The 45,391-nt window shown below is 64.4% G+C and carries 31 protein-coding genes and 8 pseudogenes (1 of these 39 running past the window's edge); 14 read left to right on the forward strand and 25 right to left on the reverse strand.

From position 1 onward, the window contains the following. The 9 genes and pseudogenes from NI18_RS03825 to NI18_RS03860 all read right to left on the reverse strand — a co-directional run. On the reverse strand, positions 1-1,861 hold the 5' portion of the coding sequence (locus tag NI18_RS03825) for a hypothetical protein (protein WP_037528242.1). The gene continues 266 nt to the left of window position 1, outside the view; the window shows 1,861 of its 2,127 coding nt (coding positions 1-1,861); its start codon is at positions 1,859-1,861; its stop codon lies off the left edge, out of view. Between the two features lie 286 nt (positions 1,862-2,147). Next, entirely contained in the window at positions 2,148-2,930 is a 783-nt protein-coding gene (locus NI18_RS03830) for a gamma-glutamyl-gamma-aminobutyrate hydrolase family protein (RefSeq protein ID WP_306286223.1), read from the reverse strand. Beyond that, positions 2,927-3,881: pseudogene (gene epsC, locus NI18_RS03835) on the reverse strand (serine O-acetyltransferase EpsC). The gene NI18_RS03830 and the pseudogene epsC overlap by 4 nt, the downstream one beginning before the upstream one ends. Then, positions 3,878-4,696: a PhnD/SsuA/transferrin family substrate-binding protein gene (locus NI18_RS03840; protein ID WP_052148969.1), complete on the reverse strand. Its 819-nt coding sequence runs from the start codon at positions 4,694-4,696 to the stop codon at positions 3,878-3,880. The pseudogene epsC and the gene NI18_RS03840 overlap by 4 nt, the downstream one beginning before the upstream one ends. Beyond that, positions 4,693-5,286, reverse strand: coding sequence for a fatty acid desaturase (locus NI18_RS03845; protein ID WP_306286225.1), 594 nt, complete (start codon positions 5,284-5,286; stop codon positions 4,693-4,695). Before NI18_RS03845 ends, NI18_RS03840 begins: the two co-directional genes overlap by 4 nt. Beyond that, a complete protein-coding gene (locus NI18_RS26445) occupies positions 5,283-5,537 on the reverse strand; it encodes a fatty acid desaturase (protein ID WP_306286226.1) in 255 nt (84 codons plus the stop codon). The genes NI18_RS03845 and NI18_RS26445 overlap by 4 nt, the downstream gene beginning before the upstream one ends. Positions 5,538-5,756: 219 nt before the next feature. Beyond that, positions 5,757-6,347, reverse strand: coding sequence for an alpha/beta hydrolase (locus tag NI18_RS22030; protein ID WP_052148970.1), 591 nt, complete (start codon positions 6,345-6,347; stop codon positions 5,757-5,759). 187 nt (positions 6,348-6,534) lie between these two features. Continuing rightward, positions 6,535-7,839, reverse strand: coding sequence for an MFS transporter (locus tag NI18_RS03855; RefSeq protein WP_084215025.1), 1,305 nt, complete (start codon positions 7,837-7,839; stop codon positions 6,535-6,537). A gap of 189 nt (positions 7,840-8,028) precedes the next feature. After that, on the reverse strand, positions 8,029-8,709 hold the full coding sequence (locus NI18_RS03860) for a TauD/TfdA family dioxygenase (RefSeq protein WP_198526935.1): 681 nt from the start codon (positions 8,707-8,709) through the stop codon (positions 8,029-8,031). 264 nt (positions 8,710-8,973) lie between these two features. Here NI18_RS03860 and NI18_RS03865 point away from each other — a divergent pair, with 264 nt between their 5' ends. After that, positions 8,974-9,402 (forward strand): heme-binding protein, encoded by a 429-nt coding sequence (locus NI18_RS03865; protein ID WP_037528244.1) that lies wholly within the window; start codon positions 8,974-8,976, stop codon positions 9,400-9,402. Positions 9,403-9,519: 117 nt separating this feature from the next. Here the strand turns inward: NI18_RS03865 and NI18_RS03870 are convergent, their stop codons facing one another. From NI18_RS03870 to NI18_RS03915, 10 genes and pseudogenes are all read right to left on the reverse strand, one after another. Continuing rightward, complete coding sequence (locus NI18_RS03870; RefSeq protein WP_037528247.1) at positions 9,520-10,176, reverse strand: peroxiredoxin-like family protein; 657 nt, start codon at positions 10,174-10,176, stop codon at positions 9,520-9,522. Positions 10,177-10,187: 11 nt separating this feature from the next. Then, complete coding sequence (locus NI18_RS03875; protein WP_347574798.1) at positions 10,188-11,597, reverse strand: LLM class flavin-dependent oxidoreductase; 1,410 nt, start codon at positions 11,595-11,597, stop codon at positions 10,188-10,190. Further along, complete coding sequence (locus NI18_RS03880) at positions 11,515-14,049, reverse strand: TonB-dependent receptor (RefSeq protein ID WP_037528248.1); 2,535 nt, start codon at positions 14,047-14,049, stop codon at positions 11,515-11,517. The genes NI18_RS03875 and NI18_RS03880 overlap by 83 nt, the downstream gene beginning before the upstream one ends. A gap of 118 nt (positions 14,050-14,167) precedes the next feature. After that, complete coding sequence (locus NI18_RS03885) at positions 14,168-15,187, reverse strand: ABC transporter substrate-binding protein (RefSeq protein WP_084215026.1); 1,020 nt, start codon at positions 15,185-15,187, stop codon at positions 14,168-14,170. Further along, positions 15,187-16,287, reverse strand: a pseudogene (locus tag NI18_RS03890) (LLM class flavin-dependent oxidoreductase). The gene NI18_RS03885 and the pseudogene NI18_RS03890 overlap by 1 nt, the downstream one beginning before the upstream one ends. Before the next feature lie 29 nt (positions 16,288-16,316). Next, a pseudogene (locus NI18_RS03895) lies at positions 16,317-17,539 on the reverse strand (rhodanese-like domain-containing protein). Then, positions 17,536-18,150, reverse strand: a complete 615-nt coding sequence (locus NI18_RS03900) for a cysteine dioxygenase (RefSeq protein ID WP_037528250.1) — start codon at positions 18,148-18,150, stop codon at positions 17,536-17,538. The pseudogene NI18_RS03895 and the gene NI18_RS03900 overlap by 4 nt, the downstream one beginning before the upstream one ends. Next, positions 18,150-18,908: an ABC transporter ATP-binding protein gene (locus tag NI18_RS03905; RefSeq protein WP_037528252.1), complete on the reverse strand. Its 759-nt coding sequence runs from the start codon at positions 18,906-18,908 to the stop codon at positions 18,150-18,152. The genes NI18_RS03900 and NI18_RS03905 overlap by 1 nt, the downstream gene beginning before the upstream one ends. A gap of 1 nt (position 18,909) precedes the next feature. Continuing rightward, positions 18,910-19,710 (reverse strand): ABC transporter permease, encoded by an 801-nt coding sequence (locus tag NI18_RS03910; protein ID WP_052148971.1) that lies wholly within the window; start codon positions 19,708-19,710, stop codon positions 18,910-18,912. A gap of 177 nt (positions 19,711-19,887) precedes the next feature. Further along, positions 19,888-20,733 (reverse strand): LysR substrate-binding domain-containing protein, encoded by an 846-nt coding sequence (locus NI18_RS03915; protein ID WP_037528255.1) that lies wholly within the window; start codon positions 20,731-20,733, stop codon positions 19,888-19,890. 428 nt (positions 20,734-21,161) lie between these two features. Here NI18_RS03915 and NI18_RS03920 point away from each other — a divergent pair. The 5 genes and pseudogenes from NI18_RS03920 to NI18_RS03950 all read left to right on the forward strand — a co-directional run. Continuing rightward, positions 21,162-21,564: pseudogene (locus NI18_RS03920) on the forward strand (transposase); the annotation flags it as partial. Positions 21,565-21,649: 85 nt separating this feature from the next. After that, positions 21,650-22,785 (forward strand): IS3 family transposase gene (locus NI18_RS03930; protein ID WP_306286230.1). Its coding sequence is split into 2 segments (ribosomal slippage): positions 21,650-21,916 and positions 21,919-22,785, totalling 1,134 coding nucleotides; the frame shifts between segments, so codons are not numbered across the junction. A 58-nt stretch (positions 22,786-22,843) separates the two neighbouring features. Then, positions 22,844-23,617: pseudogene (locus NI18_RS03935) on the forward strand (IS3 family transposase); the annotation flags it as partial. Then, the gene (locus tag NI18_RS23005) at positions 23,514-24,089 is read left to right on the forward strand and encodes a methyl-accepting chemotaxis protein (RefSeq protein WP_084215027.1); all 576 of its coding nucleotides are present in this window, start codon (positions 23,514-23,516) and stop codon (positions 24,087-24,089) included. The pseudogene NI18_RS03935 and the gene NI18_RS23005, both read left to right, overlap by 104 nt. Positions 24,090-24,952: 863 nt before the next feature. Then, the gene (locus tag NI18_RS03950) at positions 24,953-27,673 is read left to right on the forward strand and encodes a TonB-dependent receptor (RefSeq protein ID WP_306286227.1); all 2,721 of its coding nucleotides are present in this window, start codon (positions 24,953-24,955) and stop codon (positions 27,671-27,673) included. Between the two features lie 222 nt (positions 27,674-27,895). Here NI18_RS03950 and NI18_RS03955 read toward each other — a convergent pair whose 3' ends face one another. Continuing rightward, positions 27,896-28,273, reverse strand: coding sequence for an antibiotic biosynthesis monooxygenase (locus NI18_RS03955; protein ID WP_037528270.1), 378 nt, complete (start codon positions 28,271-28,273; stop codon positions 27,896-27,898). Between the two features lie 181 nt (positions 28,274-28,454). Here NI18_RS03955 and NI18_RS03960 point away from each other — a divergent pair, with 181 nt between their 5' ends. Further along, positions 28,455-28,751: a helix-turn-helix domain-containing protein gene (locus NI18_RS03960; protein ID WP_306286228.1), complete on the forward strand. Its 297-nt coding sequence runs from the start codon at positions 28,455-28,457 to the stop codon at positions 28,749-28,751. A 260-nt stretch (positions 28,752-29,011) separates the two neighbouring features. Here the strand turns inward: NI18_RS03960 and NI18_RS03965 are convergent, their stop codons facing one another. Next, complete coding sequence (locus tag NI18_RS03965; RefSeq protein ID WP_128082071.1) at positions 29,012-29,359, reverse strand: hypothetical protein; 348 nt, start codon at positions 29,357-29,359, stop codon at positions 29,012-29,014. A 611-nt stretch (positions 29,360-29,970) separates the two neighbouring features. Between NI18_RS03965 and NI18_RS03970 the strand changes: the two genes are divergently transcribed. Then, positions 29,971-30,585, forward strand: a complete 615-nt coding sequence (locus tag NI18_RS03970) for a hypothetical protein (protein WP_037528278.1) — start codon at positions 29,971-29,973, stop codon at positions 30,583-30,585. Positions 30,586-30,717: 132 nt separating this feature from the next. Here the strand turns inward: NI18_RS03970 and NI18_RS03975 are convergent. Further along, positions 30,718-31,487, reverse strand: a pseudogene (locus NI18_RS03975) (SGNH/GDSL hydrolase family protein). Between the two features lie 206 nt (positions 31,488-31,693). On the opposite strand from NI18_RS03975, the gene NI18_RS26450 reads away from it, so the two are divergent. The 5 genes from NI18_RS26450 (at position 31,694) to NI18_RS03995 (ending at position 40,954) form a co-directional block, all read left to right on the forward strand. Continuing rightward, positions 31,694-32,539 (forward strand): hypothetical protein, encoded by an 846-nt coding sequence (locus NI18_RS26450; protein ID WP_306286229.1) that lies wholly within the window; start codon positions 31,694-31,696, stop codon positions 32,537-32,539. Positions 32,540-32,564: 25 nt separating this feature from the next. After that, entirely contained in the window at positions 32,565-33,905 is a 1,341-nt protein-coding gene (locus NI18_RS26455; RefSeq protein WP_052148973.1) for a hypothetical protein, read from the forward strand. Between the two features lie 43 nt (positions 33,906-33,948). Beyond that, positions 33,949-35,538: a DUF5597 domain-containing protein gene (locus tag NI18_RS03985; RefSeq protein WP_037528327.1), complete on the forward strand. Its 1,590-nt coding sequence runs from the start codon at positions 33,949-33,951 to the stop codon at positions 35,536-35,538. A gap of 52 nt (positions 35,539-35,590) precedes the next feature. Beyond that, the gene (locus NI18_RS03990; protein ID WP_037528329.1) at positions 35,591-38,479 is read left to right on the forward strand and encodes a TIM-barrel domain-containing protein; all 2,889 of its coding nucleotides are present in this window, start codon (positions 35,591-35,593) and stop codon (positions 38,477-38,479) included. Between the two features lie 165 nt (positions 38,480-38,644). Further along, entirely contained in the window at positions 38,645-40,954 is a 2,310-nt protein-coding gene (locus tag NI18_RS03995) for a glycoside hydrolase family 3 C-terminal domain-containing protein (protein ID WP_037528331.1), read from the forward strand. On the opposite strand, the pseudogene NI18_RS04000 reads toward NI18_RS03995, so the two are convergent. Further along, positions 40,908-42,115: pseudogene (locus tag NI18_RS04000) on the reverse strand (MFS transporter). The gene NI18_RS03995 and the pseudogene NI18_RS04000 overlap by 47 nt on opposite strands. A gap of 224 nt (positions 42,116-42,339) precedes the next feature. Here NI18_RS04000 and NI18_RS04005 point away from each other — a divergent pair. Further along, complete coding sequence (locus tag NI18_RS04005; RefSeq protein ID WP_128082072.1) at positions 42,340-43,230, forward strand: LysR family transcriptional regulator; 891 nt, start codon at positions 42,340-42,342, stop codon at positions 43,228-43,230. A 26-nt stretch (positions 43,231-43,256) separates the two neighbouring features. Here the strand turns inward: NI18_RS04005 and NI18_RS04010 are convergent. After that, positions 43,257-44,788, reverse strand: a pseudogene (locus NI18_RS04010) (MFS transporter). Then, positions 44,785-45,391, reverse strand: a 607-nt coding sequence (locus NI18_RS04015) for a TolC family protein (protein ID WP_037528282.1), incomplete at its 5' end; no start/stop codon positions are given. The pseudogene NI18_RS04010 and the gene NI18_RS04015, both read right to left, overlap by 4 nt.

Consider the following 45,391-nt stretch of genomic DNA (forward strand, 5'->3'; position numbering starts at 1 on the left):
GCAGATGCGCGTAGCGCGACAGGTCGCCGATGTGCTCATCCAATGGAACGCTCGGCGCCTTGAATTCTATGATGATCGCCGAGCCCTCTTCTCCAAAGATCGCGATGTCGGGTCTCTTGGCGGAATGATCCTTGGTCCGGCGGCGCAGGGTCTCCGCCAGCTCGGCGTCGATGTTAGGATCGAACAGCTTCCCTCCGTCGTCCCATTCGATCTGGGAGAGCGGCTTATCGGACGCGATGTAGTCGTAGTACTGATATTCCTCGCTCAGGAGCCAGATGTCGTGGTCGGCCGTCTCACGGCTGTCCTTCCGCATCGGGAAGAAGATGCTATGGATGATTTGCTCATCCTTGCGACGGTGGCCGTCTTTGGCGGCCTGCACGGCGAGGCCGCGTCCGCAGGCGAGCTTTAGGATCTCAACGATCGCCGCCCGACGGACGACGAGCTGAGAGAGGTTCGCCATGTCGAACGTCTTCAGGGACGAGGTGTACTTCCACGATAGCTCGTTGATCTTGTGGCGGAAGTCGGCGGTGTGCGGTTCAGCCGTCTCGATCTCCGCGCGCAGGTCGAAAATCTCGGCGGTGTCGGCGACGATGCGTTCCTGATACTTCTTCAGCACGCGCTCGGCAACGGACTTGGCGGTGTCGCCGTAGATGACCCGCGTGTCGGTGTCGGTGAGCATCGCCTGGATCACGCCGAACTTGTCGGCCACGTCCTTGATGACGTCATCCTTGCTCCAGCCGGAGGGGGTGACCATCTCCGCGATCATGGGATCGATCTGTTCGTAGATGTCGGCGAATGCGACGGTAGCGTCCGTGAAGAGGTCGTAAACCGGCATCTCGTCGGGGATCTCGTGGAATCCGTCGCGCTGCTCGTTAACGCGCCGGTCGAGGAGGTCGGCCTCGATCAGAACGATGTGGTGAAAGCCTTCGATCGGGCGATTCTGCTCGGCGACCGTCTTCAGGTATCTCCTGGTTATGTCGAGCACCGGCGAGGATCTGGCGCAGAACGAGATCGCGTTGCGCGGAAGGTCGAAGGTCTGGGCGTCCAGTCGGTAGTGGGAGAGCGTGAAGCTCTGGGTGCTCCCTAGCGGGTCACCGGATTGAGGATCGCGTTCGGCGACCTCGGTAGACCTGACCACCGTGACTTCCGGTAGATCCGCTGCTGTCAGGCTGCTCCGCTTTCTGCTACCATCGGAGTGTCGGGTTTCAAACGCGATCACGAATTCGCCCAACTGCGACGTGAGGCTCACAAGGCGCTGCAGGAACGCGATCAGCATGTGGCGGCGCATGTTCGCGGCCGAGAAGACGTCGGCCAAGGCTTCGGTCTTGAAAAGCTTTACCCAGGTCGCGTCTCTGAGTCCCTCGAGCCTGATCGCGGTGCCTATCTGGCGTTCGTCGCCGTCGCTGATGATGAAGTCGGCGGCGTCAATTTTCTTGCGTGCGGCGTCGGGCACGAGTGTGCGGGTCGCGACCCCCGCCTCGTTGCGGAACGTGCTCCGCACCCCCACGCGCTCGAAGTGGTGAAAGTACTGGATGCGGCCCGAACCCTTGCACTTGCCGATCCCGGCGATGGCGAGGTCATCTTTATATGACGTGTCCTTGGTCACGAACGCGTCGGCCTGGTCGTCACCGAAGCCGCAGCCATTGTCAGTGCAGGTGATCGATATGTTAGTGCCATCGGCAAGCAGGCCAGACGACGTAATGTCGACCTCAATCGAGACCGCAAGACTCCGCGCTCCTGGATCGGCGTGCTGCCGGATAAGGAAAGCGTCGATCGAGTTCGAGATTAGTTCTTCAAGGACGACGTATCCGTCTGAACTCATCTTGGTGTTCTTCAGGCTTCCACGAATATCGAGCGTCATTAGGAGTCCATCGGAAAGCTCACGTCAGTGAGGCAGTCTTGCGGGCGCGAATGACCCGAAGTCAAGTGCGTGGGTAGCCGCCGCCCGCTCCCCAGTTCGGTCTCGAATCAGTCGCGGGGCCTGCCAAGGAGCAGGTCGCCGGGCCTGCGGGCACGACATCAAATATGAATGAATGGCAAGAGTTGGAAAGCGGGGAGGGTGGCCAGAACGTCCGGGTATGCGTCTAATGATTACCAAGACAGTTATCGGCCTAGCTGTTTAGCGGATAGGCTACGCGGGTGTTAGCTTACGAAGTCATCGAGTTTCGAAGCGACCGGCCGATGAGAGAGAAAAATGCGCGACTGGCGTCGCTAACCGCGACATCCCATTCGGGATGCCATTGGACGGCGACGACGTCACCGCCGCAGGGCCGTGCAGAAAATGCCTCGATCAGGCCGTCGTCGGTTGCAACCGCCTCGACGCTGAGACCCCCACCAAGTCGATCGACGCCCTGGCGATGGACCGACGTCACCGTGACGTTCGACCGCGCCATCGCCGTTTCGAGCAGCCCGCCGGTCTGCAAGGCGACATCGTGGACATGATCGAACAGCGTTTCATACGCCGTCGCGTCGCCGTTCTCGCGGTGGTGCCCCGCTTCGGCATCGGTCAGCGTACCACCGAACAGAACGTTCAGTTCCTGCAGTCCGCGACAGATGCCGAAGACCGGTCGGCTCGCCTCGATCATCTGCGCGGCAAGATCGAACGCCACGGTATCGCGGTCGAGATCCAGCGTATCGGCTGCCACGTCGACCCCGCCGTAGCGGTCGCCAGCGACATTCGACCGCGATCCGGTGAGCAGCAGGCCATCGAGCCGAGTCGCCAGCGACCGGGCGTCCAGTGCGTCCGCAACCGCCGGTACCAGCAGAACAGTCGCGTCCGCATACTGCACGAGCGGATCGATGAAGCGGGTGGCGACCGCCTGGATCGGACGATCGGCGACTTCGTTGCAGCACACCACGCCGATCACCGGGCGTGCGGGCTCCGCATCGCGACGGCTGGCATCGCGACACGAGGGAAAGAATCGCGTCACGCGGTTCGCCCGCGCAACGTCTCGTGCAACTGGGTGGCGGCGTCGCCTTTCAGGATCAACGCGGTCGGCTGCGCCACGACGCTGTCGGGCGGCACGTCCTCCAGCAGCCAGACATTGCCACCGATCGTCGCGCCGCGACCGATCGTCACGCGCCCCAGGATGGTGGCCCCGGCATAGATCACCACGTCGTCCTCGACGATCGGATGGCGGGCCAATCGCTCACGCACGGACATGTCCGTCACGCCGAGCGGGCTGCGCGCGCCGAGTGTTACATGCTGGTAGATCTGGACGCGGTCGCCCACGATCGCGGTCTCGCCGATCACCACGCCGGTGCCGTGGTCAATGAAGACACCCCGCCCGATTGTGGCGCCGGGATGGATGTCTATGCCGGTACGCGTGTTGGCGAGTTCGGACACGATCCGCGCAACGATCGGCGCTCCCAGATCGTAAAGCGCATGCGCGATGCGGTGATGGAGCATGGCCACGATACCGGGATAGCAGATCAGGATTTCATCTGCGCTGCGTGCCGCCGGATCGCCAAGAAACGCGGCGCGGACATCGGCGTCGACCAATTCTCGGATCGCGCCAAGTTCACCGACGAAGAGGCGGACGATCATCGCCGACTGGCCGGGATCGAACGCTTGTGCTGACTCCTCCTGCCAATAGGCGAATTCGCTTTCGACCTGTCGCTGCAAGATCGTTAAAGCGCGGCGCAACGCCGCGGCGACGAACCTGTCTTCCCCCCGCGCTATCCCCGGCATAGCCGCCAAGTCGCCCGGGAAACAGCGCGACGACGAGATCGCCGATCGCGCGCTCGACCTCGATGCGCGACGGGAAATGAGCGACGCTGTGTCGTCCACCATCTTCGCGTCGCCAAGCGGCGCGTGCCGCCCGCAGGGCCGCGATGGCGTCGTCGAGATCGGGCACTTGCTGATGTGGCGCGACGGTCATCGCAGGTCCGGATAACCATAGCGGATCGCCGACTGTTCTAACCTAAGGATCGGGGCCAGCGCGTCGACGTTCGCGGTCACAATACCTGCTAACGCGAGCACGGCGCGATCGTCCGCGAGGCGAGGGTCCGTCATGACCTGCTGCAAGGCCAGCCGCAGCGCCGCGATCGTCTCGATACTCGTGTTCGCCGACGTCACAAACGGCAGGGTCGGAGAGGCGGGGCTGCGCGCGACGATCTTGAGCGGGGCGGTCAGATCGGGTTCGTGACGTATCAGCGTGGCATAGGTGACGGTGTCGATCGCGGCGATATCCGCGTCCGCTGCGGTGATCGCGGCGACACTGGCGCGGTGCGATCCGGTCTGCACCACGCTGGCGAAGAAGACATCCGTCTCGGCGATCGGCGCCAGTGTCGCACGGAACAGGTTCATGCCGGTGTTCGACTGCGGATCGTTGATCGCGGCGCGGGTGTCGCGATAGTCGCTGAGCAAGCTGTGTCCGTCGTTCGCGCGCGCCACCAGCACGCTGGCATGCGTCGCGTCGCTATTCGTCGCCCCCGGCACGTCGTAGATCGGCAAGGCGATGACTTGCAGAGCAAGGCTATCGTCGGCGATCAGCGGATAGCCGCACGCCTGGCCGAACAGCAGGCTCGTGTCCCGCCAGAGGTCATGAACGTGACGCGTCCTGTCGAGGACATCGGGCACGCCTTCGACGCCGCGCGTGCGCAGGATACGGGCGATTGCGGACCAGATTCGATCGTTCGCGCCTTGTTGCGCCGGATGATCGTACATCCCGAGCGACGCGACCAGTCGCGTCATGCGGAGCGTGCCCGGTGATCGGGATGAAGCATGTCGTCATGCGATCGAAACGCGAACCGGCTTAGGATCTCGCCATAGCCGCGATACACCGGCGCGCCTTGCGCCACGAACCGGTCCCGGTGGCTGCGGTGATAGGACGGCAGGCGATACCAGGCGAGCCGTGGACGTTCGTGGTGGGCGGCATGGAGATTATTGTTGAGATACAGCAAGGCGAACAGACCGCCCCGCTCGACGATGGCGGCGCGTCCGGGGCTCGCCAGGTCGGCGCGATGCTCGGCATAGGAACGCAGCATCGTCAGCGCGGTGCCTGGATAGACGAAGGCCAGCAGATAGGTGGCAAGGGGTAATCCGACATGATCCAGCCACCACAAAACCCCGGCGACGCCGATCAGATGCGGTGTCCAGTCTCGCGCGACAGCAGCAGGACTGCGGACGGCACGTCGCGCCTCGCCGATCAGGAATCGGCCAATCGACAAGGTTGGGCCGAAGATCATCTGGCCGACCAGGGTCGATTGCAGCGAAGCGGCGAGGGCGCCGTGCCGCGATAGACGGTAACGCGATTCGGGATCGTGTCGGGGATCGGTGATCACCTTGGCGCATGATGTGCGAGATGGCTTCGGCGATATAGCCGATACGGCAGCCAGAGCGACAAGGGGGCAAAGCCGATCGCGCTGTCGATCCGGCCGACTCCGGTCGGATGGCCGTGGATCGTCTCGTGTTGCAGCGATCCCTGCCAGGCGACCAGCCATCCGCCGAGGACGACCAGCACGGGTAGCGGAACCTGCGCGTGAAACGCAGTAAGCGCTATCCAGCTGGCGTATATCAGGACGGCGATGGCCAACGTAGGCCACTCTAGGGCGGGCATCCTCGCGACGACGTTTCGCATATCACCTCCATTGCTCCTGCTAACATCCCCTTTATCGATGGGAATTAAAAGCAAGCAAAGGTGCGTGGATGGGATAGGTTTGCTTCGCTGCCACGATAGGAAGCGCACTGCCACCAAACGAAAAATATGGCGATTTCTGCCAGCGCGCTCACATCGCCGAATGCACGGCTGGTCTCACTTAACGGCCGCCGTGCAGCTAGGCGTCACCGATTGCTGGATGATACGATGCGCGGCAACGACGTCGCGATTGACGACGGCGGAAGTGAAGCGATCGATGATGGCGCGTAGGCGGCTGGTCGGCGCCGTCGCCGCATTCAGTAGCGGGCCATCGATGAGGCGACTGCCCCATTCCACGCCCAAACGCTGCGCTTCGTCATCAGCACCGACGACGATCGACGGGAAGGGCAATCCGATTTTCGGTGCCGCAAAATGACCGTGATGCGAGCCTGCGCCTCCGGGGGCGACCAACAGGGCGCCCGCAACGTTCGCGGTATAGGCTTTAGGCGACAGTCGGGCCCACCATGCGGCGGCCGCACAGGCGCTGCCCTGTGCCAGGAGCATGACCGCACGATCGGACGCCGATACGGCGGCATCAATCCGCGCGGCCAGCGCTGTTCGCTCAGCAGCGGTACGACTGTGAACAGCGATATACTGCGCATCGCCAAACCGCGGCAACTCCCGGATCCGCCCGAATATAGAGACGGCCTTGTCGGGGACGAGTGCGATGAGCGTCAGCCGACGGCTATCCAGGATAGCAACAGACACAATCGGTCTCCCTTTGCATGAGCGGTTAATGCTGCCTTCATCCGATCAGTGGCGCAACATAGCTGCTCAGATACGCGCCAGACCGTTCTATCTTGGGTCTCGACCGATCTCAGGACCGCTAGCTTCCGCTGCGATATGGCTGTCCTGGCCACCAAATCATGCAAAGCGGCGCTTTCCACCTTCAGGCTCAGTGAGATCCTTCAGCCTGAAAAGGCTTTTCGGGGTGCATGAAGAACGACAGACCGGCGCCGACCAAGAGTAGCGCCAGCGAGGCGCAGAACGGGATCGACCAGCTGCCAGTCAGGTCTACCGCCGCGCCGAACACCAGCGGAGAGAGGATACCGGCAATGCCGAAGCCGAAATTCATCATGCCGCTGGCGGTGCCGGCATATTGCGGCGCGATGTCCATCGGTACGGCCCAGATCGGCGCCACCACAAGCTCGGAGAAGAAGAAGGCGAGCGACAGGCATATGGCTACCGTCGTCAGATCGTGAGTGAGGACCACGGGCACGAGAAACACGAAAGCGCCGACCATCCCGACGATGATCAGATTGCGCCGCGCCGCCTGCAGGCTGCCGGTCTTGCGGTAGATATAGTCACTGGCTGCTCCACCGACCCAGTCGCCGATCACGCCACCCAACAGCACGCCGCCCGAGAACAGCGCCGAGTGCTTCAGGTCGAGACCGTAATTTTTGAAGAAGAACGAAGGGAGCCAGGTCAGGAACACCCACAACGTCCAGCCATAGCAGAAATCGACGGCTGTTACGGGCGCGATCCGTCGCGCGAGCCGCCACCACGGGACGGGAGGCGTGGTGGCAGCCTGTTGCGCGGCCGGGGCCAGTTCGGCGCGTTCCTCGTCGGACATGCCGGGGTGGCGTTCAGGGTTCTCCCGCGCGACCACCAGCCACAGGATTACCCAGACCGCGCTTGCAAGTCCGAGCACCACGAACGCCCCTCGCCAGGATACGAGGGCCATCAAACCGACCAGCAGCGGCGGGGTCAGCGCATTGCCGAGGCGTGCCGCGGCATGCGTGATCCCTTGCGCAAAGCCCCAGCGCGCCGGTGGCAACCACGTCGCCATTGCACGCGTCGCTGCCGGAAAAGCGAACCCCTCGCCAATGCCCAGCGCGAGACGCAGTGCGAACAGCGATGCCATCCCGCCCACCAGCCCGGTCAACACCGTCGTCACGCAGACGATCGCACCGCAAATCAGCAGCATGCGTCGCGGCCCGAAGCGGTCGATGACCCGACCGCCGGAAAGCTGGATTAGCGCATAGGGATAGGAAAAGGCGGAGATTGCGAGGCCGAACTGGGTGTTGCTCATCCCGAGTTCGGCGGTCATCCGCGGGCCCACCGTCGCCAGGTTCACCCGGTCGATGTAAAGGACCAGATACATCAGGCAGAGTACCGCGAGGATGCGGTTCGGGATGCTCATCCACCGCGGCACGTGACGGGCGACCGCCTCGGACCGGCCCAAGCCACGGCCCGTCATGCAGGTCGACCCGTCCCCTTGATCTGCGTCCTGTGCATCACACGCCGCGCTGCCGGATCGAACGCATCACGGCGGTGCATGGTGCAGCGATTGTCCCACAGCACCAGATCACCCTTGCGCCATTGATGGCTCCAGCCAAATCGGTCGCCGTCGACATGATCCCAAAGCTCGTCGAGCAGCGCTTCGGATTCAGCCAGATCCAGACCATCGATATAGGCATTTCGCCGGCGGCGAGATACAGTGCGGGACGCCCGGTCTCTGGATGCGTGTAGACCAACGGGTGCAGACTGCGGGTGCCTCGCGCGGATCGTCGCTCGGCGTGACGCCCTGGCGCAGGAAACCACCGCTGTTGTAGGTGCCGTCGTGCTTTACGCGGCGTCCGGCGATGCGCGCCTTCAGGTCATCGGGCAGCGCCGTGTACACGGCGTACATATCGATAAAGCTCGTATTGCCGCCCGTCGGTGGCACTTCCAGCGCATAAAGCGCGCTCGCCTGGGGCGGGACTTCGACATAGGACATGTCGGTGTGCCAGACCGCTTCGCCATTGCCGAGGCTGCCGATCGGGACGCCGCCCTCGACCACGTTCGAGACGACATAGAGTTCGGGCAGCCCCTCGACGAAACGGCGGCCGGTTTCCTGGATAGGCGCGAGATCGAGGTCCCCGAACCGACGGCTGAAGGCGATCAGATCCGCATCCGACAGCGATTGGTCGCGGACCAGCAGGACGAGATTGTCGAGCCAGGCTCGGTGCAGGTCGGCGAACTGCCGATCATCGAGCGTCCGAAGATCGATGCCCCGAACCTCCGCGCCTACGCCCTTTCCCGTTGTGACCACGTCGAGGCGAAGTCGGCTCGCCAGAATATCGCCCATCATACGTACTCCACAATCGCACGTTCGCAGTCGACGAAGGTCGACTGCCGCATGACGGTTTTAACGATCGACCCCCGATGTGGGCCGCAAAGCATTTGTTTGGGCCGATCAACCGGGGCATATTTGTGTGCAGCAATTGCGCAAATCGGGCGCCGCGTGATCGCCAAAGGCAGTAGAGGCATTCCTCCCATTGGCCATTATCCCGGCCAACCTTACGCCTATTACCCGTCGTGCCGGATAGCGGTCGATACAAAGGAACCATGCATGGTGCGCATCACGCTCGAACTTGCCAGCAAGATTATCACGGCGACGCTGCAGCGGAGGGTGGAGCTCGGTTTCAAGCCACTCTGCGTGGCGGTGCTCGATCCCGGAGGGCACCTCGTCGCGCTGCAGCGTGAAGACGGGGCTTCGACGCTGCGGCCCCAAATCGCGATGGCTAAGGCGGGCGGGTCGCTCGCGCTGGGCGTATCGAGCCGCAAGATCGCGGAGATGGCGTCGGAGCGACCGACGTTCATCGCGTCGCTCGGACCGATCTCTCCGCACGGCGTCGTGCCTGCGGCGGGCGGCATGCTCATCGTCGATGCAGAGGGCCAGTTGATCGGAGCTGTCGGCGTGACCGGCGACACATCCGACAATGACGAGGCATGTGCGCTTGCCGGCGTCGCTGCGGCCGGGCTTTCGGTCCTGGAGTGAATGCGGCAAATTGATCGTGCCGACTGCTCGCGTCTCGATCGACCCGAAATGTGCAAGCGCCATGGCTGTTTGCGGTGGCACGAAGCGGCCATGGGCATCGCTCAACTTTCTGATGAATTAGACTTTCACGATGATCGATCGGACGGCGTCGATGATGGCGTCCGCCTCGGTCCTTTTCATCCAGTCGGGCGTCACATCCATCCAGGCGACAACACCTTTTTCGTCGACCACAAGCGCCGTTGGGAAAGGCAATTCCCACGTGCCCGTGCCGGTCACCTCCCCCAAGGGTATTGTCGCGGCCTGCTGGGTTGCTGAGTTCGCTTCAAAGGTGATGCCGAACTGGCGTGCGAGGTGGTTGTCGCGGTCGGTCGCGATGGTGAAGTCGAGCGCGTGGCGTTGCTGTATCTCTGACAGTCTCGATGGAATCTGCGGGCTGATCGCGACGAGCGGTACACCTAGGTCGCGCAGGGTGGGCCAGAGCGCGCGCTGATAGACCGGTAGTGCGACGTTGCATGCGGGGCAGCCGGCGAACCTGAAGAAGATCAGCACGGCAGGGCCCGTGGCGATCAGGCTGTCCAGTCGTATCGTCGTACCATCCACGGCTTCGAGCGAGAAGTTTGGCATCGGATCGCCGATCTTGATCGCGCGCGACTGATCGAAGCCGATGACGAGTTCGTGTCGCTGGCTGGCGTTCAGGCCCAGCTGCGCAGGCGTCCAGCTGTGGTCACGCTCGTCTTGCAACGCGCCAAGCGCGGCGCGGACGGATTCGGTCATGAACGGTCTCCTCACACGTGAAAGCTGTTGGCGGGGCGATCGAGCCCGAAATGGCCGCGCAATGTCGATGCAGAATAGTCGCGGCGGAATACGCCGCGTGACTGGAGCAACGGCACGACGTCGTGCAGCATCCGGTCGACGCCCGCCGGCATGAACGCTGGCATGACGACGAACCCGTCGCAGGCTTCTTCGACGAGCCAGCGTTGCATCTCGTCGGCGACGGTGCGCGGGCTGCCGACCATCTTGGCGAACGACAGGCTCGACCCGTACCAGCGACCGAGGTCGGCGAAGGTCCAGCCTTCCTCGATCGCCTTGCCGATGACGTAGTGGAAGCGGCCTTTGCTACCCCGGATGAGGTCGCGGATGTCGGGAACGGGCTCGTCGAGCGCGTGGTCGGCGAGGTCGTAGTTCATGCTCCCCGACATGAAGCTGAGCCCCGCCAGCGGTTCGACCAGCGCGTCGAGTTCGCCGAGCAGGTCGGCAGCGGCATCGTCGCTGTCGGCGATGATCGGTACCATGCCGGGGAGGATCCTGACCGCGTCCGGCGATCGTCCGGCGGCGGCGACATCATCCTTGAAGCGGCGATAGCCGGCCTTCGCACGATTGATGTCGGGATAGACCGCGAAAACCACCTCAGCGTTGCGCGTCGCGAGATCTTGGAACGCGCCGGATGCCCCGGCCTGGATCAACACCGGGTGACCCTGCGGCGGACGCGGCAGCGACAGGGGGCCCTTCACGTCGAACCACTTGCCCGCATGATCGGCGTAATGGACCTTCGCCGGATCGCCATAAATGCTGGCCGCCTTGTCAGGCGCGATCGCGTCTTCTTCCCACGTATCCCAGAGCCGGCGGACGACATCGAGATATTCGGCGGCGCGGTCATAGCGCGTGGCGTGGTCGTAATGCTCGGCGCGGCCGAAATTATGTGCTTCGGCGTCGCTGACCGAGGTCACCGCGTTCCACGCCGCGCGACCGCCGCTGAGATGGTCGATCGACGCGAACATCCGGGCGACGTGATAGGGCTCGGTATAGCTGGTCGAGATCGTCCCGCCGAGGCCGATGCGCTCGGTCGTGACCGCAAGCGCCGACAGCAGCGTAAGCGGCTCAGTGCCTCGCGACGCGCGGTAGCGGACCGTCGTTGAGAAGTGGTTCCCGTAGAGATCGTCGACCGCCAGCTTGTCGGCGACGAACAGCATGTCGAACTTGGCGGCTTCGGCTTGTGCAGCGAGGCGGCGGTAGAAACCAAAGCCTTGGTCCGCGCCACCTGCTTGCGGATGCCGCCAGCCGCGTGGTGAATGCCGTCCGCGGTCACGAACAGCGCAAGGTGCATCTGGCGGCTCACAGCGACACGCCCACCCGCGCGTAATAGGATCCGCCGCTGAGCCCGAACGGGGCGAACCCGCCATAGGCACCGCTGCCATCGGCGGCGATTAGGCCGTTACGATCGGGATAGGTGTCGAACAGGTTGTTGGCGCCGACCGCGAGCGTGACGCGGTCGGTCAGGTCGTAGCCGATGTCGAGATCTGCGACCCATTTGCCGCCGAAGGTCCGGTCGCCGCTCGCGACGTTGCTCGATTCGGTGTAACGGCCGTAACGCGTTGCGCGCGCGAGCGCATGGACGCGACCGAGCGACCAATCGTTGGTCAGCACCAGCTTCGTACGCGGTAGCGCCGCCACCAGATCACGCTGCGCCTGGCGGCCGAACAGCACGACGTTGAGCGAACTGAGCGCGGCGGGATTGTCGGCGATGCTGAGGATCTTGGTCTTGTTGTAGCTATACGCCGCGCTCAACCGGAAAGCGCCGAGGCCGGTCGTGCGCAACGTGTATTCCGCGACCGCGTCGATGCCACGCGTGCGCGTGTCGATCGCGTTGGTGAAGAACTGTGCGCTGTCGACGCCGGTCACGCCGTTGGCGATCAAGATGTCGCGGATCGCGGTGCCGCCGTTCGACGCCGTGCCGAGGAATTCGGTCTTGACGATGCGGTCGTTGACGCGGATCTGATACGCGTCGAGCGTGAGATGCAGGGCACCGGCTTCGTAGGTGATGCCCGCGGTGTAGTTGAGCGACTTTTCCGGCTTCAGCGGTTGTGCACCCAGCGCAATCGCCGCGGCACTATTCACCGGCAGGAACTTGGCGATCGTCGAGACGGGCGTGTTGCCGATCACCGTCGTGGTGTTCTGCGTGGTCGAAAATCCGGTCTGCGCGAGCGACGGCGCGCGAAAGCCGGTGTTGACGCCGCCGCGGATAGCAAGGCCGGGCGCGAGTTCATAGCGCGTCGAGACCTTGCCGCTGAGCGTATTGCCGGCGGTGTCGTCGTAATGCTCGAACCGACCGGCGACGCCGATGAACCACGCGTCGGTGACGTTGGTCGCAAGATCGACATAGCCGGCCAGGTTGTTGCGGCTGAGCGAGGCGGCGTCGGCGGGCGAGGTGCCGGTGAACGATACGAGCCCCGGCGACGGATAGCGACCGCCATAGAGTTGCCCGAACGGCGTGTCGTCGACCGGAATCTGGTAGCCGCCGTTGCGATAGCTGTCGGGTTCGCCCGCACGTGACTGGAAGCGTTCCCAGCGATGCTCCGCGCCGACCGAGATCGACAGCGGCTTGGCAAGGCCGACCTCGACGTCGCGACTGAGATCGAGATTGTTGACCCATAGATCCTGGATCTGCGTGCCCATGTAGAAGCTGGTCGGGCTGGTCGGCCCGATCGAAGGGTTCAACGTGTTCTCGGCACCCAGCCAGACGCGATCGCGGCCGAAGCTGGAACTCAGGTCCCATGCCCAGCCCGCCAGATCGCCCTTCGCGCCGCCGGTGACCTGGAAATCGGTTTCCTTGATCCGCCGATACGCCTGGAAACCGGTCGGGTAGAGCTGCGGCAGGACCGCCACGCCGCTAGTGTTCGCCTGGCCGCCATAGCCGGTGGAGGAGGGGATATAGGCGCCGCGCGCGTCGCGAATGTCGCGGTAGCTGAGCGTCGAGAAGCTGTAGAGGCGCAGCGTATCGCCGACCGGCAGCTCGGCATTGTACGAGCCGTTGATCATCTTGTCGCGGTTCGAGCGTCCGTATCCGCCGGCATAGACATGGTCGAGTGTCGCCTCGCGCGGGTCGGGTTGGCCGTTCACCAGCGGCAAAATCCGCGGCACTGCGTCGGCGGAGGAGTCCGCGCGATCATGGTATTTGGCTTCGACCGCGGCGCGGAAGAACCCGCCTTCGCCGAGTTTCGTGCCATAGCTGAGATCGGTCTGGAGCAGCGGCGCGCCCTTCGAATATTGCTGGCCGCCGGTGATCGAGAAACGCCCGCCCTTGGGCGCGTCGTCGAGGATGATGTTGATGACTCCCGACACCGCATCCGAGCCGTATTGCGCCGCCGCACCGTCGCGGAGCACTTCGATGCGGCCGACCGCGTTGGTCGGGATCAAGTCGATATCGACCGGGGTCGAACCGCCCGAGATACGCGAGAGGTTGTTGATCAGCGACGTGGTGTGGCGGCGTTTGCCGTTGACCAGCACGAGCAGATAGTCGCCCGAGAGCCCGCGGATCGCGATCGGCTTGACGCTCGCGGAGGTGCCGCCGCCGCCGAGTGCGGGCATCGTCAGCGAGGGTACGATGTTGCCGAGGATTTCCTTCAACCCGGTGCGGCCGGTCGCCTGCAGCTCGCGGCGGCTGATGACGTCGATTGGCACCGGGCTGTCGGCGACGGTCCGCGCCTGTCCGCCACGCACACCGGTGACGATGATAGTGTCGTCGGTGCCGCCGCCCGTATCCGGCGCGGTTAAGGTCGTCGCGGGGGCCGGTGGCGCGTTTTGCGCGAAGGCGGGTTGAGCGAGGGTCGCGAGGGCGACACCGGCGAGCAGGCGAGAGGTCGATGTCATGATGATGTCCGTGGGCTAGGCGCGCGTCTCCGATCCCGCCGAAGCGGGGACGCGCGAAGGAAGAACGAGAGACGGTCGTGCGGCGCAGCCGCGGTCGGGTCAGGCCCGCATTCGAAGCTCAGCGTGCACCGGGCGCTCCTTGGTCGAGCGGGAGATACGCGTCGTCGAGCGGTCTATCGCCTGTCACCGCGCCTGCCTTGCGGAACTGAGCGACGACATCGCGTTCCTCGGCCTTCACTGTGTCGTCGAGCGGTACCCGTGCCATTGGCAGATGCCTGGCATGGAACAGTGCGATCTTGAGCGGCAGACCAGTCTCCTTGGCGAGCACCTCGGCATAGTCTTCTGGATGCGCGCGGGCCCAATCGAGTGCGTGGGATTCGCGTTTCAGGTAATCGGTCAGGATCGCCTTCTTCGCCGTTGCCGCGCTCGCGTTCGCCGCGTCAAAGCCATAACCGCTGAGATAGTCCGCGCCATCGGCGACGACGCGCGCCCCTTCGGCGAGCGCGGTCCCACTATAGGGGGACCAGATCGACCAGGCATCGATCGAGCCCGTATCGAACGCCGCCTTGGCATCACCCGGCGCGAGGAAGATCAGGCGGACGTCGGCGGGCTTAAGACCCTTCGCATCGAGCGCACGCAGAAGGAGGTAGTGGCCGACCGAGCCGCGTGTCGTCGCGATCCGCTTGCCGCGCAGACTGCCTGAATCGACGATCCGCGACCGCGCTGGCACGAGGATCGCGAGGCTTTCGCGCGGTCGCGACGTCGCGGACTGCACCGCCACCGCCTTGATCGGACTGCCACTCTGATAGGCGAAGTGGAACGGCGCGTCGCCGACCATCCCGACGTCGACGGCACCCGCGCCGATCGCCTCCAGCAGCGTCTGCGCGGCGGGGAATTCGGACCATTCGACGCGGTAGGGCGCACCCTCGAGCACGCCCGAGGCGAGCATCAGCGCCTTCGTGCCGCCGCGCTGGCTGCCGACGTGCAGCACGTCGCCGCTCGCCCCGCCGCGTCCGAGCCACGCGTACAGGCCTGCCGCGAGCACGACGGCCAGCAGCAACGGCCACCAGCGTTTCAGGCCTTCCGCTGGAGGGGGCGGCGTCGCGGCCACCCCCTCGTCATCCGTCCAGTCCGGCATCAGCCCACCGCCCGCTTCGGTTCGAGATCGCGCTCTGCATCGCGCTCGGCGATCAGCTCGTGGACAACCGGCAGCAGGTCGCGTCCGTAGTCGATCGCGTCCTGCAACGGCTCGAAGCCGCGGATCAGGAAATGGTCGATGCCGAGGTCATAGTAATCGAGCATCGCGTCCGCGACCTGTTCGGGCGTGCCGACCAGTCCGGTCGAATTGCCCTGCGCGCCGCCGAGCGCCGCGACACCCGTCCACAGGCGCTTGTCGACGCGGTAGCCCTGGTTGGCGGTGTCGAGGAGCCGCTGCGAGCCGGCGTTCGGTGGCGCGTGACCACTGATTGCAACGCCTGCCGTCTCGCGGAGGTCGCGCACCTTCTCGACGATCTGGTCGGCCTTTTTTCCATGCCGCTTCTTCGGTATCAGCGATCACCGGGCGCAGCGACAGCGAGAAGCCGGGATTGCGACCATAGCGCGCGGCGGCGTGGCGAATCGTGCCGACTGCTTCGCGCACCTGCGCCTGCGTCTCGCCCCACAGCGCGTAGACGTCCGCGTGGCGCCCGGCGACGTCGATCGCGGCGGGCGACGATCCGCCGAAGAAAACGGGCAGATTGGTTGGCTTGATCTGGCTGAACGCCTGGCGGACGTTGTAGAAACGGCCGTCGTGATCGAACGGCGTGGCGGATGACCATTCCTGTTTCAGGATCTCCAGATATTCGTCGGTGCGGGCGTAGCGATCGTCCTTCACCGAGTGATCGCCGTCGCGTGCCATTTCGCTGTCCGCCCCGCCGGTGATGATGTGGACTGCGACGCGCCCGCCGGAGAGCTGGTCGAGCGTCGCCAGCTGGCGCGCGGCGAGCGTGGGCTGGGTAAAGCCGGGGCGGTGCGCGATCAGGAAACCGAGCTTGGTGGTAATGGCTGCGGCGTGCGCGGCGACGATCTGGCTTTCGGGGCTGTCTGAGCCGAACGGGATCAGGACGCGGTCGAAACCACCCTTTTCCTGCGCGATCGCGGCGGCTCGACATAGGCCTTGTCGAGGCCGCGTGCCTTGCCGACGCCGTGGATTTCGGACGCGTCGTTGAAACCGATATAGCCGATGAACTTGACGGGCATGACGTGTCTCCTGTGGGGGCGTTCGGGGATCAAATGACGTAGAAGCCGTGCGTGCCGTCGCGCGCGAGCTGGTCGACCAGGCCGTATTCCCAGTCGAGATAGGCCTGCATGGCGGCGGCGGCGTTGTCGGTGCCTTCGTAGGGACGCTTGTACCGGTGCGCGGGATCGCCCGGCGGGATCGTCGGACCGGCACCGGTTTCGAGCAGACCGTCGAAGCCGCCGTCCAGGACGAATACGTCCCATCCCATTTGCGCGAGCCACGATGCGGTCATGTCGGCTCGCGGCCCGATGTCGTCGGCGAGGACGATGCGCGCGCGCGGACGGGCGCGGCGATGTCGGTTTCCTGCACGAGCTGGCCGCCGGGATAGGACCGGAAGCCTGCGACGTGACCAGCTTCGTATTCGTCCGGACGGCGCACATCGAAACGGTAAAGTGTGCGGCTTGTGTCGCGCTCAAGCGTCGTGAGTTCCGCTGGCGTCAGGCGCTTGACCCCGGCGCGGTAGGCGACGGCGCGGGCCGTAGCCGTGGTCTCGTCGCTCTGCCGCACCTCGGGCGCAGGACGGTCGCTGCCATGTGCCAGCGACTGGCCCGCCAGTGTCCAGCCGATCGTGCCGTTGCGCAGCGCGACGACCCGGTTGGGGATTCCGGCGTTGATCAGCGACTGCGTGCCGATGATGCTCCGCGTGCGACCAGCGCAGTTGACGATGATCGTCGTGTCGGGGTCGGGCACTGCCTCGGCCACGCGCAATACGAGTTCCGCACCTGGCACGCTGGTCGAGCCGGGGATGTTCATCGTCGCATATTCCTCGAACCGGCGCGCATCGAGGATCACGATGTCGGCCTTTTCCTCGATCAGCGCGGCGACGTCCTCGGCTGCGAGCCACGGCGTGTGGCGGCGCGCCTCGACCAGTTCGCCGAACGCCTTCGAATAGGAGTTCACGTCCTCGAAGACTTCGAAGCCCGTCGCGCGCCAGCCTTCGAGTCCGCCTTCAAGCGTCTCGATGTTCGTATAGCCAAGAGCTGTCAGCGTTGCGGCGGCGGTCGCTACATAGCCTTCGCCGTCATCGTACAGCACGATCGGCACGTCCTTGCGCGGCAGGCGGATCGCCGATTCGAGGTCGATACGATCGAAGGCGAGGTTGGCGGCGAACAACGGATGGCCAGTCGCGAATGCCGCCTCATGACGGACGTCGAGTAACGCGACTTCATGTCCAAGCAGCAGCGCGGTGCGGATGTCGTTTGGGGTAGTCATGCGGGGGCTCCCGAGCGGTCCCAGAGGTTCGGCAGCACGGCGTTGGCATAACCCGACACGAACCGCTTCGGCGTGCCCGCCGCGTCATAGGTCGCGCGTTCGACCGCGCCGATATTGCTGCCGTAGAGGTGGATGCTGATCGACACGCGGTCGTCGAACGCGTTCGATACGCGGTGGATATCGCCGACCGATGGCGAGACCGCCTCCACCTCACCCGCTTCGAGCCGCTCGATCGCGCCGACCGCGTGGAGTCCGCCATCCGGATACCGCGCGAACCGTTCGGACAGTTCGGCGCCGCGCAAGACTCCGACCAACCCCCAGACGCGGTGATCGTGGATCGGCGTGGCCTGTCCCGGTCCCCAGACGAAGCTGACGACCGAGAAGCGCTCGCGGCTGTCGCAGTGGAGCAGGTACTGGCGATAGCGGTCAGGGTCGGGCGCGGCATAGGCATCGGGCAGCCAGTCGTCGTGCGCCACCAGTCTGCCGAGTGCAGCGCTGCCTTCCTCGAGCATTGAACGCTCGTCGCGGGTACGATCCAGCAACGCGCCGATGCCGGTGACGAAGTCGCGCAGCCGGTCGAGCCGCGGGCGATCCTGAACCAAGCTCGCCATCACTCGGCCTTCACGAAGGGCAGGGGCTCGTCCCGCTCGACACCGAGCGAACTCAACAACCGCTCGCGCAATGCCGCCGCGATGCTCGTTCGCTGACCGCGCGGGACCGAGATCCGCTCCTCGACAACGATCCGCCCTTTATCGAGCACCAGCACGCGGTCGGCCAGCGCGATCGCCTCGTCGACGTCGTGCGTCACCAGCAGCACCGCGGGTTTGTGCGCGCGCCACAGCGCCATCACGAGGCCGTGCATCTTGACGCGGGTCAGCGCGTCGAGTGCTGCGAACGGCTCGTCGAGCAGCAGCAGTTTCGGTTCGCGGACCAGCGCGCGGGCGAGCGCCACACGCTGCGCTTCCCCACCCGATAGCGTCAGGGGCCACGCATCCAGCCGGTGGCCAAGCCCGACTTCGCGCAGTGCCGCTTCTGCTCGGTCGCGCACGTCGGCGCCTTTCAGTCCGAGCCCGACATTGCGCCACACCCGCTTCCACGGCAGCAACCGCGCATCTTGGAAGACGACCGCACGCGACGTCGGGATCGTCACGTCCTGTGCTTCGGCGGTATCGAGTCCCGCGAGCGTCCGCAGCAACGTCGTCTTGCCCGACCCCGAACGGCCGAGCAGCGCGACGAATTCGCCCTGCACAATCTCGAGATGGAGATCGTCGAGCACGGTATCGGCGCCGAAACTGCGCGAGAAGCGTGACAGTCTGACGACGGGGCGAATGGGTTGCGGCATCGGAATGATGTGAGAGATCATGTTCATGTCAGGCCTCGACGAGCTTGGGGCGCCACGCGAGCGCGCGGTCTTCGATCAGGCGCACGGACTGGTCGGCGACGAGGCCGAGCCCGGCATAGACGAGCAGGCACACGACGATGATGTCGGTCCTCATGAAATCGCGGGCGTTGTTGATCAGGAAGCCGAGGCCCGCCGAGGCGTTGATCTGCTCGGCGACCACAAGGATCAGCACCGCGACCGAGAAGGCGTAGCGCAGACCGACCAGCAGTTGCGGCAGCGCGGCTGGCAGGACGATGTCGGTGACGATCTGTCCGCGTGAAAGGCCGAAGCTGCGCCCTGCGTCGATCAGCCGGACATCGACGCCGCGGATCCCGTTGTAGAGGTTGAGATAGACCGGGAAGAGCGTCGCGAACGCGATCAGCGCGATCTTGGGGGTCTCGCCGATCCCGAACCAGACGATGAACAGCGGCGACAGCGCCAGCGCAGGCAATGTCCGGAGCATCTGAACGGGCGAGTCGACCGCCGCTTCGCCCTCACGGGTAAGGCCGGCGATCAGCGCGAGGACGATGCCTAGGCTGACGCCGATCACCAGACCGGCGGCGGCGCGGCCGAGCGATACGGCGAGGTTTGCGGGCAATTCGCCCGACACGATCATCGACCAGAGTGTTCCTAACACCTGCGAAGGCGCCGCTAGCGTGCGGGTTGGGATCAGGCCAATCCGGGATGCCGCTTCCCAGGCCAGCATGAGTGCTATTGGCGATACCCAGCGGCTACGCTGCAGCTTGCTCTGCCATGATCGGCTGGTCGATCGTTGGGACGTCTTCGCCATGGACAGCCTTTCGGACGCTTCGTTTTCCGGAGCACCTTCAATGCGGTCTCAATTCCCATCGTTTCAATGGAGAATGACTTGCCAGTCTTATGAGCGTTGCAAATACGAGCTCAAAAAGCCATCGATTTCAACGCGTTGTTCGACCGGAAAAGAAAGCCTTTGCTGCCCTGAAGAGCGTCAATCTGCGCTGGCCGACTCAACAATCGAACGGAGGACGACTTCGTGGAGTCGGTCGAGGACCGGATGGCGCGTGTCGTTGATGCGCACAACATAGGCGACGCGGGGCAGTCCGGGGAGCCCGTCGTGAATTTCCGAGTCTAGCCCCATCAGAGCGTCGGTTCGACAGGTTATCCCGATCCCGCCCGTCACCGCCGCGCGGAGCGCCGACAGGCTCGGCGTCTCCAGCACGATCCGGTAGGGTCTGCCTGCCGCCTCGAGTGCAGCAATCGCGGCATCGCGGAACCGGCATGGCTTCTGGAGCACCGCCAAGGGCAGGATCGCGGCTGAGGTCAGGCGTGGATTACCCAGCCAGTGCATGTCGGCGGTGGCGACGGCGGCCTTATCGGTCTCCTCGCCGATGCACAGGACGATATCGAGACGGTCGGTCGCAAGCAGATCGAGCAGTTCGGCCGATCCCGCGACGCGAACGTCGAGCGACGCATCGGGGTTGCTCGACGCGAACACCGACAAGACGCCGGACAACAACGTTTCCGCGAAATCCTGCACGAACCCGATCCGAGCGGGGCCGGCGAGGCTGCCGTCGGCAAGTGCTGCCAGAGCACGGTCGTTGACGCTCAGCAGTTCGCGCGCATGCGGCAGGAACCGTTCACCCTGCACCGAGAGGACTAGCCTGCGGCCCTCCCGCCGGAACAGCGCGACCTGGAGCAGGTCCTCCAGCCGTTTCATCTGCAGGCTGAGCGCGGACTGGCTGACAAACACGCGGTCCGCGGCGCGCAACATCGAGCCGGCATCGACGATCGCGACGAAGCTGCGCACCACGTCGGTAGGAATGTTGACGGCCATAATGGGTCCTAGAAGCTAGGCGCTTATGCGTAGCAGCTAATCTGTATGGCGCCGATGAGAAACGAAGCGTCTCGCCTCCGGAAGGCGACATCATGAACGGGAATCGAGGCTTGAAGCGGTCCGATCGCGGAGATTAATGAACGGCCGAAGCTGGGCGCCGGCAAAGCAGGCTTGAACGTCTGCTTGTGGGTCGTCTGGAAGCAGTACGGTTACGCCCCAGTTCAACGACAAAACCGTTGAAGTCCTGACGTATTCCGCAGACCGACGGGTATCCGGCGACGTCCGCCCTACGTTACGCAGATAAAACAGCGGCAAAACGAGCCTTAGGCCGTGACCGGTGGCACCCCCTCCGGTAATGCTTCCACTGAGCTGCCCCCTTCTGAGCGGTCCAACGACTATGAGAGTCTGGATCAAGGAAGGGACGACGACTGCCTGCGAAAAAGCATAAGCCGGAAGAGATCATCGGGAAGCTGCGTGAAGTTGAAATCGTCCTGGGCCAGGGCGGGACGACCGCCGAGGCGTGTCGGCGGATCGCGGTCAGCGAGCAAACCTATTACCGCTGGCGCAAGGAATATGGTGGCCTGAAGACGGATCAGGCTCGTCGGATGAAGGATTTGGAGAAGGAGAACCTGCGGCTGCGGCGTGCGATCTCCGACCTGACACTGGACAAGCTGATCCTGCAGGAGGCGGCACGGGGAAACTTCTAAGCCCCGCGCGCGCCGACGCTGCATTGACCAAGTGAAAGAGGTGCTGGACGTATCCGAGCGACGGGTGTGTCGCGTGCTCGGGCAGCATCGGTCGACGCAGCGCAAAGTGCCGTGTGGGGCAGATAGAGGTGGCTCGGCAAATCTGGACAGGCTGCTAAGTGGAGTTTCTGCCTGAAGGCGGCCAGCATGGCTGCCGAACAGGAGCTCAGATGACGAAGCGAACACGCCGGAACCACAGCCCGGCCTTCAAGGCGAAGGTGGCCTTGGCTGCCGTGAGGGGCGAGAAGACGCTGGCCGAGCTGGCGCAGCAGTTCGACGTTCACCCGAACCAGATAACGATCTGGCGCGGCCAGTTGCTGGAAGGGGCAGCGGGGGTTTTCGGGTCGGACGGCCATAGTGAACCAGCCGAGCCTGCGATCGATGTGAAGACGTTGCATGCCAAGATCGGCGAGTTGACGCTGGTGAACGATTTTTTGTCCGGGGCGCTCGGGAAGGCGGGACTGTTGCCGAGCGCAAGACGATGATCGACCGTTCGCATGCGTTGCCGCTCACACGGCAAGCGCGGGAACTGGGGATCAGCCGCGGCAGCGTCTACTATCTGCCTAGGCCGACCTCGGCTGCCGACCTCACGATCATGCGGCGCATCGACGCGTTGCACATGGATTACCCGTTCGCTGGTAGCCGGATGTTGCGCGACCTGCTTGCCGCCGAAGGCATCAAGGTCGGCCGGCTGCACGTCTCGACGCTGATGAAGAAGATGGCGATCGAGGCGATCTACCGACGGCCGAACACCTCGAAGCCGGCTCCAGGGCACAAGATATACCCCTATCTGCTGCGCAAGCTGGCAGTGACGCGCCCCAACCAGGTGTGGGCGACCGACATCACGTACATCTCAATGGCGCGCGGCTTCGTCTATCTGATCGCTATCGTCGACTGGTTCAGCCGACGAGTGCTCAGCTGGCGCTTATCGATCACGCTGGAGACCGATTTCTGCATCGAGGCTCTGGAAGAAGCGCTAACGCGCTTCGGCGCTCCGGAAATCTTCAACACGGATCAGGGCAGCCAATTTACCAGCATGGCGTTCACCGCCGTCCTGCACCGCGAGAAGGTCGCGATCAGCATGGACGGCCGCGGCGCCTGGCGCGACAACGTGTTCGTCGAGCGCCTGTGGCGCTCTGTGAAATACGAGGAGGTTTACCTGCGGGCCTATGGCTCGGTCAGCGAGGCCCGCGCCTCGATCGGCCGTTATTTCGCCTTCTACAATGGACGGCGTCCACACTCGTCGCTTGACCGCAGGACGCCCGATCACGTCTATTTCAACCCACCGCTTCTCGCAGCGGCATGAAACCGGCGGACGCTCCACTTAGCAATCGCGCCGAGCTGTTCAGACAAACCGAGCCACCTCTGATGACGAACAGGCACTGACTGAGGACATCGTTGCGCTGGCCGGGCAGTATGGACGCTACGGTTACCGCCGGGTGACCGCACTGCTGCATGCCGCGGGGTGGTCGGTGAATCATAAGCGTGTCGAACGCATCTGGCGGCGTGAGGGGCTGAAGGTGCCACAGAAGCAACCCAAGCGTGGCCGGCTGTGGTTGAACGACGGCTCGTGCATCCGGCTGCGGCCGGAGTATCCGGGGCATGTCTGGGCATACGACTTTGTCGAAGCGCGAACGCACGACGGGCGCAAGTTCCGGATCCTCACGATCATCGACGAGGCCAGCAGGGAATGCCTGGCGCTGATCGTCGCACGTCAGTTGAAACACGAAGACGTGCTGGCGGCGCTTGCCGAGCTGTTCATCGCCCGGGGGCCGCCCGCGCATATCAGGTCGGACAATGGCAGCGAGTTCATCGCTACCGCGGTCCAGAAATGGCTCGGCCAGATCGGCGTGAAGACGCTGTACATCGCGCCGGGCTCGCCATGGGAAAACGGCTATAACGAGAGCTTCAACGGTTCGCTTCGCGACGAGCTGCTCAACGGCGAGATCTTCTACAGCCTCGCCGAGGCAAGGGTGCTGATCGAGGCGTGGCGGCGTCACTATAACACTGTCCGACCACACAGCAGCCTGGGCTATCGACCTCCAGCGCCAGCAGCAGCGACCCCGCCATTGCCAGCCTTCGGTTCCGCTTCGCTCCACCTACGCCCGGCAATGGCGGCGGAGGCGACAATGCACTAACTATCTACCCGGACCACCCGGTGGGGGCTGCTCAGAGGCGGCCCGTGTCGGCGAAGCCGGAAAGGGGTTTGCCGTCGTTGCCGACGCCGTGAAATCCTTGGCCGCGCAGACCGCGGAAGCGACGGGTGAGATTGCGGAGCAGATAACTGGCATGCAACGCGGCACCGGCGCAGCCTATGCCGGTCTATTGCATATTCGCGCGATGGTCGAGGACATGGCTCGCGGCACCGATGATCTCGCGTCGAGCATTGGCGAACAGGCGCAGAGCGGCCAGGTCATCAGCCGGAACGTGGATGGAACTGCTACAGACCTCGACCTGATCGGGCGCCTGGTGACACAGGTATCCGTCGCGACGCAAAGCACGACGGGGATGGCAGCCAAGGTCCGCATGGACTCACGGCTGGTCGAAGACGGGGCATCGTCAATCGATGCCGCCCTGTTGCGCTTCTTCGAGACGCTGCACGCAACTTGAGGCTACGCGCCGTCGATCCGGAGCATCGCACGGGCGCGGTTCAGCGTAGACCGCTGCCCTCCAACGCGAGGACCGCGGCCCGCATTGCTACGATGCGATCGGCAGCCGTGGGCGAAAGCTCGCCCCAGGAAAATGCCGAACGGTCACGCGCGCCTTCGCGCCACATCCGCGCAGCGACATTGTCCAGATCCGCAGCGGTCGGGGACCGGCCCGTCGACATGCAATCGACGATTTGATGGGGAACGAGCGAGGAAGCGCTGGACATCGGGAATACCTTCTACGGCAAGCGCTTTCCCTAGCTGCGTTTGATGGCACCAGAATGACAGGCACGGTGTTTTCAGACACCTAGCGATATGGAAATGCTTTCCGGAGCTTCGGGCCCTGACGCGGAAATCACGTCCAGCCATTGGCCGTGCTGATCCGAATATATGCCACAGCCATCGACGTGACGATCAAGTCATGCCGCATCGTAACATGCACGTCACAAGTTTACCGCATTCAGCCTGGAGCCGGATGCGGAAATTGGGGGCGCGATGTTTTAGATCTTGGCTGGTTGCTGGCGTCCGTCATTTTGACAAGCCGATGTAAGCGATAAAGTCGGGCGACGCGTACGCTTGCTGCTGCAACGCGACGGCATGAAGAATTGTCTGGTCTGCCCGATCAATAGTCGTCGCGTGCGCTAGAGCCAACGTATCACCGCAGGCGGACTGCCGTTCCATTAAGTGAAATATACCATGATCTCGAACGAAAACGCGTTCGGGGCGCGACGTCGCACGTCCAGCGATCACCTCGCGAGGTGTCACTGGCATATCAGCACCGGGGGAAACCGAACAATGATCCGTAATTTGAAGCATGTCGACCGCATGGCGTCCCTGCTCCTGGGAGCCGCGACCGCAGCACTGTCCGTGGCGCCGGCCGCTGCCCAAACCGTCGCGGCGCCCGTCAGCCAGGAGGCCGATACGGGCGACGAGATCCTCGTCTCCGGGTATCGCCGCAGCCTCGAAGAAGCGATCGACATGAAGCGCAACACGATCGGCTTTTCGGACTCGATCATCGCCACCGATATCGCCGACTTCCCCGAGCAAAATCTCTCCGAAGCGCTGCAGCGCGTGCCCGGCGTGACGATCGAACGCGAACGCGGCCTCGGCACACGCGTCAACGTCCGCGGCCTGCCGAGCGAATTCACCTTCGTGTCCATCAACAAGCTGGCGACCGCCTCGGGCTCGGGCGGCCGCGACGTCGAGTTCGACATCTTCGCGTCCGAACTGATCCAGTCGGTCACCGTGCAGAAGTCGCCGGTGGCGGCGGACGAGGAGGGCGGCATCGCCGGCTCCGTGCTGATCCGTACCGCGCGGCCGTTCGACAACCCCGGGCTTCGCGTGGTCGGCAGCGTTGATGGCGCGTATAATTCGATCTCCGAAAAGTTCGATCCCAACTTCTCGTTTCTCGCCAGCAAGACCTTTGGCGATTTTGGCGTGCTGGTCTCGGTCGCCAAGCAGCAGCGCACAAACCGCACCGATTCCAACTCGGGTATCAACTTCCGCCCGATCGCGCGCTGGACCGATCGTGCCAACACCGTCTACCGCAACCAGGCGATCGCGGTATTGCAGCGCGACGCTGGCGTGACGTTCACCGAAGCCAACAAGAACAGAATCGTCTTCCTCGATAAGGTCGGCGACCGCGTCTATCAGAACGATCAGGACCGCCTCGGGCTGTCGGGCTCGGTGCAGTACAAGCCGAGTGATGATTTCAGCCTGGCGTTCGACGCCTTTCTCGGATCATACGACACGACCGAGGACGAATATGACGCTGCCGGCTATTCGGCATCGAGCAATTCGACGCTCGAGACGATCCACGAATTTGATGCCAAGACGCTCGCGGATAGCGGCATCGTCGTGCTGCGCGACGTCTCCTACACCAACACACAGCATGAATTCCTGAGCAAGGAATATATCAACGAGACCGACTATCGGCAGTTCGGCGGGGAGATGAACTGGACGACGGGCAACTGGAAGATCAATGCACTGGGTGGCTATTCCGGCGCCAGGAAGACGCTCGACTATGCCAATCTGAAGCACGTCGCCTATGCGCCCTCGCGCACGCGCTATACCGAGAATGGCGGCGAAACGATCCCGAGCGCCAATCCGAAGACGATCGACATGTACGATGCGCCGAATTCGTATCTGTTCGAAGCCTATGAGACCACGCGCGAACAGATCAAGGACGACAAATATGCCGCTCAGATCGATCTGAGCTACCAGTTTGACTCGTCGGTGCTCAAGCGCTTCAATTTCGGTGGTCGCTACACCGACAAGACCAACGAGCGTCAATATGGCGAGGAGAAGATCCAGGGTCCGACCCGCGGCAGCACTGCCTATGTCAACACCCGCAAGCTGGGCGACAGCCCGCTCGAGACCGTCACCGACATCGTCGGCGGGAAAAACTACCAGGCACGCGACCTGAGCTGGGCGCAGGTCTCGAACGCCTATGCGCGCGACTTCTTCCGGCCCGACGGGTTCGTCACGCCGTTCAGCGATGCGAACTATTACAAGGTCAAGGAAGAGACGATCGCCGGCTATGCGATGGTCGATTTCGAGTTCGACGTGGCCGTGCCGCTCTTCGTCAATCTGGGTGGCCGCTATCTGCGCACCACGATCAATTCGGAAGGGTTCCAGCAGGTCCAGAACCCGAGCGGCTCGATCGGCCTGACCCCCGCGCCGGTGTCAAGCGACGGCAAATATGAGAAATTCCTGCCCTCGTTCAACGCGCATGCCGAGCTGACCGACAGCCTGTTCCTGCGCGCTGCCGCGTCGAAGACGCTGATCCGCCCGGCGTTGACCGATCTGGCGTATAAGCGGATCGCGAGCATCGGCAATTTCCGGTACACCGACGGCAATCCCGGCCTGAAGCCTACGCTTGCCGATCAGTGGGAAGTCGGCCTCGAGCAGTATCTCCCGCGCGGCGGTATTCTGGCAGCGTCCTATTTCTGGAAGAAGATCAAGGGTGTGGTGCAGAGCCAGTTGACCGGTGAGGTACCCGGCGTGACGGTCTACAATGCCAACGGCACGGTCAACGGCGTCTATGACTTCGACGTCTACCAGCCCGTCAACGCCAAGGGCGCGTACAAGGTCAGCGGCGTCGAGGTGAACGCAGTGATCCCGTTCGGCATGGTCGCGGACTGGGCGGACGGCTTCGGCGTCAACGCCAACGCCACCTTCCTCAACAGTTCGCTGACGGGGCAGTCCGACCTCGGCATCGATACCTCGCCGATCGGCCTTGCCGACAAGACCTACAATGCCACGGTCTTCTACGACAAGGGACCGCTGTCGCTGCGCGTCTCGTACAACCGCAAGGGTGCCTATGTGGAGCGGATCGAGCGCAACATGTATCCGGTCTACCGCGATGCCTATGGCCAGTTCGACGTCGCCGCCAGCTATCAAGTGACGCGCAACGTCCGTGTCGAGCTGCAGGGCATCAACGTCGGGAACGCGAAGACGACCGGCTACACGATGGATCCGTCCTTTCCGGCAATCTACGAATCCTCGGGCAGCCGCATCAGCCTAGGCGTTCGCGGGCAGTTCTGATCCTCGGCAGGCCTCGCCGTGGGGGCGGGGCCTGCCGCGTAATCTCGTTGTGGAGAATCCCCCAAGTCTCGCGTAGCGCCCTTGCCGCTCTCGCTCGACGCCAGCAACAGGACGGCACTCGCGACAAGTTCAAGCCGCCCCAGGCGCCGGAGTGGAACGCCTGTGATCAGCTCTTCGTCAGCTCCCGGCGTTGCGTCAAAATAGTACCGGATAAGACGTGTTTCAGTGCCTCCCGGACGAGACGACGTTCACGCGGATGCCGCGTTCTTTCAGCTCAGGACGGCATATCAAACGCCGCTCTGCCCGAAATTGAATAGGCGTCCGCCTGACGGTCGATAATGCCGAGTTTCCCGGCTTCTTCGAATACCGCTTTAAAATCGGGCGTGGAGAGGTGCGCGTCAACGCCGCCTGATCTCGCCAGGCTTCAATCAGGCGGAACGTGCCGGCGGCACCTACTTCCTCCGTAATGTCGAGAAATACACAGCCGTCCCGGAGTCTGGCTGCGCTCCCCATGCGCGAAGCGATATCCCGGAACGCCTCCACGTCGCTGAGCTGGATGCGATATGTTGCATAGATCAGGATGGTCGGGGTGTCGGTCATGTCCAAGCTCCATTGTGGCGACGGAAAAGATGATCGATCCCGTCGCGCACGTTTCCGGGATATGGACCGGCACTGGTACTGCGGGTAGAACCTACCTAAAGGTAAGTGTCAAAGAGGCTTGATGAACGTTCCCCGATCTGACGCTGCAAGTGACTGTGGCCTTGATGTCGCGCTGGCCATCATGGGCGGCAAGTGGAAGCCGCTGATCCTGTACCATCTCAGCTCGGGTCCGAGGCGGTTCGGCGATCTCAAGCGGGCGGTTGCCGGTATCAGCGAAAAGGTGCTGATCCAGCAATTGCGTGAACTCGCTTCGGCAGGCGTAGTGGTTCGTCACGATTATGGCGAAGTGCCGCCCAAGGTCGATTACACCGTCACGCCGTTTGGCATGACGCTGATCGAGGCTCTGCTGCCCCTGTGCGAGTGGGGCGTAAGGAACCGCACCCGCGCTTCGGCCATCATGACTTCGAGGGCGAGCTAGAGAGCCGTTAACTGCGCCTCGTTGCTAAGGCTTTCTCAATATTGTATCTTTTTTGAAGAGGCATCGCCGCGATGTCGGCTATTGCCGGCCGCCGTCCCGAAAGCCGCCGTTCCACTGTCCTCCCTCGGCGAACATCAGACTAACGTACAGAAAGGCGAGGCTGCTGATGGCCTGACATGTTTGCGGTCAGGCGCCCGGCGACGATCCTGGTAGCTGCCGTTTGAAATGCTATCTCCTCGCGCGTCCAAGAAGCGCTCGTGTCAAATCGTAGCTAAGGTTGCCGTGTGCAGCAGAGCGATGGCCAGGTTGCTCTTTACCACCGGATTGCGCCAGCCGACCGCGGGTATGGTCATCAGCTTGTAGGTTATCTGCATCGGAAACAAGACGCCGGCGATGGCGATCGACAGCGTCGTATTGCCCGAAGCCTGACCGATCAGCGCGACGGCGCTGGCCATTGCGATGGTCGCGTAAAGGCATGCAAGGATACGCCGCGCAGCACTGTCGACGCCGTAGCACACAGTCATCGCGGGCACGTCGCGCGCGATCAACGCTGGAATGACCGTCACAACGATAACATTCACGAGATGAGATAGGGTCAACAAGACCATGGCTTCATCCGATCAGAAGCTGGCGCATCGTCAATATAGAGATTCGATGCGTACCGGTCCAGCGCGGGCGCGGCTTATGCATCCGACAACAGACACGCCTGATCGGAATTGATCAACGAGGCGCTAAATCCGATCTATAAAATATCCTCGCGAATTAGCTAAGCTGCGAGTTCGTTGAGTATCTATAGGCCGATGCTTTTCAATCAACGATATCCCGGTTTAGCGTCCTTAGTCCGTAAGGTAGTCAGAAAAGTAGAAGGCCCACAAAGTAGCCAATTTTTGCTTTTACCGCCGTCAGACGAGCTCATTTAAACCGGACATTGCCGACGCAAGAAACGCGAGATAGATTCTAGCCATGTGGACATTGTTCCCTTGAAATATTGCGGCTCTGGGCATCCAGGCTTTCCGCTGCGGGCCTTCCGGGTGCGCTTCGGATTACCGGACCAGTCGGGAAGCTCTCCTGCCGTATGAGGCGGAACGGGGGCGGCTGACTCAAAGGATATAGATTGTTGGTGCGAACTTCCTAACTTAAGTCTACGAAAGCTACCATCAACGGCGTTCCGTTGGCTGAGAGACGCTGGAGTGCTCCCGCTTATCTGGGGGAGTGACCAATGTTTTGTTTCGAGCTAGAGCCTGCGATACCGCTTCTGACGGTCACCCAGAAAGGCGTTTGGACAGCCGCGACGGTGGCGACGTTTGAGCCGGCATTTCGGCAAGAGCTGAAACGGCTTCTGGTCTCGGGGCGGCCGACATCGCTGATTATCGAAATCAGAGCCACGGTGCCCAGGGATCTTCTTGTCACCAAGGCGCTGCGCGCAATGGTTGCGCGACTTGGACATCTCAACGCGGACAGAACCGCCGTCGTGTCGTCGTTGGGATTTGCAGATTTGCAAGCCGGACGCATTCCCGACCCAAATACACGGATTTTTACGTCGATCGTTCAGGCAAGGGATTGGGTGACGAACAAGCCCGGGGAAAGCCTCAGTATGACGTCAGGCAACGAGCCGAGCGATGCTAGCCCAGAAGGGTCCGTCGTCCATGTACGCGGCCCTGCAGACGTGGACTTTGTGCTTACCCCAGCCGCCGCGCTCGAAACGGCTAGGCGTATCAGCGATGCAGCCGTGGAAGTGCTTCTGGAAACCGCGAGCGCGACGGGCTCAGCGCGTCATTCCGATGTAAGCAGTTCCAAAGCCCGGACGCCTGATTTGGTGCCAGCATTGGAGTGAGGCTGAGGATGGAGAGCCTCTGCAACGCATCATTGCTTGATCATGACACGCGCACTTGGCGCCACCGGTCGGAGGTTCGCCACGGTGAACCTCCGGCCGGGTTGTATGCGCTGGGATCAGAAATCCCCAATGTCACCTGCCGAGCGCTTTGGCGATCGCCGCGGTCGCGAGGGGGCGCATGGCGGCATAGCCTGCGGGGTCGGGTGGACGCCGTCGGTTGCGTAGCCGGGCTTCATCGCCCCCGCCGGCGTCGAAAGTGCGGCGTGATAATCGACATAGGTGAAGCCATTGGCTTTGGCAAAGCCGCGCAGCCAGTCGTTGAGCGCGGCGATCTGCGGGACCGGGCGTTTGTCGGGGCTCCAGGGAAAGGCGGCGGCGGGGGGAACCGAGGCGAGGATCACCTTGATCCCGTGCGCGCGCGCGAGTTCGGCCATGCTCCGGATATTGCCTTCGACAGTCTCGATCGTCGCGGCGCCGGTGTTGCCGGCGATGTCGTTGGTCCCGGCCATGATGTGGACTGCCCGCGGTTTGAGCGCGATGACATCGCTGCGGAACCGGACGAGCATCTGCGGGGTCGTCTGCCCGCTGATCCCGCGATCGACCACGCCGTTCGAGAACAATGCGGCGTCGGCATGGATCCAGTTGTCGGTGATCGAATCGCCCATGAACACGACGCGGACCGTCTTGCCGGCGAGTCCGCGATTATCCGCAGCGTAACGGCACAACTGGCCAAAGTCGCGGGTCAGCATATGCCGTTTCCACGCTGCCCAGCCGGCTGAATCGGCCGGTGCTGGATGTTGCGGGCAGGGGTCGGCGACGATACCCACCGGATCGCTGGCATAGGGCGTGTCTGCGTCACTCGTCTGCGCGGCGACGGTGATTGGCAACACAACAAGTATCATTGGCAAGAGCCAGTGTTTCATCGCCATGCGGTGGATCCTTTCCTGTGTCCTACGGCGCCCTCGGCAGGCGCAATTATATAATTACCGCAATTTATCATACAAACCTTGTTACCGCTATCGGATTAGGCAATACAGCGGCGCGACGCGACCGGAGCTTATCGGTTGCGAGGCTAGAGGGGACGGGACTGGTGGGGAAGAGGGTGGTCTTGACGAGCGCGATCGCGTTGCTCGCCCTGTCGGCGCATTCCCGTCCCGCCGCGTCGCACGCCAAGGTTTCTCCGGCTCGTGCGCCCTATGCGTGGCGCAACGTGCGGGTCGGTGGCGGCGGCTTCGCGCCCGGCATCATCTTCAGCACCGTCGAGCGTGGGCTCGCCTATCTGCGTACCGACATGGGCGGCGCCTATCGCTGGGACGCGGCCGAGCGTGCCTGGCTGCCGTTGCAGGATGGTAATGCCGTCAGCAGCTATATGGGGATCGAGAGCATCGCCGCGGATCCGGTCGATGCGGATATCGTGTATCTCGCGGCGGGCATGTCGGCGCGGGGCGAAGCGGCGATCTGGCGATCGGACGACCGTGGCGCGCGGTGGCGGATCACGCCGGTACCGTTCTCGATGGGCGGCAACGAGGATGGCCGCGGCCTTGGCGAACGGCTTGCGATCGACCCGCATCGCCCGGCGACGCTGATGTTCGGGTCACGCCATGACGGCCTGTCGCGAAGCGACGATTCGGGTGCGCATTGGCGAAAGGTCGACAGCTTTCCGGTTGGGGGGCTCGGCAAACCGGTACAGCCCCGCGCAACGCATGGCGGGCTGAGTTTCGTCCTGTTCGATCGCGCGCATCGCGGGCGGATCTTCGTCGGCCAGGCGGACCCCGGCGCGCATCTGTTCCGGTCCGATGACGGTGGTGCGTCGTGGCGCACCGTGTCCGGAGGGCCTGATGACAGCATGCGCGCGGTGAAGGCCGTGCTCGGCGCGGACGGCGTCCTGACGATGACGTTTTTCCAACGCGATCGGGCCGAACGGGATCACGCGAGGCGGTGTCTGGCGATATGATCCCGCGACCAATGCGTGGACGGACGTGACCCCCGACAAGCGCCCGGATGCGCCGGCGGGAGGCTATATGGGCGTGGCGGTGTCGGCGCAGGATCCGCGCGTCATCGCCGTCAGTACCGTCAATCGCTATCGCCCCGTCGACACCGTCTGGCGATCGAGCGACGCGGGTGCGCATTGGGACCAGCTCTACCAGCGCAGCACGCGCGATGTGACGCAGACCCCGTTCCTTGCGTTCGATGGCCCGGCGGATTTCGGGCACTGGATCGCCGGGCTTGCGATCGATCCGTTCGACCCGGGCCACGCCGCCTATGTGACCGGCGCGACGCTGTACGAGACACGCGCTTTCGACCGACCCGGTGCCATGCCGTGGAAGCCCTGGACACGGGGTATCGAGCAGACCGCGATCATCACGCTGATCAGCCCGACGGGGGGCGCACCGTTGATCTCGGGGTTCGGCGATATTGCGGGATTCCGTCACGACGATCTGACGGTTTCACCGCCCAACAGCCACCGTAACCCCTATCTGACCAACACCAACACGCTCGATTATGCGGGACTGGCGCCGGCGGTGGTCGTCCGCAGTGGCAGCAGCCATAGTCGCGAGGTCGCGGGCGCGAGCCTGGCCTGGTCGCAGGATGGGGCCCGGAGCTGGCGACCCCTCGTCACGCCCGGCAGGGGCGCGTCCGAACGGACCGGCGATGCGCCGATCATCGTCTCGGCAGACGGTGCGGCGTTTATCGTCGAGACCGAACATCCAGTCCTGACCCGCGATCGCGGGCAGACCTGGGTCCGGATCCAGGGTCTTCCGGCGGGGCATCGGCCGGTCGCCGACAAGGTCGACCCATCCCGCTTCTACGTCGTCGACACGCTGAACAACCGCGTGTTGCGCAGCACGGACGGCGGCGCGCATTTCACGCCCGTCGCTGCACAGGGCCTCCCCGCTGACCTTTCGAGCGCGCAGGGCCGCAACCGGGAGGCGCAGAGTCCGCTGCTAGCGACGCCGGGCACGGCGGGCCTGCTGTGGCTCAACCTTGGCGGCGACCTGTATCGCTCGGTCGATGGCGGCGTGCATTGGGCGCGGGTCGGGGCAGGGTTGCGCGTCGCGCAATTCGGTCTGGGCAAGGCGGCAGCCGGCGCCCGCTGGCCGGCACTTTACGCGATCGGCCAGCAGGCCGGACAGGATGCGGTGTGGCGATCGATTGATGGGGCGACGACGTGGCATCGGATCAACGACGACCGGCATCAATGGGGACTGCGCTTTCGCGTGATCAGCGGCGATCCGCGGATCTTTGGCCGCGTCTATATCGGCACCGACGGCCGCGGCGTCGTCTATGGCGATCCGGTCGCCCGGAACAAGAAGAGCTGAGGGGATGACGATGAAACGACAGGCTCTGCTGCTTGCTTGGACGATGTCCGCGCTGGTGACCGCCGCACATGCGCAACAGGCGACGCCGGTGCCGCACGTCGAGACGAAGGCCGGACGTCATGCTCTCATTGTCGACGGCGCGCCCTTCCTGATGCTCGGCGCGCAGGTCAATAACTCGAGCAACTACGCCTCCGCGCTGCCGAAGGTCTGGCCGATGCTCGAGCGGATCCATGCGAACACCGTCGAGATTCCCGTTGCCTGGCAACAGATCGAACCGATCGAGGGGCAGTTCGATTTCTCGTTCGTCCAGACGCTGCTCGATGAGGCGCGCACGCATGACAAGCGGGTCGTCCTGCTCTGGTTCGGAACGTGGAAGAATACCGCGCCGGGCTACACGCCCGACTGGGTCAAGCTCGACAATCGCCGCTTTCCCCGGATGAAGGACAAGACGGGGCAGGATCACTCCGTCCATACGCCGGTCGCCCGGTCGACGCTCGAGGCCGACAAGCGCGCCTTTGTACGCCTGATCGGCTATCTCAAGGCGCATGATCCGCAGAACACGGTCATCCTCGTCCAGCCCGAAAACGAGGTCGGCAGCTACCGCGTCCCGCGCGACTATAGCCCGGCGGCGAACGCGCTGTTCGCGAAGCCCGTGCCCGCGGCGCTGACGCGCAAGCTCGGCAAGCCTGCCGGAAGCTGGACCGCATTGTTTGGCGCGCAGGCCGACCGTGCGTTCAACACCTGGCACACGGCACGATATGTCGACGAGATCGCTGCGGCGGGCAAGACGGTCAAGTCGATCCCGATGTACGTCAACGCATCGCTGGCCGGACCTTCCAATGTGCCCGACCCGACCGGCGTCGCCAGTGGCGGGCCGCAGCAGGACGTGCTCGATATCTGGAAGGCCGCAGCGCCGTCGATCGATTTCGCCGCGCCAGACATCTATGACCGTGCGAGCGAGAACGTCGCGCAATATCTCGATAAATATGCGCGGCCCGACAATGCACTGATGGTTCCCGAAATCGGCAATGCCCGCGAATTCGCGCGCTATTTCTACGGGGCGCTGGGTCGTGGCGCGATCGGCTACGCGCCGTTCGGGATGGATGATACCGGCTACGTCAACTATCCGCTCGGCGCCCGGTCTCTGGACGAGGCGACGCTCGACGCGATCGCCAAGCCCTATGCCCTGTTCGCCGGCATGGCGCGTGAGTGGGCGAAGATCGCGTTCGAGCGTCCGACCTGGGGCGTTTTCAAACCCGACGACAATACGCCCCGGTCGACCGTGATGGGCGACTGGACGATCGCTGCGACCTGGGGCGAATGGCAGTTCGGTCAGAAGGACTGGACCTGGATCAAGACCGAGCCCGCGCCATGGGGCAACGAGCCCGTCGGCGGCGCGGCGATCGCGCACGTGTCCGCCAATGTCTTCCTGGTCGCGGGCGACCATGTCCGGCTCAACTTCGGCGCGCGACCGGGCGGCCCTGCAAACGGCCTCATCCTGCGCGTCGAGGAGGGGCATTTTCGGGACAGTGTCTGGGTGCGCGACCGGATCTGGAACGGCGACCAGACTGACTACGGGATCAACCTGATCGAGCCCGTGCTGCTCCGGGTCACGATGGGCGCATATCGCTGAAACATTATCGATCGACGCGCCGCTGGCGGCGTCGGCACTGTTGGAGAGTAAGATGACCAAGCCATTCCTGACCCTGTTGCTGGCGAGCAGCGCGATCGCCTCCGCGCACGCCGCTGCACCCGGCGAATACGAGAAGATCGACGGCGGCATTGCCGTGACCCCCGCAGGCGGCGCGACCGCGCGCGTAGAGGTCACGGTTCACGGCGACGGGATCATCCACGTCGTCGCCGCCCCGACGAGTTCGATCGGCGTGACCCGCACCACGAGCCTGATGGTGCCGAGCCCCCCAAAGGCGGGCGCGTATACGGTGACGGAGCGGGCAGGGCATGTCCTCATCAAGACGGCGCGGGATACGGCGGACGTCGACCTGGCGACCGGGCATGTCCGGTTCCTCGACGCCACCGGCAAGACGGTGCTCGACGAGGCCAATACACGCCGCTTCCTGCCGAAGACGGTCGACGGGCGGCAATATGTCACGGCGTCGCAGCAGTTCAATCGCGGTACCAGCGAAGCCTTTTACGGACTTGGCCAGCACCAGAACGCGCAGATGGATTATAACGGCGAGGACGTCGAACTCGCGCAGCATAACATGGACATCGCCGTGCCCTTCCTGGTTTCGACCGGCAAGTACGGCATCCTGTGGGACAATGACGGGATCACCCGGTTCGGCAATCCCAAGCCTTATGACCTGGTCGGCGCGGGAACCGACACGGGCCTGCGCGTGACGAGCAACGGCAAGCCGGGCTTCACCGCGAACTATTATCTCGACGGCAAGCTGGCGGTCACGCGCCAGGAAGCCACGATCAACTATCAGTATATCAAGGATCAGGCGAACTGGCCCGAGGCGGCCAAGGCGCGCACGGTGGCGGCTACCGGCGGCCAGAATACGGCAGGCAATGCAGCCCAGACGCAGCGGGTCGTATGGACCGGCCGCGTCACGCCCGACCAGACGGGCGACCATAAATTCCAGCTCTACGGCTCGAGCTATTTCAAGGTGTTCGTCGACGGGCGCGAGGTGCTCAACCGCTGGCGGCAGAACTGGAATCCCTGGTACGCCAATTTCGACCTGCCGATGACCAGGGGCAAGGCGGCGGAGATCCGCATCGAATGGGATCCGAACGCCGGATATATCGCGCTGCTCCACAATGACCCGCTGCCCCAGGCCGATCGCCACTCGGCTTGGTTCACCAGCGACGTCGCGCGGTCGGTCAATTACTGGTACGTGCCCGGCAGCGACATGGACGACGTGATTGCGGGCTATCGCAAGCTGACCGGCAAGGCCGTCATGATGCCCAAATGGGCCTATGGCTTCTGGCAGTCGCGCCAGCGCTACAACACGCAGGACGAGGTCGTCGACGTGGTCCGCAAGTATCGCGACCTCCGCATCCCGCTCGACAACATCGTCCAGGACTGGTTCTACTGGCCCGAAAACGCCTGGGGCAGCCATCAGTTCGACAAGACGCGCTTTCCGGAGCCGCAGAAGATGGTCGACCAGCTCCACGATCTTAACGCGAACTTCATGATCTCCGTCTGGCCGAAATTCTACCCGACCACCGACAATTACAAGGAGCTGGCGGCTAAGGGTTTCGTCTATGACGGCAATCTGAAGATGGCGAACAAGGACTGGGTCGGGCCCGGCTATGCCAATACCGACTATGATCCCTATGCGCCCGAGGCACGGACGATCTTCTGGCGGCAGATGCGCGACAGCCTGGCAAAGTTCGGCATCGACGCCTGGTGGCTCGATGCGTCGGAGCCGGACATCCATTCGAACCTGTCGATCCCCGAGCGGATCGCCGCGATGGGGCCGACCGCGCGCGGGCCGGCGGAGGAATTCTTCAACAGCTTCTCGCTGGTCCATGCCGGGGCGGTCTATGACGGCTGGCGCCAGTACAAGCCCGATGTCCGGCCGTTCATCCTGACCCGTTCGGGCTTTGGCGGACTGCAGCGCGAGGGGGCCGCGATCTGGTCGGGCGATGTCGCCAGCCGCTGGTATGACCTGCGCGCGCAGGTGTCCGCGGGCGTCAATGCGTCGATGTCGGGCATACCCAACTGGACGCACGATATCGGCGGCTTCGCGCTCGAGGATCGCTATGCGAGCAAGACGCCCAAGCCTGCCGATCTCGACGAATGGCGCGAGCTCAACCTGCGCTGGTTCCAGTTCGGCGCGTTCAGCCCGTTGTTCCGCAGCCATGGCGAGAGCCCGTACCGCGAGATCTACGAGATCGCGCCCGAAGGCACGCCGATGCGCGCGTCGATGCTATGGTATGATCAGCTGCGCTATCGTCTGATGCCCTATATCTACACGCTCGCCGCGGAGACGTGGTTCAAGGACGGCAGCATCATGCGGGGCATGGTGATGGATTATCCCGACGACGTGAAGGCGCGCCGGATCAACGACCAGTATATGTTCGGCCATGCGTTTCTGGTCGCGCCGGTCACCGACTACAAGGCTCGGTCGCGGTCGGTCTATCTGCCGGGCGCGGCGACGCTTTGGTATGATTTCCAGTCCGGCCAGACGTATCGCGGCGGCCAGACGATTGACGCGCCCGCGCTCTACACACGCATGCCGCTGTTCGTGAAGGCGGGGGCGATCGTACCGATGGGGCCTGTCCGCCAGCATGTCGATGACCTGCCCGACGCACCCGTGACGGTGACCGTCTATACCGGCGCCAGCGGACAGTTCAGCCTGTACGAGGATGACGGTCGCAGCGAGCAATATCGCGGCGGTGCGTTTGCGCGCATTCCGATGCGGTATGACGATGCAGCGGGCACGCTGTCGCTCGGTGCGCGCGAGGGCAAGGGCTTCAAGGGCATGGCGACATCCCGCACGATCAACGTGCGCTGGATCACGCCCGGCAAGCCGGTGACCGACGCCGATACCGCCGATGCGACGGTGACCTATGCGGGCAAGGCGATCACGGTGCAGCGCCCGCGTTGATGGCCGCGCGAGGGGGCACGGACGCGAAATCCCTTCGGGCCTGAACAGTCGCGGCGGACATCTGGACGCCGCAACGAATGCCGGGCTAGATCGGGCGAAACGAGACCAGGAGGGACGGCATGCGCCGGCCGTCCAGAGACGGCATGTAGAGAGAGAAATGTGATGATGACGCGCGGTACCCGATCGCTCCTGAACGTCTTGCTGCGCAGCGCGGTGCTAGTCGGTGTAATCGGGGTTTCGCCCGCGCTGGCGCAAACGACGAACAACGCGCCCGCGGCGGCGGCGGCGAAGACCGATGCGCCGGTCGCGCGGCCGTGGATGGATACGAGTCTCGATCCGTCCGTCCGCGCCGATCTCATCCTCAAGGAGATGACGCTCGACGAGAAGCTGCAGCTGACCTTCGGCTATTTTTCGACCGATGCCGCCTGGCTCAAGACGCCGACCAAGAACTGGGAATTTCCGAAGGACGGCTTGCCGGGATCCGCGGGGATCGTTCCGGGCATCGCGCGGCTGGGTATCCCGAGCCAGTGGCAGACCGATGCGGGGGTCGGTGTCGCCAGCCAGCGCAGCGCCACCCCGCGGCTGCGGACGTCGTTGCCATCGGGGATATTGACCGCGGCGACGTGGAACCCGACGCTCGCCGAAGCCGGTGGCGCGATGATCGGCAACGAGGCGTTCCTGTCAGGCTTCAACGTGCAGCTGGCCGGCGGCATGAACCTGCTGCGCGAACCCCGTAACGGCCGCAATTTCGAATATGGCGGCGAGGACCCGCTCCTCGCGGGCGTCATGACCGGGCATGCGATCAAGGGAATCCAGTCCGAGCATGTCGTCTCGACGATGAAACATTACGCGTTCAACGGGCAGGAAACCAACCGCTTCACGATCGATCACCGCATCGGCGAACAGGCGGCGCGCCAGTCGGATCTGCTGGCGTTCCAGATCGCCAACGAGATCGGTCAGCCGGGTTCGGTGATGTGCTCGTACAACCGCGTCAACGGTCACTATGCGTGCGAGAACGACTGGCTGCTGAACACGGTCCTGAAGAGGGACTGGGGCTTCAAGGGCTATGTGATGTCGGACTGGGGAGCTGCCCATTCGACGACGGAAGCCGCCAATGCCGGGCTCGACCAGCAATCGGGCTGGGCGTTCGATCGGTCGCCATATTTCTCCGAAGCGCTGCGCGAAGCGGTCAATAACGGCCATGTCAGCACGACGCGCGCGGACGACATGGCCCGACGCGTGCTGTGGGGGATGTTCTCGGTGGGCGCATTCGACGCGCCGGTCCGCGGCGATCGTGCGGCGACGATCGACTTTACCGCGCACGCGGCGGTCACGCGCAGCGATGCCGAGGAGGGCATCGTCCTGCTGAAGAACGACGCCAATCTGCTGCCCCTGGCGAAAACGGCGAAGTCGATCCTGCTCATCGGTGCGCATGCCGATGTCGGCGTGTTGTCGGGCGGCGGATCGTCGCAGGTCTATTCTCACAACGCGCCGACCAGCGGCCTGATCGTGCCGGACGAGTTCAACAAGGGCTTTCCCGGCCCCAAGACCTATCACGCATCGTCGCCCATGACTGCGCTGCAGGCCAGAACCGGTGCTCGCGTCACCTATCTCGACGGCAAGGATCCGCGCGCGGCTGCGGCTGCGGCGCGCAAGGCCGATATCGTGATCGTCTTTGGCGAACAGTGGACGGGCGAGTCGATCGACGTCCCCGACCTGGCGTTGCACGATGCGCAGAATGCGCTGATCGACGCGGTCGCCCGCGCCAACCGCAAGACCGTCGTGGTGCTCGAGACGGGCGGGCCGGTCGTGATGCCGTGGCTGTCGAAGGTCAACGCGGTGATCGAGGCCTGGTATCCGGGCACGGCGGGCGGCGAAGCGATTGCCCGTATCCTGACCGGCGAGGTCAATCCGTCGGGTCGGCTTCCCGCGACCTTCCCCGCGTCGCTGTCGCAGCTGCCCCGCCCGGTGCTGGAAGGCGACCCTAAGCTCGACCGTGACGCGCATCCGATGGGCAATTACGACATCGAAGGCGCCGCCATCGGCTATAAGTGGTTCGACAAGACTGGCCGCAAGCCGTTGTTCCCGTTCGGCTACGGCCTGTCCTATACCCGGTTCGCGCTCGACGGTCTGAAGGCCGAAGCAAAGGGGAAGGGCATCGCCGCGACGTTCGCAGTCCGCAATACCGGGTCTGTCGCAGGCAAGACCGTCGCCCAGGTCTATGTTGCGGCGCCAGGCTGGGAAGCGCCCAAACGGCTCGGCGCGTTCAAGAAGGTCGATCTGGCACCGGGGGCGAGCCAGTCGGTAGCGACGATGATCGACCCGCGCCTGCTCGCGACCTTCGACACGGCGACCGCGACGTGGAAGATCGCGGAGGGCGACTATCAGGTCATGCTGGCCGACTCGGCGGCGAGCATCGCGCAGACGGTCACCGTGCATCTGCCGGCGCAGACGCTCGACAGCCGGGGGAAATAGCCGACGGCGCGGGGGCTGTCGCGCGGCGGCGGACGCCGATCAGGACCGCGACCAGTCCCAGCGCTGACGCCCCGGCACCCGCAAGCGCGACGACCGGATAGCCGAGGCCTGCCGCAATGACGCCGCCGCCAACCGCCGCGCCGATCGCGTTGCCCAGGTTGAACGCACCGATGTTCATCGCCGAGGCGAGGTTCGGCGCGTCGGCGGCGGCGTGCATGACGCGGACCTGAAGCGGGGGGACGAGCGCGAAGCTGGCGACGCCCCACAGGAAGATGAGGATCGCGGTCGGGACCTTGAATGGCATCAGCACGGCGAAGGCGACCAGGATCGCGGTGAGCAGCGCGAGCGTCACGATCAGTGTCCGGTCGACCGAGCGATCGGCGAACCGCCCGCCGAGCCAGTTGCCGACCGTCAGGCCGACGCCGTAGGTCACCAGCATCGCGGTGACATAGCCGAGCGACGCCTGCGTCACCTCGCGCAGGATCGGCGTGATATAGGTGAAGACGGTGAACATCGCGCTGGCGCCAACGACCGTCAGGCCGAGCGCACCCAGCACCGGCCCGCGCGTGAGGACGCTCAGTTCAGCCTCGGGTCCGTACCGATCGGCGCGGGCAAGGCGGGAAGCGTCAGCCGAAGCGCCGCCATCGTCGCGAAGCCCAGCACCGAAATACCCCAGAACGATGTGCGCCAGCCGAGGTGATCGCCTGCCCATGTCGCGAGCGGGACGCCGACGACGTTGGCGATGGTCAGCCCCATGAACATCGCCGCGACCGCGCCGGCCCGGCGTTCGGGCGGCACAAGGCTGGCGGCGACGATCGCCCCGACCCCGAAGAACGCGCCGTGGTTGAACGACGTCAGGATCCGCGCGGCCATCAGCATGCCGTAGCCCGTGGACACGGCGGCCAGCAGGTTGCCGATCGTGAAGATGCCCGCCAGCATGATCAGCAGCGTCCGCCGCGGCACGCGCCCGGTTGTCAGCGTCATCAGCGGCGCGCCGATGACCACGCCCATCGCATAGGCGCTGATCAGCAGGCCCGCGGTCGGGATCGAGACGCCGAGATCGCCGGCGATGACGGGGAGCAGCCCCATGGGGGCGAATTCGGTCACGCCGATGCCGAACGCGCCGACGGACAGGGCCAGAAGCCCGGGGTTCAATTTCATCGCTGTATTCCTGATGACTTGGGCGGTTCGGACCGTCGACGGACTTAGCCGGGCGTAACCCTCTCGCTGACGATTGGGCGGCAGGCATGGCTGGATCTGCAGCCCCGATGATCCCGATCGCGACTTAACTCGGCTTCGATTTCGAGGCATAAATAGGGCAACGCGCGGGGCGTTATTAGGGGGCGATGTGACGAAGGACCTTTGACTTGAACGCAAAGACGGGAATGGGGGCGGATCGGGCCCGCGCGCTCGAGATCTTCGCGGCGGTGATGCGCGAGGGCAGTTTCTCGGGGGCAGGGCGCGTGCTCGGACTGACGCCGTCCGCGGTGGCGCGGGCGATCGACCGGATCGAGGCTCGGCTCGGCGTCCGGCTGCTCCTGCGGTCGACCCGTGCGCTGACCCCGACGGCCGAAGGACAGGCCTATCTCCAGACGGCGCGTCGGATCCTGGCCGACCTCGATGATGCCGAACAGCAGATTGCCGATCAGGGCGCGCCCCGGGGACGGCTGCGGATCAGTGCCGCGCTGTCGCATGGGCGGCTGTGCGTCGTTCCGCTGCTCGGTGCATTTGCCGAGGCCTATCCACATATCCTCGTCGATATCGCGTTGACCGACACGATCGTCGACGTTGCGGCGGGGCAGGCGGACGTCGCGATCCGCTTCGGTCCGCTGGTCGACAGCCTGTTGACCGCCCGGAAGCTCGGCGAGAGCCGGCGGGTGATCGTCGCGGCCCCCGACTATCTGGCGCGGCGTGGTACCCCGACCCGGCCTGAGGAGCTGCACCGGCACAACTGCCTGAACTTCAACTTCCGGCGGGTCGAACCGGTCTGGCCGTTCCGTGTCGATGGGGTAGACATGGCGCTCGTCGTGACCGGCAATATCGAAGCCAATAATGGCGAAACATTGGGGCAACTGGCCGCCGCGGGCGTCGGGATAGCGCGCGTCGGTGCGTTCAGCGTCGTCGACGATATCGCCGCGGGCCGTCTCGTCCCGCTCTTCGAGGCGTATAATCCGGGCGATGTCGAACATATCCACGCGCTCTTCGTCGGCGGTAGCAACACGCCGGCGCGTGTCCGGGTGTTCGTCGACTTTCTCGCGGAACGCCTCCGGGGCTGATCGCCGCGCCGGTGTGCCGGGAGGGGTTATCGACCCGCGGCCATCCCGGGTCGCGCAGGCGTCTGCCGGTGACCGCTGAGATCGGATCCGGCATCGACGGCAAAGCGGCGGTTCCAGATCGTCGCGGCCGCCGACACCGCCGTCACGACCAGGAAGGCGAGGGTGAAATCGGCGAGCACCGGACGTGTCGTGCCCGATCCGAGCATGCCGACATGCAACGCGGCCGCGCCGACGCAGATGCCGAGCGAGAGCATGAGCTGCTGGAACGTCGCGTAGAAACTGGTCGCGCTGCTCATCCGTGACGATGGAATCTCGTCATAGGCGATCGTGTTGTAGGCGGAGAACTGGAACGACATGAAGAAGCCCGAGAGCATCAGGACGCCGAAGATGACGGGGATGGGCCAGTCGGGGCGGAATAGCCCGCACACCGCATAGCCGCCGCTCGAACACAGGCCGCCGACGATCAGGCTGTTGCGGAATCCGAACCGTCGCAGCACGCGGGGGGCGAGGCTCTTCATCATCAGCGAACCGATCGCCCCGGCGATCGTGATGGCGCCGCTCGCCGCCGCGGTCATGCCGAACCCGAGCTGGAGCATCATCGGCAACAGGAACGGCTGGGCGCCTTGCGTGATCCGCGTCAGCGATCCGCCGATCACCGACAGGCGGAAGGTCGGGATCCGCATCAGCGACAGGTCGAGGATCGGATCGCTGCGGCGTCTGGCATGGCGGATATAGCCCACACCCGCGACCAAGCCGATCGCGATGAGCCCGACGGCCTGCGTCAGTTCGCCCGTGCGGCTGGTCATCTCGAACCCGAACAACAGGCAGCCGAGCGACACGCCCGACAGGATGAAGCCGGGGACGTCGAAGCGTGCCGGGCGATCCTCGCGGACATCACCGATATAGCGGGTGACGAGCACCACGCCGAGCATGCCGATCGGGATATTGAGGTAGAAGATCCACCGCCAGTCCAGATAGGTGACGATCGCGCCCCGACCGGCGGCCCGAGGATCGGACCGATCAGCGCGGGCATGATCAGCCACGACATGGCCTGCACCATGTCTTCCTTGGCCACGCTGCGAAGCAGGACGAGACGCCCGATCGGGATCATCATTGCGCCGCCCAGACCTTGCAGGAACCGCGCGCCCATCATGAACGACAGGCTGGTCGCCTGCCCGCACAGGATCGAACCGCCGACGAAGATCAGGATCGCGGCCCGGAACACGGTGCGCGATCCGAACCGGTCGGCGAGCCGCCCGCTCGCAGGGATGAAGATCGCCAGCGCCAGCAGATAGGAGGTGAGTGCCGATCCCATGCTCGTCGCGGGCACGCCGAAATCGCGCGCCATGGTCGGCAATGCCGTCGCGAGCACGGTGGAATCCATCTGCTCCATGAACAGCGCACAGGCGATGATCAGCGCGGTGACGCGGTAGTTGCTCGGCGTGTGCGCAGGCGCTCCGGCGTCGCGCGGGACCCGGGCGATCGTGTCGGCGGCCGGGACGATGCCGTCGCGGACTTCGCTGTTGATCGCGGCGAGCCCCCGCCGGCGAAGCCTCATGCCTGCCACCCGCCGCCCAGCGCCCTGAAGACATCGACCTGACGATCGATCAACAATGCGTCGGACGCGGCGAGGTTGGCCTGGGCCGTGGTCAGCGCCGCCTGCGCGGTCAGCAGCGACAGGAAATCGGTTCGGCCAAAGCGATAGAGCGTGCCCGCCTGGCCGGCGGCGGTCGCAGCGCTCGCCTGCGCCCGCGACAGTGCGGCGTTGCGGTCGCCTTCGCGCGCATAGGCCGACAGCGCGGTCTCGGTTTCGCGCAACGCCTCCAGCATCGTCGAATCGAACTGCGCCAGTGCCTGATCCGCCGAAGCGCCGGCCTGCGCGATTCGTGCGCGGACGACCGGGCGGTTCGGAAAGCTCCAGCTGATGAGCGGGCCGAGCCCCAGGTGAAACGCGCTGGTGGATCCCAGCGTCGAGATCGGACCGGTGAACCCGGCGGATCCCCCCAGGCTGACCTGCGGATACAGGTCGGCGGTGGCGATGCCGATCCGCGCGGTCGCCGCGGCCAGTGCGCGTTCGGCCTGACGAATATCGGGCCGGCGGCGGATCAGTGCGGCGCCGTCGCCGATCGGCAGCGGCCGGGTCAGCGCGGGGGGCTTCGCG

This window comes from Sphingomonas sp. Ant20, assembly GCF_000783375.1.
GTDB lineage: Bacteria > Pseudomonadota > Alphaproteobacteria > Sphingomonadales > Sphingomonadaceae > Sphingomonas > Sphingomonas aerolata.

Coding starts and splice junctions, on each gene's coding strand:
- NI18_RS03995 (WP_037528331.1), top strand. CDS start 38,645: ATGACGCGCGGTACCCGATCGCTCCTGAACGTCTTGCTGCGCAGCGCG.
- NI18_RS03990 (WP_037528329.1), top strand. CDS start 35,591: ATGACCAAGCCATTCCTGACCCTGTTGCTGGCGAGCAGCGCGATCGCC.
- NI18_RS03885 (WP_084215026.1), bottom strand. CDS start 15,187: ATGCCGGACTGGACGGATGACGAGGGGGTGGCCGCGACGCCGCCCCCT.
- NI18_RS03875 (WP_347574798.1), bottom strand. CDS start 11,597: ATGGCAGCGGTGCCTATGGCGGGTTCGCCCCGTTCGGGCTCAGCGGCG.
- NI18_RS03955 (WP_037528270.1), bottom strand. CDS start 28,273: ATGACCGACACCCCGACCATCCTGATCTATGCAACATATCGCATCCAG.
- NI18_RS03965 (WP_128082071.1), bottom strand. CDS start 29,359: ATGGTCTTGTTGACCCTATCTCATCTCGTGAATGTTATCGTTGTGACG.
- NI18_RS03915 (WP_037528255.1), bottom strand. CDS start 20,733: ATGGCCGTCAACATTCCTACCGACGTGGTGCGCAGCTTCGTCGCGATC.
- NI18_RS03870 (WP_037528247.1), bottom strand. CDS start 10,176: ATGACCGAATCCGTCCGCGCCGCGCTTGGCGCGTTGCAAGACGAGCGT.
- NI18_RS03985 (WP_037528327.1), top strand. CDS start 33,949: ATGTCCGCGCTGGTGACCGCCGCACATGCGCAACAGGCGACGCCGGTG.
- NI18_RS03905 (WP_037528252.1), bottom strand. CDS start 18,908: ATGAACATGATCTCTCACATCATTCCGATGCCGCAACCCATTCGCCCC.
- NI18_RS03860 (WP_198526935.1), bottom strand. CDS start 8,709: ATGGGCGATATTCTGGCGAGCCGACTTCGCCTCGACGTGGTCACAACG.
- NI18_RS03970 (WP_037528278.1), top strand. CDS start 29,971: ATGTTTTGTTTCGAGCTAGAGCCTGCGATACCGCTTCTGACGGTCACC.
- NI18_RS03865 (WP_037528244.1), top strand. CDS start 8,974: ATGGTGCGCATCACGCTCGAACTTGCCAGCAAGATTATCACGGCGACG.
- NI18_RS04005 (WP_128082072.1), top strand. CDS start 42,340: ATGGGGGCGGATCGGGCCCGCGCGCTCGAGATCTTCGCGGCGGTGATG.
- NI18_RS03910 (WP_052148971.1), bottom strand. CDS start 19,710: ATGGCGAAGACGTCCCAACGATCGACCAGCCGATCATGGCAGAGCAAG.
- NI18_RS03960 (WP_306286228.1), top strand. CDS start 28,455: ATGGGCGGCAAGTGGAAGCCGCTGATCCTGTACCATCTCAGCTCGGGT.
- NI18_RS03855 (WP_084215025.1), bottom strand. CDS start 7,839: ATGACGGGCCGTGGCTTGGGCCGGTCCGAGGCGGTCGCCCGTCACGTG.
- NI18_RS03950 (WP_306286227.1), top strand. CDS start 24,953: ATGGCGTCCCTGCTCCTGGGAGCCGCGACCGCAGCACTGTCCGTGGCG.
- NI18_RS03900 (WP_037528250.1), bottom strand. CDS start 18,150: ATGGCGAGCTTGGTTCAGGATCGCCCGCGGCTCGACCGGCTGCGCGAC.
- NI18_RS03880 (WP_037528248.1), bottom strand. CDS start 14,049: ATGACATCGACCTCTCGCCTGCTCGCCGGTGTCGCCCTCGCGACCCTC.
- NI18_RS03840 (WP_052148969.1), bottom strand. CDS start 4,696: ATGACGCGACTGGTCGCGTCGCTCGGGATGTACGATCATCCGGCGCAA.